Origin of the sequence: Sphingobacterium psychroaquaticum, assembly GCF_900177625.1 — a bacterium.
In the GTDB taxonomy this organism is placed as follows: Bacteria; Bacteroidota; Bacteroidia; order Sphingobacteriales; family Sphingobacteriaceae; genus Sphingobacterium; species Sphingobacterium psychroaquaticum.
In genome coordinates this window covers 115343-173013 of record NZ_FXAU01000008.1, presented here as the reverse complement: position 1 = coordinate 173013, position 57671 = coordinate 115343, and the positions used below count along the sequence as shown (strand labels likewise).

Here is a 57671-nt window from a genome sequence, read left to right as displayed (position 1 = left end):
GACACCTAAAAAGTATGTTGTTCTTTAATTAGGTGTCTTTTTTATGGTGTAGTCACAAATTATGGCTGTGACTTTCTTTTTGGTGCATTCTTAGCTTTGCTTGTTGGACCGAAAACATTTCCCACCATTGTCATAGCGCAACGGAAACCAACCATAGCATTGGACTCATCTTGTTGCATGAAACGACGCGTCGCTGGATTTAACCAGTATGCACGATCGTTCCAAGAACCGCCCTTGAAAACACGACTTTTGTTGTTGATTAAGGTTGTTTTACCATAGAGCTCTTTCATCTCCTCATCATCAAAACCGCGGGCATCATATTGGTAGCTGCTTGCTGCATCTTCATTACCTTTAGCTGCCTGAAGCTCTTCCCATGTTTGTTTACGTGGCGCTTTTGCAGGTACTTTTACCGGACGTCCGTATTTGTCTTTCGCCAAAACACGGCCTTCTGCATTTTCGTATTTATTGTCCATAAATACATTACCACGGAAAGGGTTGAAGTCTTCAAAATCTTCAAACGATAGTTGGCGGTATACGTCGTTCACCCATTCGTTCACATTACCAGCCATATTATAAAGACCGAAATCGTTTGGTGCATAGCTTGTGACAGGCACGGTTATATCACCACCGTCGTTTAAGTCGCCTGCAACTCCCATATTATTACCGCTTGTAATTTTGAAGTTTGCTAACATGCGACCCTGATTTTTACGTTTATCGGAGCGCACGCCTAAACCACTCCAAGGATAAGTACGGCTATTTTCGATATTTCCTTGTACCGTATTGCCAATTAGACCTAAAGCGGCATATTCCCATTCGGCTTCTGTTGGTAGTCGGTATGGTTGTTTTAGGATACCGTCCTCCATGCGTACTGTACGTTTCGCTTCAGGGGCAGCACCAGGGCGATTATCTTTTGGCATATTTGGACCGTCAATACCTTCGCCTTTGAGCTGGCCGTTAAGGTAGATTTCCGTGTTGAAAGCGTCGCCTGTTGTTTTTTGTTCCGAGCGCGTTTTATAGTCGACCAACATGCCTGATTTACGCAATACGTTTTCATTGACACGGTCGGTACGCCACTGACAGTAGGCTGTTGCCTGTTCCCAAGAAACGCCAACTACGGGATAATCTTGGAATGACGGGTGACGTAAATATAGATTTACGTAAGGTTCATTATAGGATAACGGATGGCGCCAAACTAAGGAGTCGGGCAATGCATCATAGTACAGTTTACCATCATCTGGGAAATTTTGTGCGATCCAATGTAAGTACTCCAGCCAATCGGCATTAGATACCTCGGTTTCATCAATATAAAAAGAGGCAACCGTAACACGACGTTTCACATTGTCATAGGCATAGCCTAAGTCTTCGTTTAAACTTCCGCCCATTACAAATGTACCACCCTCTACAGCCACTAAACCCGGGCCTGGTGTTTCTTTCACTTTTCTGTTGATATGAAGGCCACCATTATTAGGATCGTTGTAGGCAACCCCAGTTTTGGGCGATACGTCACCACTCTTTCCCGACTTACTGATTTTACTACAAGCTGATAAAGCAATAAGGGAACAGATTGCCAATGTTAGTGGCACCATTTTCTTCATAACAAAGTATTTCTTGAACCTCATAAATTAAAATTATGAATTTAACTTTTCAAAAGTAAGAAATAAAATTTATTCTCTCTTAAAGATACAAGCTGATTTCGTACCAAGATGTTTGGTCGAAGTCTTAAAAAATGTTAAAATTCTAAAAGTGTGGTAGCCCGACTACAGAATGGTGATTCGTATATCTGCAATTAATGTCTAACTTCGTGAATTATGAAAATTAAAGTTGGTTTTGGATTTGATGTGCACCAAATAAAAGAGGGGCACCCATTTATTGTTGGTGGTGTTCAGTTGGAGCATCATGCCGGTGCGTTCGGGCATTCGGATGCGGATGTATTGGTGCATGCGATATGTGATGCTATTTTAGGGGCTGCTAACTTGGAAGATATTGGTTATCACTTCCCTAACACCGATATGAAGTGGAAGGGAATCAGTAGTTTGTTGCTGTTGAAAGAATGTATCCGACTTATTAGTGAGAAAAATTTTGTACTGGGAAACATTGACGCCATGCTTTGTCTGGAAGCACCGAAGATCAAGCCTTATATCCAGGCGATGAAAGCAAATATTGCAGAGGTGACAGGTTTGGATGTCGAGGATATTTCGATTAAGGCTACAACCAATGAAACGATGGGGTTTATAGGTCGACAAGAAGGTGTTGTAGCTTATGCCGTTTGTTTACTTGAAAAGAAGTAATTTTTAGTGTTTAATTGTGGCAGTTTTACTACGCTGTTGATAATTAACTATTTTTAAAATTTTTGTAGCTAAAATTTATTTGAATAATGGTATTTTTGTGTGAACTATTTGCCTGTCTTTTTGTTCAGGATAAAGATTGTCATATTCATGATTGTAAATATTAAGCATCGTATTTGCAAACGGCTTTCTATTGTGCCGTTGCTATTTGTTCTTCTGTTGTTTGTGGCATCTGCCTGTGGCCTCTTCAAAGGGAAGTCTGCAGCGGGAAAGAAATCAATTGATGATACAGCAAAGACCGATTTTTTTCAAAATCTAACATCGAAGTACAATATATTGTATAACTCCAACTTGATGTTAAATGCAGAGCGGAAAAGTATTTACAGCGGTGCAAATAAAAACTACCAGGTTCGATTAACGGTGTTTGATGAACCAACAGCGAATGGCGATCCACATAAAGCCATGGATTCTTTAATTCAAAAGGCATACAAAATTGTAAATACCAAGCAAGAAAGTAAATATATTCAAGAAGCTTATTATATCATTGGTCGTGCCTATTACCTTAAAGGGTCCTATTACACAGCTATTGAATTTTTTGATAAGTTGATCAAAGAGGCCGCAGATGCACCTTCCTATCGGCCGCTGGCTTATGCCTGGAAGTCACGATCTTTTTTGCAGATAGGGAAACCGGAGAAAGCGCTATCGGCCGTTGATTCGGCTTTTATGTTTCTGGATGAAAGCTTGAAGACCCGAACCTTTGTGAATGCGGCTAAGGCAAATGCCTTGATTCGTGTTGGTAAAGAGCTGGAGGCTATTCCTTTTTTAGAATATGCGATTGAATCCAATAAGGATCCTTACGACAAAAATAGATGGCGTTTCTTATTAGCGCAATTGTACGCGGACAATGGTCAGCGTGATCAGGCCTTCGGTTTGTTTGAAAAGATTGCAAAAGCTAATGTTCCCTATGATATGTCATTCGAGGCGAGCTTACAAGCCGCTTTTTTAACCGGGGCAATCCGTGGAGGGGCACTTGTCGAACGGGTGAAGCCACTGAAGTCTATGTTGAAGGAAGGAAAGAACGATGGATATAAAGATCAGATTTTATTTGAAATAGGCCGGATCTATCTGGCAGAAAATGATGAAGCACAAGCCTTTTCATATTTTAATAAATCCTTAGCAGAACCGAATCGCAATAGCTACCAAACGGCCGAAACGTATCTGACATACGGCGATTATCTTTTCCAAAAGAAAGACTATAAGCACGCACAAAACTACTATGATAGTCTTGCAACGGCTTTGCCTTCGGATTACACTGATGTAGATCGCGTTACGCGAAAATTGGCGTACATGTCAAAATTAACGGCCTTATACGAAAATAATCTTTGGCAAGATACGTTGATCAGTTTAGGAAAGCTAAATGAAAATGATCGTCAAGAGATGGTGGGGAAATATGCAGGTGCAAGTCTTATAATGAAACAAAAGCAACTGGAGCAAGAGGCTGCCCGCAATAAGAAAGGGAAAAAGGAAAAGGGACAACAAACTGGCACCTTTGTGAATAGCAATGTCTTGGCGTTGAACAATACGCCTACGAGTGCAGCTACAAGTAGCTTTACAGGGAACAAGTTTTATTTCAATAACCAAGATGCGATGCTGTTGGGGACTTCCGACTTTAAACGAAAGTGGGGAAATAGACAGTTAAAAGATGATTGGCGATTCTCGGGCGACAATACGCCTTCGTTAGTGGCTCAGACAGGGACTGTGGAGACAGCAAGTAAGGTGACTACACCAAAAGATACGTTTGATGCGGTTGCTTTTTTGGCCGCAGAGAAGAGCCGTTTCTTGGATTCAGTGCCGACAGTGCAAGGAGATTATGACAAGAGGTTAAAAATCGTACACGATAACATGATCGTGATCGGTAATATCTACCGTGACTATACGAAAGATAATAAGGATGCCATCATAGCCTACGAGTCTTTCTTAGCGCGTTTTCCGAATACTGCTGCGGGCGCAGAGATTTATTATTCACTGTACCGTATGTATGATGGGGTAGACGCGGTGAAAAGTGCCGCTTATAAAGATCGTCTGATTCAGATGTATCCAAATTCATTGCATGCAATGGTGGCTAAAGATCCCTATTATATGGATAAGATCAATCGGGATAAACGTGTGCTGGATCGTGCTTTTGAGAAGTTATTTGCGTTGTATACAGCAGGCGATCATGTTGCGGTTATTAAACAAGCAAATGAAGAGTTGGAAGGTGTTTTCCAACGTACCGGAATGGTGGCGCAAATTGAATACCTGAAAGCACTTGCTATTGGACGAGTTGGGCGGGTAGATGATTTTACCAATGCGTTAGGAAAGATTGTAGAGAAGTATCCGGAAGATAGTTTGGTTGTGCCTCTTGCAATGGAGAATATTGCATTTGTGGAGAAGAATCCATCCATGTTTGTTAATCGGGTGAATGCGCTTCAGGATATTGATAAAAGTCGCATCGCCTTTGTGGATGAACCAGATATGACCCCTTGGCCATCCTTGGATATTAATGGTGATTACCGTACTGGGGTTGCTATTATTAAGCCTAAACCGAAAGAAGATGTTATCGCTAAGGTAGAGGAGAAGCCGAAGGTTAAAGAAGAGAAGCCGAAAGAAGAGAAACCAAAGACGGAAGAAGAACGTAAGGAGATCGAGTTGCTTTTGGCTGGGGAGATGACGACCAAGGCAAAAGATATAAAAACAAATATTGGCGCTGCCAAAGTCGATGTTAATTTGCAGAAGAAGGAAGAAACGATTGTGGCTAATCTGGGGACAATTGAAGAAGAAGAGCAGCGTTTAGCCTTGGCACTTGGGCAACAAAAAACAGGTACGGGTGTGAATGCGGGGAAAGGGGTGAACACCAATGTTAAATTGGATGCTACAGGAGTTGATGTCGGTGAGGTTAAAATAAACTACGGTCCGAATGAATATCGGGATAAGAAGCTCTTCCCGGATAAAGGCACTTATTTCTTTACGGTCAATGTGAAAGATCCGCGCGTAAATCTGGCGCCAAGTCGATATGGTATCGGGCAGTTTAATCGTTCTCGATATGCGCGGGCGGAACTGAATCACCAATTGAAATTGGTTAATGCTGAAAATCAGCTTCTTTTTATCGGACCGTTCGAATCTTATGAAGAAGTGAAAACTTATGAGTCCAGAATATTACCTTTGCTTCCGGAATTGATGAAGATCCCGGTAGAGGATTACAATACTTTTATCATCACAAAAGAAGTAATTGGCACATTAACTGATGGTATTATGATTAAGAATTACCATCAAATATATATAGAGCAATAACACTATATTGAAATTCAATGAAAAGAGAGTCTAAGCAAAATCAGCTGACGGAGGAAGATGTAAAGAGATATACCAAAGGACTTTGGAAAATATTCTTAGCATGTGTTGCGATTGCTGTTTTATTTGTTGTAAGCGTACGAATAGGTGTTTTCGGGAAGTTACCTTCCTTTCAGGAATTAGAGAACCCCAAAAGTAATTTGGCATCTGAGGTACTATCAGAAGATCTAAAAGTTTTAGGTACATACTATAAACACAACCGATCGAATGTTAAATACAGTGAACTGTCACCATACTTGGTGCAGGCGTTAATTTCCACAGAAGATAAGCGTTTTTACGAACACTCGGGGATCGATTATTCCCGAACTATAACTTCTGTATTACATACATTGACAGGAAGTAAGCAAGGCGGTAGTACCATTACACAGCAGCTTGCTCTGAATCTATTTGCGGAACGCCGTGAACGGAGCACGATCAAACGTGTAATGCAGAAATTTCAGGAATGGTTAACGGCCGTTCGATTAGAGCGTAGCTATACCAAAGAAGAGATTATAACCATGTATTTTAATACCGTAGATTATGGGTATAAGAATACATATGGTATTAAGTCGGCTGCGCGGACTTTTTACAATACCACGCCAGATAAATTAACCGCTGATCAAGCTGCAATGTTGGTCGGTATGTTGAAAGGTACAACCTTATATTCGCCTGTAAAATATCCAGAAAATGCACTTGCGCGTCGGAATACCGTGCTGAATAATATGTCTGCACAATCGTTTATCTCTGCCGAGGAGGCGGAAACAGCGAAGGCCAAACCGATTAATCTAAAGTTGCGTATTTCTAATTACGGAGAAGGGTTAGCGCCTTATTTTAGAGCCGTACTGAAGGAAGAGATTAAGAAAGAATTTCAACGATTATCAATTACTAAGCCAGACGGTACGCCATATGATTTAGATAAAGATGGTCTGAAAATCTATACACCAATAAATTACGCGATGCAACAGTACGCGGAAGATGCACAAAAAGAATGGATGATGAAGTTGCAACGTGACTTTGACCGTCAGTATCGCAGTGCGGATCCTTTCCGTGGTGATAATGCAAAGCTTTTGGTGAGTGGAATGAGACGGTCTGATCGTTACCGTATGATGAAAGATGCGGGGCACTCGGAGGAGGAAATCAAAAAGGCTTTCAAGGAGAAGGTGCCTATGTCTTTGTTTACCTATAAAGGAAGTGTGGACACGGTAATGTCTCCGATGGATTCTATACGGTACAATAAATTGTTTCTCCGCAACGCCGTGATGTCTATGGAGCCTTCAACAGGCCATATCAAGGCATGGGTTGGTGGTATTGATTTTGAGCATTTTAAATTTGACCACGTGAAATTGGCGCAGCGTCAGGTCGGGTCAACAGCGAAACCATTTACCTATGCGGTAGCCATTGATAACGGCTATTCACCTTGTTTTACGGTGCCTAATCATTCCCGTAGCTACGGCGATTGGACCCCACGTGGAACAGTGCAAGGTGGAGATCCTATTACATTGAAAAATGCGCTTAAATATTCACAGAACTTTGCATCAGCCTATGTGATTAATGAAGTGGGAGCATCCAATGTAGCGGCTTTAACCAAGAAAATGGGAATTACTTCAAATGTACCGAGCTATCCTTCTATCTCTTTGGGAGCTTATGAAGCCTCTGTTTTTGATATGGTTGGTGCTTATTCGGCTTTTGTAAACCATGGAACATGGGTGGAGCCGACAATGATTTTACGTATTGAAGATAAAAATGGTACGCCGATTTATGAGCGCTCTCCGAAAGTCGTTAAAGTGATTAATAGCGAGTCCGCCTATATTATGGTTGATATGTTAAAAGGTGTAGTTGATGGTGGAACGGCTTCCCGTTTGCGACGAGCGGAGTATGGCGGGTTAACTAATCCAATCGGAGGTAAGACTGGTACAACGAATGACAACTCGGATGCGTGGTTCATTGGGATTACACCTGATTTGGTCACGGGTATTTGGACGGGGGCTGAAGATCGTGGTATTCGCTTCTATAGTATGGCTTCGGGACAAGGTGCTTCGGCCGCATTGCCAATATTTGGTTTGTATATGAAGAAAGTGTACAACGATAAAAGCCTGCATTATACGCAAGGTGATTTTCCGCAGCCACCGGGAGGATTGACGCGCGAGATAGACTGTAGCCGTTATGTTCCGTTTTATGGAACCGGTGGAGGCACCGAGGAACAAAGTTCGCTCGATGATGACCGACTCGGATTTTAGCAGTAGTTTATAGATACTTACTATTGCCGAACAATAAATTTTAACGAAATTTGTTGTTCGGCATTTTTTATTGATATGGATTCGTTTAATTACAGAGAAGAGTTAAAAAAGATACCCCACAAGTCGGGGGTTTATCAGTATTTCGATAAGAATGATGAACTCATTTATATTGGAAAAGCGAAAGACCTGCGGAATAGGGTAGGCTCTTATTTTGTAAATGAAGCACAGTTAAATGGTAAAACACGGGTATTGGTCCGTAAAATAAACCGAATAGCTTTCACGATTGTAGATACAGAAATTGATGCCTGGCTACTCGAGAACAACCTCATCAAGAAGTACAAGCCTCGTTATAATGTCTTGTTGAAAGATGATAAGACCTACCCTTGGATCGTGATCAAGAATGAACATTTCCCACGGATCTATTGGACGCGCCAGTATGTGAAAGATGGTTCCCGATATTATGGGCCTTACGCTTCGTTGGGGATGATGCATGTTATTTTGGATATGATCCGAGAATTGTTTCCGCTACGTACGTGCAATTTGAATTTAGCGCCCGAGAATATTGCGAAAGGGAAGTACAAGGTATGTCTCGAGTACCAAATCGGAAATTGTAAAGGACCTTGTGAAGGCTTTCAAACAGAAGTAGATTATAACCAAAATTTGATGGATATAAAAGACATTCTAAATGGGAAGATTTCGGTTGTTACAAGTCGTTTAAAAGAAGATATCCAACAAGCTGTTAACGAGCTGAATTTTGAGGGGGCGCACCTGTTGAAAAGTAAGTTGGATAAACTGTCTAATTACCAGAGTAAGTCTACGGTCGTGAGTTCTTCTATTACCAACGTCGATGTTTTCAGTATTGCCTCGGAGGATAATTATGCCTTTGTGAATTATCTGAAGGTGGTTCATGGGGTGGTTATTCAGACGCAGACGCTAGAAATGAAGAAACGGTTGGATGAAACGGAACAAGAATTATTGGCATTAGCTATACCGGAGATTAGGGGGCGCTTTAGAAGTACTTCGAGAGAAATAATCGTTCCCTTTGAGTTGGATATCGAGTCAGATGAATCGATTAAGTTTACCGTTCCTAAAGTTGGAGAAAAGAAAAACCTGTTAGAATTGTCTCTCAAGAACGTCGCCTATTTTAAAAAAGAACGTATGTTGCAGTATGAGCGTCTAAACCCAGAGGTGAAGACCGATAGAGTCTTAAAGCAAATGCAAAAAGATTTACGGATGAACGTTCTGCCGCGACATATAGAGTGTTTTGATAACTCGAATATTCAGGGTAGTTATCCCGTATCCGCCATTGTGGTGTTTAAGGATGCAAAGCCATCGAAAAAGGATTACCGGCATTTTAATGTAAAGACTGTGGTGGGGCCTGATGACTTTGCGACCATGGAGGAGGCTGTTTTTAGGCGCTATCGTCGTGTTTTAGATGAAGGTGGAGACTTACCTCAGTTGATCGTGATCGATGGTGGCAAGGGGCAATTAGGCGCGGCTATGAAGAGCTTGAAGTTGTTGGGGATTGAAAAGCAGCTGACTGTGATCGGAATTGCGAAGAGACTCGAAGAGTTATATTACCCAGGGGACCAATATCCATTGTATCTGGATAAGAAATCCGAAACATTGAAAGTGATACAGCATTTGCGGGATGAGGCACACCGTTTTGGTATTACGTTCCACCGGAATCAACGCAGCCGGAAGACTTTTGTGTCGGAGTTGGAGAATATTCCAGGAATCGGAAAGACCTCGGTGGAGAAATTATTAAAGACCTTTAAGTCAGCGAAGAAGGTTAAGGAGGCTTCGGATGAAGAGCTGCGGACGGTGTTGAACCAAAAGCAGCTTGTGGCGTTGCGCGCTTACTTTATGGAAGGTGCTGGATAAACCAAGCGAATAGTTAAGTGGGAACTACCGCTTAACTATGTACGTAATATTTCTAAATTTTTAGGGCATAAAAAAAGCCTTTAGTTTCCTAAAGGCTTGGTAGTAGCGGGGATCAGACTCGAACTGATGACCTTCGGGTTATGAGCCCGACGAGCTACCAACTGCTCCATCCCGCAATGTATTTTAAGTTTCTTCGAGCTAGGTGCATTGCCACCTAGCTCTTTTAGTAGCGGGGATCAGACTCGAACTGATGACCTTCGGGTTATGAGCCCGACGAGCTACCAACTGCTCCATCCCGCAATGTATTTTAAATTTCTTCGAGCTAGGTGCATTGCCACCTAGCTCTTTTAGTAGCGGGGATCAGACTCGAACTGATGACCTTCGGGTTATGAGCCCGACGAGCTACCAACTGCTCCACCCCGCAATATATTTTTATCTAAAATCTGCGTTGTTTTTGGTGAAACGCAAGATATCATTTCCTTTTATTGGAGCACAAAGATATTATTTGTTTCTTTGTATTCCAAATAAAGAACGCAAAAAATGTCGCATAAAGCAGGATTCGTAAGTATCATAGGCAAGCCGAATGCCGGTAAATCTACACTAATGAACTCATTAGTAGGAGAGAAGATGTCTATTATTACACCAAAAGCACAAACCACAAGGCACCGAATAATTGGTATTGTTAATGAAGAAAACTATCAAATTGTGTTTTCTGATACCCCGGGTGTGATAAAACCGAACTATTCATTGCAGGAATCGATGATGAATTTCGTGCAAGGATCGCTAATTGACGCGGATGTTATTCTTTTTGTTACAGATATACACGAGAAATACGATGAAAATGATGTCATCGAAAAATTGCGCAAGACAGCTTCTCCTGTAGCGGTGTTGATTAATAAAATCGATAAGTCGTCGGAAGAAGAGGTAATGAGTAAGGTTGAGTTCTGGAAAGAGAAAATCAATCCGGATGCTGTGTTTGCGATTTCGGCGAAACTGGAATACGGAGTGTCGGGGATCATGGAATATATTAAAGAAAAGCTTCCTGTCCATCCACCGTTTTACGCGAAGGATGAATTGACGGATCGTAATATGCGCTTCTTTGTTTCGGAGATTATTAGGGAGAAGGTATTTAAATTATACGATAAAGAAATTCCATACAGTACGGAAATTATTGTTAAGTCTTTCAAAGAGGAGGCTAAGATTACACGGATCGCAGCGGAGATTATTGTAGAGCGCGATTCGCAAAAAAATATTATCATCGGAAAAGGCGGGGAGATGATCAAGAAGGTGGGTACCTATGCACGACAGGATATTGAAACCTTTATTGATGGAAAAGTATTCCTAGAGCTGTTTGTTAAAGTTATTCCCGATTGGCGTAGTAAAAAGAACTACTTAAAGCAGTTTGGATACGACGACTAGTCTTTTATCTCTTGTTTAAGATTTTTATATCATGCTTCGTCAGAAATTGACGAAGCATTTTTTTTTGTAAAATGGAGCCGTATTTATAATCTACCTCCACTGATGGGATAAAAGGATAGGAATGCTTCTTTTTGCGTTATTGTATTGGAATGTTACATAATAATGCTAATGCTGTAATTGCCTATTATTTCCACATGTATTTATCAGGTTAAGCTTCTTGTTTTATAGTTGTTTATCAATCTTTTTACCTCCTGTCAATTATTTGTTTCCAGTATTTTACGGACTATTCATCGCTTTGTTTTTGCTGTAGAGTTGTAACTACTTTTTTGTTTTGCAATTCTTTTGTTATTTATTGTATTTCGTAAAATGTAAATTTTCCCACTCAGGGGTATTTTAAACAATGTTTTTGTCTTTGTTATTTATTGGATATGAATTAGTTGCAATGCAAACGTTTGTGTTATTTTACGCAAACGTTTTCGTTTAACATGGAATTTTTGATTAGGTTACTTTAAGTTAATTTGGTGCCAACTAGATTATGGTAATCTACTAGAAAAAGAAAACCCTAAAAGCAATTTTTATGACAAAGAGATCTACAAATCCCTTGTTCATCGGTAAGAGTTTTCGGTTGGCTTCTGTATTGATGCTGAGTGTTTCTGCGCCTTTGGTGCCAGTGCTTGGAAATACAGTGAATGCCTATGCGAATGTTTTTTATCAACAAACAGTAACCGGTCGAGTAACCTCCGCCAATGGGCCAGAGGCTGGTGTAACAGTGGCTGTAAAAGGTAGCCCTACACAGGCTACATTGACAGATGCACAAGGTAACTTCTCCATCCAAGCGAAAGCGGGTGAAACCCTCGTTTTCTCCGCGGTTGGATTTGAACCTTATAGCCAAGTGGTGCAAGGTAATGTAATGCAGGTTGTATTGAAAAGTAGTGATGAAGCCTTAGAGGAAGTTGTTGTGGTTGGTTATGGCGTTCAGAAAAAGGAAAGTCTAACTGGCGCGATGCAGGTGGTTAAAGGCGATGAGCTACGTGATATTACCAATCCGTCGGTGGAGAACATGCTGAACAGCAAAGTTTCCGGAGCATACGTTTCTCCGGGGTCAGGTCAGCCGGGATCAAGAGGAGCTGTTGTTATTCGTGGTCAAGCAACCTTAAATGGAACTGCAAGCCCGTTATGGGTAATCGATGGTGTAATTGTAGGGTCTAGCGCAGGAGATTTAAACCCCGATGATATCGAAACGATGACGGTCTTGAAAGATGCTGCGTCGACGGCGATCTACGGTTCTCAGGGTGCGAACGGTGTTGTGTTAGTGAAAACGAAGGGCGCAAAAGTTGGTAAAACATCGTTGAATATATCTTCACGTGCTGGTTTCAATACATTGAACAACGGTAATGTAGAAATGATGAATGGTGAGGAGTTGTATGACTATTATGCTTCTTTTCAGAATGCCAACACTATCTCTTTTCCACGTTGGAATGCTGATTTACGGAACAGCAACTTCGATTGGTGGAAATTAGCAACCAAGAGTGGGTTTGTACAGAACCATAACGTTTCTGTTTCTAGTGGTACAGAGAAACTACAATCGTTCTTCTCATTAGGTATGTATGATGAAAAGGGAGCTGTTAAAGGGTATGATTACAAACGTTACAACGCGCGTATCACACAGGTATATAAACCCTTTGATTGGTTATCTATCAAACCTGCTATTTCAGGTGCTCGTCGTGGCGTAGAAGACAGACAATACTCGGTAACGGCGATGTATTCTAATTTGCCTTGGGATAGTCCGTTTGATGCCAATGGTAAACTAGAGCCGCACCGCTCTCCAAACTGGGTGAATAGCGCAAGTACAAACTACTTATACGATTTGCAGTGGAACCATTCTTCCAATGTGAACTATGAATTGATGGGTAATTTGGATTTTGATGTTAAATTGACTAGTTGGTTAACTTTCAATTCGGTTAATAACTATCGTTATATTACGTATTCAGGTGCTGGATATACTGATCCGAGATCTAATGGCGGCTTGAGTGTAGGCGGAAGGATTACCGACTATCGTTCGGAGTCAGCCAGACGATACACCAGTCAGATGTTGACCGTTAATAAATCATGGGGGCCACATACTTTGTTTGCGGTTGGTGGTTACGAATTTAATGACTACTGGGGTAAGACATTAGATGCTTATGGGGTTGGATTTTTGCCAGGCTTTGAAGTTTTAGATGTTGTGGCTAAACCAGAGCGTACTAAAGGTGGTATCAGTGAGTGGGCGATGCAGTCGATGATTTCCAAAGCGAACTATACGTATGATGGAAAATATTTGATCGAGGGGTCTTTGCGTCGTGATGGAGCTTCAAACTTTGGTACTAATGCGAAATATGGAAATTTCTTCTCCATTAGTGGAGGATGGAACATCCATAGGGAGAATTGGTTTAAAGCGGATTATGTTGATGCGTTAAAGCTACGCGCTTCCTATGGTTCTGCAGGTAACCGTCCAAGCTCGCTGTATCCACAGTACAATCTATACTCCGTCACAACTAATTATAATGGAGGCGCTGGTGCTTTGATCGCGCAGGCAGGCAATAAGGACTTGACATGGGAACAGACTTACACAACGGGTGTTGGTGTGGATGCTGCTTTTTTCCAGAACAGACTTCGTGCAACTGTAGATTATTATAATAAAAATACAGACAATATTATCTACCAAGTGCCAATCAGTGAACTGATGGGGATCGGCGCAATGTGGCAGAATGTTGGGGAGATGAACAATAAAGGTATCGAGATTTCTGTGGGAGCAGATATTATCCGGACAAATGATTTGTTGTGGAGTTTTGATATCAATGTGGGGCACAATACGAATAAGTTAGTGAACTTGTACCCGACAAAAAATGCGGATGGAAGTTACACGGTTAAACCGCTTATTATAGGCGACGGTATGAATATCGCGGGATCGGCGCAACGCATCCTGCAGCCGGGCTTACCTGTCGATACCTATTATCTAAAAGAGTGGGCTGGTGTGAATACAGAAACAGGTGCGCCAATGTGGTACAAAGTAACGCGTGATGCCAACGGTAATGAAACGGATCGTACCACAACATCGAACTATGCACAAGCAACTTTCGAAAAGTTGGATAAAGCATCGCCGAAGCTATTTGGTGGTTTCTCTACCGCTTTACAGTATAAAAAATTTGATTTAAGTGCAACCTTTGGTTATTCGTTGGGCGGTAAAATCTATAATTACGCTCGTCAAGAATATGATTCAGATGGTACGTATACAGACAGAAACCAGATGAAACTACAAGATGGTTGGAGCCGTTGGGAAAAACCAGGCGATGTAGCGACGCACCCTGTGGCGAAGTATAACAATAAGGATCAAGGAAACCAACCGTCTTCACGTTTTGTTGAGGATAATGATTTCCTACGCTTACGTGCACTAAATGTTGGTTACAATTTCAATTTAAGCCAGTATAAAATTAAGAATCTTCGCGTGTTCTTCTCGGGTGAAAACCTATTTGTTTGGACTAATTACTCGGGTGTAGATCCAGAAATCCCAGCCAACGATGGCGCAGTCCTAGGATCGGCAGGTCCGGGAGTGTATCCGGCTACGCGCAAGTATATGCTTGGATTGAATGTTTCATTTTAATGATTGAAAATACATGAAAAAGATATTTATAGCTCTATTGGCATCTGTTGCATTGGTGTCATGTGAATTAGAAAAAGAACCCTATGGATCGATGGATACCGGACAAATTACCCAAGATCCGGAAGCGGTAATCGATGCGTTGATGAATGGTACGTATGCGCAATTAAAAGCATGGTCTGACCCCATGCACAGAGCCGGGGAATATGCGGGGGATAATATGATGATTCGTGGTTCGTCTACTGACGCTTTTTACGAATTCATCTCGTTTTCGCGTACGCCAAATAATGGCCGCCTGAACCAGTTTTGGTCTGCCGGTTATAAGGCAATAGCGCAGTCTTCCAATATCATCAACATGGTAAAGGAAGGACAAAATGCAGAATTAGATAATAGATTAGGCGAGTGTTATTACATCCGTGGATTGATGTATTTTTACTTAGTTCGCGCGTATGGTCGTCCTTACTATGATAATCCAAGTGTAAATTTGGGTATGCCTCTTGTAAATGGTACACCAGATGATGTTGTGAACATTACGCTTCCTGACCGTGCGACAGTAAAAGAAACATACGAGCAGATTATAGCGGATCTGAAAAAAGCAGAAACGATGATCACAAAGGATAAAGGCCCTATTTTTGCTTCTAAAGCAGCTGTTCAAGCAATCCTTTCGCGTGTGTACTTGTACATGAGTGGTACGTACGAATCGCCAAATGCGGAGTATGCACAACTATCGATTGATTACGCGAATAAAGTAATCAACTCAGGGGAACATGCTTTACTTGGGAGAGAGCAATTTATGAAGTACAATACCTTTACCCCAGAAAACAATCCAGAGACCATTTTTGCGGTTAAGCGTCTAGCATCGGAGTATTCCGGTAGCGACCATTACTATGGTATTGGTGGTATGTATGCGAATATCGGTGGTCAAGGTTGGGGCGAGATGTATGCGAGTGCGAAGTATATTGACCTGTTGAACGAAACAGGTCGCAATGATTGGCGTCCAAGTAAGTACAAGATAGTAGATGCGCGTGCTGCATTTATCGAACCGACTTATAGAAAGGATGCGACAACTGGTGCGTTTACCGAAGTTTTTCGCTTTATTAAAGAAGATGGGAAAGATGTGTTGAATTATGCGCAGTTGACAGTAGCACGTAATGGAAATACAATTACGTGTTCAGAGACTATTGATAAAGTGGTAACAACCTATACGTTAACACCGGTAGACGCTGCGCAAGAAATCTATTCGATCACGTATAAAGACGGTAAGACATATCAAGGTGTCTTGGATAACTTCATTACATTGAATCGGGTGTATCCACAATTCTATATTACGAAAGCATCGCGTGAAGGTGAAGATTCACATTTGCACTCTCCTGTAATCAGTCGTTTGGGCGAAATTTATTTGAACCGTGCAGAGGCGTACGCGAAATTGGGTAATTACAGCGCCGCATTAAGTGATTTGAATACGATTCGTACACGTTCTATTGTGGGTGGTGGTTATGCTTCATTAGATGCTTCAAATGCAAGTTTGCGTATCGATAAAGAGCGTCAATTGGAGTTGGCTTACCAGGCCGAACGTAGCTATGACGTATTCCGTAACGGTGGTTCACTAACACGTCAGTATCCTGGTCCACATGCGCAATTTGAAGAGATTACAGCGAAGGATTACCGTGTTATTTATTTTATTCCGCAACGTGCAATAGATACGCACCCAGGAGCCCTTACACAAAATCCAACACAATAATCAATACCGATTATTTGGTATATCAAATGGCTTTGCTTCATCGCAAAGCCATTTTTTTATTGCGCCTTAATAATAGCGTATTTTATTGTAACTTTGTGCCCTTGTATTTAGTATAATACAGACATAAAAATTTAGTTGCCGTGAGGTAACGCGCGAGAAAAATAATACGAAAGATATGGCAAATATTGTTGCAATTGTAGGTCGTCCGAACGTCGGAAAATCGACCTTGTTTAACCGCTTGACGGAAAGTCGTAAAGCTATTGTAGATGACTTTAGCGGGGTTACCCGTGACCGCCACTATGAAACTGCAGAATGGATTGGTAAGAAATTTACCGTAATCGATACAGGTGGTTTTGTACATGGTTCGGATGACATCTTCGAAGAGGCTATTCGTGACCAAGTACATATTGCCATTGACGAGGCTTCGGTTATCGTTTTTATGGTCGATGTAACGACAGGTATTACGGACCTGGACGATGAGATTGCCGATATTTTACGCCGTAGTTCAAAGCCGGTGTATGTTGTTGCTAATAAAGTAGACCATGCTAAGCTGCACCATGACTCTGCGGAGTTTTATGCTTTCGGCTTAGGTGATATATATAACGTTTCTTCGGCAACAGGGTCGGGAACAGGGGAGTTGTTAGATGCGGTTGTGTCGCACTTTCCAGAACCCGAAGAAGAGGAAGAAACAACCCTTCCTAAAGTTACCATCGTAGGTCGTCCGAATGTCGGGAAATCATCCCTAACGAATGCACTTCTAGGTGTCGATCGTAACATCGTTACCGATATTGCAGGTACAACGCGTGACTCGATTCGTATTCACTACAATCAGTTTGGACATGAGTTCTTGTTGATCGATACAGCCGGTGTACGTCGTAAGAGTAAGGTGAGGGAAGATATCGAGTTTTACTCGGTCATGCGTACCATCAAAGCCCTAGAAGACTCTGATGTTGTCGTGTTGATGATTGATGCCAACGACGGAATCGAAGCACAAGATATCAATATCTTCCACTTGGCGGAGAAAAATAAAAAAGGAATTGTGATTGTTGTTAATAAATGGGATACCATTGAAAAGGACAACAAAACAATGAAGGAATTTGAAGCGAAGATCAAAGAGAAAATCGCACCTTTCACGGATATTCCTATTGTCTTCACTTCGGTGACGGAGAAACAACGTATATTCAAAGTAGTGGAAACAGCGATGGAGGTATACAACAATAAAATGAAGAAAATCCCTACGTCGAAATTGAACGATGTAATGCTTCATGTGATTGAAAACTATCCGCCGCCTGCAACCAAAGGAAAATACATTAAGATCAAATATGCAACGCAGCTACCAGGAAGAGCACCTATGTTTGCTTTCTTCTGTAATCTGCCGCAATATATCAAAGATCCTTACAAGCGCTTTGTAGAGAATAAATTACGTGATAATTTTGATTTTACTGGCGTGCCTATTCAAATCTATTTCAGACAAAAATAATCTTTGCGATTTCATTTATATATGGAAAACAATCTCGTTCTCTACAACACACTAACGCGGACTAAGGAAAAGTTTGAACCATTAAATGCACCTTTTGTGGGCATGTATGTCTGTGGACCTACTGTATACAGTGATGTGCATTTGGGAAACTGTCGGACGTTCGTGTCGTTTGATCTTATCTTTCGCTATCTCTTACATTTGGGTTTCAAGGTACGTTATGTACGAAATATCACAGATGCAGGGCATTTGGAAGGTGATCGGGACGAGGGAGATGACAAATTTGCGAAGAAAGCGAAGTTGGAACAGTTGGAGCCGATGGAGATTGTACAAAAGTACACCCTGGGTTTCCACGATGTGTTACGTTTATTTAATACTATTCCACCGAGCATTGAACCTACCGCGACAGGGCATATCTCTGAGCAGATCGAGATGGTGAAACAGATCATCGAGAATGGTTATGCCTACGAAGTAAACGGTACCGTTTACTTTGATGTGGAGAAGTATGTGGAGAAACATGACTACACGATGCTTACCAACCGTAAGCTGGAAGATATGTTGAACAATACACGTGAACTGGGTGGTCAGGATGAAAAGAAAGGCCGTTTAGATTTTGCGTTGTGGATTAAGGCCAAGCCAGAACATATCATGCGCTGGCCTTCACCGTGGAGCGTTGGGTTTCCGGGTTGGCATATTGAGTGTTCAGCGATGAGCAGCAAGTACCTGGGTGCACAGTTTGATATCCACGGTGGTGGGATGGACTTGGCAGCTACGCACCATACCAACGAGATTGCACAATCGGAAGCTTGTAACCATGTGCAGCCAGCAAAATACTGGATGCATACCAATATGTTGACGGTTAATGGCGCACGGATGTCCAAATCATCGGGTAACGGGTTTTTACCGCACGAGCTCTTCACGGGGAATCACCCGTTGTTAACGCGTGGATATTCGCCAATGGCAGTGCGCTTTTTTATGATGCAAGCGCATTATAGAAGTACGCTCGATTTCTCAAATGATGCTCTAGAGGCTGCTGATAAAGGTTATAAACGCCTGATGAGTGCGATTGCACTTTTGGATAAAATTCAGCCGACAGCCAAAGGAAAATCAACAGTTGATATCGTACAGGTGCGTCAAAATTGCTACGCAGCAATGGATGATGATTTCAATAGTCCGGTGTTAATTGCTGAGTTGTTTGAGCTTGTTCGTTATATCAACGCGGTGTACGATGGCAAAGCAGTGATGGATGTTGATACTTTGACCGAGGTTAAAGCTTTGGTGCAAAACTTTGTGTTTGATGTTTTGGGCTTAAAAGATGATGTATTAGGAGCCGACACAGATAGTATGGATGACTTGATGCAAATTATTATCAATATTAGAAACGAAGCAAAGAAGAATAAGGACTTTACAACATCAGATACAATTCGGGAAGAACTTAATGCTATTGGTATTCAATTGAAAGATAGCAAAGACGGGACACTTTGGAATAAGATTTGATTATAAGAACCCAAAGTTTTATTGATGAAGTTAATACCTACCTATTCCCTCGTTACGTGCTTGCTTAGTGCTTCTGTACTTACCGTACAGGCGCAGCTGCCGGAGCGTGTCGGAAGCTTAATATCGGCTGATCGTACAGCTGCTAATATTTCGAAAACATTAAATCCGCATCAGGCTTTATTATCGATTGTCGATAAGGAGTCTACGCTTTTTGTACCTTCTCCGGTGAATGCTTTGAACTATTTGAATAATAGACCCAATATTCCGGATGTCATGAGCTGGGAGCCTAATTTTGCTTTGGTTTCCAAGAGTATGGACTGGGGGGTTACTTCTGGCCCCATGGAGTTTCAGAAGGTAGGGGCTGTAAAGCGTAATGGTCAGTATTTGACGGTTTGGCGTAGAGATAAAAAGGGAAATTGGAAAGTACACATTCGTGCGGAGGTTGAGAACTACGGTAAAGGTGGAAAATCAGATTTAATTTATTACGAACCAGATAACTCCTGGTACTTAAAACATCGTTCTAAAGTAAGGTTACAGCAACGTGAAGAGGTGGTGACGCAGAGTGATGAGTTGTTTTCTACCGTGCTGAAAGCAAACAATGAAGCGGCCTTTAGTGAGTTCCTCTCAGATGACGTGCGTTACTATTATCCGTGGGAAGATGAGATTGAAGGGAAAGCGAATGTGCTTGCTTTCTTGAAAAAGAAACGTATTGAGATTACAACAGAACCAACAGGCGTTGGACGTGCGTATAGCGGAGAGTATGCGTACACTTCAGGTACAGCAACGGTGCGATCCAAGGAAAAACTTGTTAAGTTCAATTATATCCGCATCTGGCAATTAAAAGATGATTACCAATGGCGGGTTATTATGGAGATGATGTTCGAAAGATAAGAACCAATCCATAAAAAGAAAGCGGCTGATTTAATTTAAATCAGCCGCTTTCTTTTTATATCCGTCCTTTTCTTTTATTCGTTATTTGCTAAAGATGTTCCAGTTTTAGTCATCCATAACTTTAGCTCATCACACTTTAGGAAGTCTTCATTGATGTCGATAAATGTATTTTCTTTACGTTGTTCAAACCATTCACTAAGCATTCGGTTTGTTTTATCCTGTTTGGCTGCTTCTTGTATTTTGGCGAAGTCTTGTGCTAGGTTCGCCTTGTGCGGTGCAATTCTGGACTTCAGGTACATAAACTTATATACATCGCTGCCCATTCTGTCTTTCGCACGGAAAGATTTTGAATATTTTCCTACTTCAAGCGGGTCAACCGCTGTAAATGTTTCGGCTTCTAATTTATTTACCGGAATAAGGCCCGTACGATCTTCTTCATTCATAATCATACCACCGGTATATTTTGTTTCGTTATTTTCAGAGTAAAGCGAAGCTGCAGTATGGAAACTAATTTTGCCGGCAACCACCTTGTCGTAGATACTGTCAATTTTTGCTTTTGCACGATCGAGACTCGCTGTCGTTGGTTTAGATTTAATCAAGACGTGGCGAACGTTAACTTCCTCGCCTCTGCGCTGCAAGACCTGTAAGAAGTGGAAACCATACATGGTTTCAAAGACCGGAGATACCTCACCTTCTTTCAAACGGAAAGCCATGGCTGAAAATTCTTTTACATAGTTGTCACGGGTTGCAAATCCTAATTCACCACCGTAGGGCGCAGAACCATCTTCTGAATATAAACGCGCTATGGTACCAAAATCAGAACCATCGATCACTTGTTTTCTATACCCTTCTGCTTTTTGTCTAAATTGATCTTTTTCTTCTTTTGTTAAAACGGGATTGATGACAATCTCGCCAACTTCTACTTCCGTATTGAAGTACGGTAAGCTGTCTTGATTTAAGCCCTCGAAATAACGTTTCACCTCTTGTGGGGTAACATTGATTGCCGACACAATATTTTGTTGCATCTTTTGCGCTTTCAATTGTTCCGAAATGTTAGGACGCATTTCTTCTTTGTACTGTAATAAAGAACGGTTCAAGAATTCTTCCAGACGTTCCTTTCCTCCTGCTTGACGTACCATCATTTGCATACGACGGTTTAAGTTGTCATCTACTTCTGCTTCTGACACCTCGATGGAGTCGATAATAGCTTGTTGAGAAAGCAACTTTTGAGTTACCAGCTGCTGTAGTAAATAACACTTAATGGTCTCATTTGGTTTTTCACCTTGTGCCAAATGCTGGGCATATTGCATTTCAACATCTGATTGCAAGATAATACTGGAGCCCACCGTGGCAACGACACGATCCACCAAACGGCTTTGTCCCATTAAATTGCTAACACCAAAAAATGCTACTATAGCTAATAAACTGATATATTTCTTCATCATATACTATCTTCTGATCAACGCTTTTAAGCGTTTCCAAAGTTACTAATTCTTTGCACGCTAAGTTATTAAAAATGTTAAATATTAATTTGCCTTTAACCATATTTAACAGGGGGAATTTTGTATTTCTTTTGAAATAATACGTAACTTGTCAATGCCATCAAAGGAGGTAGATTTATGAAACAGACATTAGTTATTATTTTATCGTTTTTAACACTTCAAGGGGCTGCACAACAGGTTCCTTTTTTTGTGGGTACATATACCGATAAGGGCAGTCAGGGTATTTATTTCTATATGTTTGATACGAAGATTGGTACAACAGATCTTTATGCAACCACATCGGCAGAGAACCCCTCCTTTGTTGCAAAGTCTACCGATGGAAAAATGGTGTATGCGGTAAATGAGATGGGAGATCAAACGGCCGCCGTATCGGCCTATGCTTTTGATGGCGATAATCTATCGTTTGTCAATACATTGCCGACAAATGGTTCGTATCCTTGTCACATTGCTGTGAGTCAACGGGATCCGCTTGTTGTGGTGTCTAATTATGGCGGCGGATCGGCATCGGTATATAACTTGGAAAAAGACGGTAGCCTGGGACGCATGGTGCAGCATATTCAACATACCGGAAGTGGACCAAATAAGGACCGTCAAGGTGCTTCACACGTGCACTCCGCTTTTTTTACACCAGATTATAAACATGTATACCTTCAGGATTTAGGCTCGGACAAGATTACTATTTATGCTGTGGATAAAGAAAAAGGGGATTATGTACTGAAGGAAGAATCTACCTTGGCTACGCCCGCTGGCGGCGGCCCGAGACATATTGTTTTTGATGAAAAGGGCAAGAATTTATATGTGTTGCTTGAAATGAGTGCGGAAGTTGTGCACTACCGTAAGGATGGGCACAAATGGGAGCTCTTAACCGTTTCTTCTATCAATGCTGATGATTTTAAAGGAGAGAATGGGGCCGCGGAAATTAAACTTTCAAAAGACGGTAAGTTCTTATACGCCTCCAATCGGGGGGAGGCCAACTCTATTGCTTTATTTTCTGTAGATAAGGGCGGTGAATTAAAGCGGGTTAACGTATATTCCACGAAAGGGAAAGGACCACGGAACTTTAATTTATCACCCGATGAGAAGTATCTGTTGGTCGCCAATCAGTATACTAATAATATTGTGATCTTCCCGCGCAACGCAGCGACCGGAGAGCTGAGTGATGAAACACGAGAAATTAGAGTGGCAAGTCCGGTTTGCATCGCATTCTAGTAGCGATGTAAACTAGCGAAGGTGTCTAAAAAAACCTTTTTTCTGCTGTTATCCGGAGCTATTTCACACTGAGCTTGTCGAAGTGTTATGGAAGGATAAACAGCACTTTTGGCAATACATTGTGTATTTCGATAGGTCTGCGTACCGCAGGCAGGTTCAACATGATAATTTATTGCCTTTTTTGCCGCCCTACCCCATAAGCTACAGACAAATAACTATCAAATTACTTTGTCTCTTTTGATGTTTCGGCGATGTTTCCACGTTCATCGGTGCCTTCATCAGGATGGTTCTCTAATTCGTGCGTTTCCTTGTTGTACATTCCTGCAAGTTCATCAACAACTGTTCCTTTCCAAAGTGGTGTGCCCGTAAAATAAGCGGCACGCCCAATCATATGTGCTGCAATAGGTGCAGTGATGATAAGGAAGAAGATGATCGCGATAGCTTTGGTTGTAACCGAGACATCTGGGAACATAATGGCAGCACAGATTAATAACAAACCGACGCCGAGTGTAGAAGCCTTAACGGTCACAGAGAGGCGGAGGTAAAAATCGGGCATGCGTAAAATACCAATGGACGCAAATAATATAGAAAGTGCTCCTCCTGTGCTGAGGAGGGCTAGGATTATTTTAATCATCTTTTTGTTTTTCAATATAGTAAGCAAAAGCAACAGTGCCTAGGAAGGCAATCAGTGCAAGAATAATCGCGACATCCAGTAGTACCTTTTGGTTGGAGCGTATGCTGTAAACCGTAATGATACCAATCCCGATGGTAATGATTAGATCCAATGCAATAACACGATCGACTACGGAAGGCCCTTTAAAAAGACGGATAAATACCAGCATAACCGATATGGCCAATATGGGGAGGATAACATAGTCAAAATAGGTTTCTAAAGTAATCATCGTAATATTTCTAATAGTCTTCTTTCCAATCCTGTTTTTGTTTCGCGAACGAAAGCTTCGGGCGTGGTCAGGTACATGACATGTATATAGATTGTCTTTTTATCTTCGCTGATGTCAATGATAAGTGTGCCTGGTGTCAGGGAGATCATTGTCGTCAATAAATTGATTTCAAAATCCGTTCGCGCATTCATCGGATACTTCACAATCCCCGGTGTGAAAAAGTAACGGGGTGTAATCACATCGAAGGCAACTTGGATATTTGACTTGATAAGTTGGTATAAAAAGTAAAAAATAAAGCTTATCACCTTAGGTACGCGATAGAAATACCGTTGATCGGTTTCATTTCGGTTCATGATCCATAGGACGAAAAATCCCAGCATAAAACCGAACAGGAAGTTGGTATAAAAGAGAGAACCGGTCAGCGCTACCCAAATACCGGACAGCAGGAGGTTCATTAAAAAGTTCTTTATCATACGCTATCTATTAGTCCCTAACACGGCATTAATGTAAGGGGTCGTGTCCATTAATTCATTACTTATCTGCTCCGCAACGTGTACTACCCGTTCTGCGTTGAGGCCAATATAGAGGGTGGCCGCCGCTAAAATAGCAATAGGTAGTATCATGAGGAGCTTACGGTATAACTGCATCGGCTTAAAGCGATCATCAATCGTAACACCTTCTGGTGTGTTTTTCCAAAAAACCTGTGCCCACATATTGGCGATGACATACATGGTTACGAAACTTCCAATGATGAGCGCGATTACGAAGAAATACTGTTGCTGTGTGAAGGCTTCTTGGAAGAGAAGGATTTTTGGCCAAAAGCCGGATAATGGTGGAATTCCGACCAATGAGAACAATACGAGCGCAATCAGTAATGATATTTTTGGGTAATCTTTATACAGTCCACCAAGCTTGTTCATATCTAAGGTGCCCCGAAGTTGGCGGATGACCCCAGCAATCAAGAACATATTTGTCTTAACCATGATATCGTGAATCAGGTAAAAGACGGTCCCCATCAATGCGACCTGACTGAATAGGGCAATACCACCTATCATAAAACCAATGTGACACACAATCAAGTAAGAAAACAAACGGCGTACATTTGTCTTGATTAGTGCGCCAAAGCCGCCGGTAACAATAGTGAAAACGGCCATCACCATTAATAAGGTTCGTGTGAAATCATCTGGGATGAAAATCAAACTAAAAACACGCAGTAAAGCATAGATCCCTACCTTAGTCAACAAGCCTCCAAACGTGGCGGCTACTGCCGATGGTGGGGTATGGTAGGACGATGGTAACCAATAATAGAGTGGGAATACAGCCGATTTGATACCAAAGCCAATAATAAAAAAACAAGAGGTAATGCCTATTAAGGTTTTGTTTTGTACCGCTTGGATTTTAATGGCGAGGTCCGCCATGTTTAAGGTTCCTGTTATACCGTATAGAATGGCAATACCAGTTAAGAAAAAGGTGGAAGCGAGGATATTCATCGCCATATATTTCACTGCTCCTTCCAATTGTGCTTTTCGACCACCAAGTGTCATTAAGACAAAAGATGCGATTATAATAACTTCGAAGAAGACATATAGGTTAAATATATCACCCGTTAAGAATGCCCCATTTAGCCCCATGATCAGAAAATGAAAAATAGGGAAGTAACCGTAGAGCATCCGTTGTCGGCTTAATCCAACCGATGAAAATATCGAAACAGCAAAGCCCGCAATCGAAGTGAGTAGTACTAAAGTGACGCTAAGGAGGTCGGCAACGAAAACAATCCCAAACGGAGCATCCCAATTCGCAGCATTCATGGTTAGGATTCCATTTTCCTCCACTCGGCTGAATAAGCGGAAGGCAAGTAGTAGTCCTAGGAGGCTACCTCCAACGCTCAGAAATCGCTGCGTTACCGTTTTACGCCAGCATATCAATTGAATAATGGCGGTAAACAGGTGGATAAAGACGGGGCCTAAAATGTGGTTGTCAATCATAAATCTTCTTCTTCGGGCGTGTTTAAGTCATCTAAATCATCGGAGTCAACCAATGCGTATACTCGTTTTAGCAATACAATGGCAAATGAAGTCAGTCCAAAACTGATTACAATTGCCGTTAAGATTAGTGCCTGTGGGATAGGGTCGGCATATATATCTTGGAAAATTTTGTAGGATTCGTCAATCACAGGCGGTTTAGCTTTCGTGATTTTTCCCAATAAAAAGATTAAGATGTTGGTTGCATTCCCCAATAGCATGATACCCAAAAGCAATTTAACCATACTCCGACGGAGAATCAAATACACGCCACCGGCGTACAGAAGACCAATAACCAATATTAATAGTAGCTCCATATTACCCTTCTAAAGAAATGGTGAACAGAATGGTGAGTACCACGCCGATAACGACGAAATAGACCCCTAAATCAAAAAACAACGAACTCCCAATCATACCAATTACCGGTATGGGTTGCTCAAACCATAAGCCTGTCATCGGAGGAAGGCCAAACAACAAAGGGATCACGACGCTAAGGGCAGAAATTCCTAAACCTATTGGAATCAAAGAAATCGGCTTATAGCGCAATATTTTCATGGTACTCTCCGTACCATTGGCGAAACTGTGTAAGACAAAAGCAATAGATGCGACTAGTCCGCCGACAAAACCGCCTCCTGGATAGTAATGGCCGCGTAGGAGGAGGAAAAAAGAAAACAACAATAAAATCGGTAACAGATATCGTGTTGCGGTTTGTAAAATTGCACTTTTCATATGCTATTCTTTTTCGGAGGATTTTAAACGTAACTTAATTAAACTATAAACACCCAATGCAGCAATAGCAAGTACCACCGTTTCGAACATTGTATCGATACCTCTATAGTCTACAAGAATGACGTTGACCACATTTTTTCCCTTGGCAAGGAGGTACGAATTTTCACCGTAAAACGAGCTTATTTCTGTCGTATTTGGTTCGTACAATACACGTAATGCTATAAGTGCGAGAATTGTACCGAAACCTAATGCCACTACAGCGTCACGCACCAAGATGCCTTTTTTAGCAAAGTTCATGAAGCTAGGTAATTTATAGAGTACCAAAACAAAAAGCACCGTGGTTAATGTATCGATGGTGAACTGTGTCATAGCTAGATCAGGAGCGCTATAAAAAACAAACATTAGACAGATACAGTACCCGATAACACTGGTGGAGACGACGGATGTGAGTCTTGATTTGGTCGTCACAATAATATATAAGGCACCTAGAAGTACCAGCATAATAACCACTTCATACCACGAGGGAGGCGTCAATACGGAAAAATCGATACTGATCGGGCCACTGAGCCACAGTTTATAACCAAGCAATAACTCGGCAAACAGGATAATCTTGAAGTGGTAGGAGCGAAGGTAGCCATCATGGAATAAATGAGTGTACCAATTGGAAAAGCGCTTTATATCGTAGGCGTAACCTGTAATAATACGTTGCGGCGAAATGCGGTTGAATTTTTCTATTGCGGCTAATTTCAGGATGCTTGGTTTATTAATAAGGTATACGAAAGTCCCGATCGCCAACGTGGACAAACTGAGCAATAATACCGTATTTACGCCGTGCCATATTTTGAGGTGCATGGCTGTTTCGCCCCCCCAGATGCTATTGGCTGTACGGTGATTTAATAAATCGCCCACTAAACCTGGGAAGCAACCAAACACGAGACCCAATATGGCCAATATGAGTGGAGGTAACCACATCGATGTATAGGGCAAATGTATTTTTTCGTACGCTTGTGGTAGCTTCCCTGTAAAAGGTTTTATACCGGCCATAAATCCTGCAGCGACAAGCGCTACATTTGTTGTGACCGCGAGTACCGTTAGCCATAAGGCCAAGTGAGAAGGTGCATGGAGAGTTGCTTCGTATATGAGATCCTTACCGATAAATCCGAAGGTCAAAGGTACTCCAGCACTGGAGAGCGCTGCTAGAAGTGCGGCAATAAAAACAGGAGCCAGTACTTTGCGAAGACCAGATAGATGCGTGAGGTCACGCGTATGTGTTTCATGGTCAATAATTCCCGTTACCATAAATAAGGTCGCCTTGTAGAGCGCATGAACCAGAATGAAAACACTGGCTGCAACAATAGCTTCTTTTGATCCTAATCCCAATAAAAAAGTGAGAACACCAAGTGCCGAAATGGTGGAGTATGCTAGGATAGCTTTTAAATCTATACGGAATAATGCATGTATTGCCGCATAGAGCATGGTGAAACCACCTACAATCATCAAGGTGTAATTCCAAAGGTCGGTGTTTCCTAAAATTGGGGTAAAGCGGGCTAGCAGGTATATCCCTGCTTTGACCATCGTTGCCGAGTGGAGGTAAGCTGAGACCGGCGTTGGCGCTTTCATAGCACCCGGGAGCCAAAAATGAAATGGGAATTGTGCTGACTTGGTGAATGCTCCAATCAGTATAAACCCGACAAATAGCGGGTATAGTTGGTGGCTGGTTATAATGTTGTGTTGAGCGACAAGATCACTAATCACGTAAGTACCGGCGATATTCCCAAGTAAAACTAAACCTGCCAATAAAAAGAAACCACCGATTCCGGTTATGCTTAAGGCTGTGAGCGCGCTCTTTCTGGAGTCCGCATTATCGTTATTAAAACCAATCAGGAAGAAGGAACTAATACTGGTCAGTTCCCAGAAAATAAAAAGGGTAATAATATTATTCGATAAAACAACACCCAACATGGCGCTCATGAAGAGCAATAAATAGCCGAAGAAACGATCGTAGTACTGATGTCCTCTGAGGTAGGTGCGTGCGTAAAAGAAAATCGCAGAACCAATGCCTGTGATGAGCAATGCAAAAAGGAGAGATAAGCCGTCTAGTTTGAAATCTAAATTAATGCCTAGGGAAGGAACCCAAGGTAGATGTTGTAGAAAATTAGTTCCGCTAGCAACATCCGGGACATAAAGTAGATAAACAATAAATAGCAGTACAGGTATAAAAGGGAGTAAAATACTCCATTTTGTTTTAATAAACTTGCCAAAAGGAACGAGAAGGCTTGATGTTATTAATCCTGTTAAAACAGTAAATAGCATGCAGTCTTGTATTTTATTAATGATGGAACCGACATAAAAATACAAAAAATACCCGTTTTTTGCGTTACTTTCTTGATAAATATTAATTTTAGGCCATGAAAAACATCAAACTAACTTTCCTTTTATTGAGCTTGTTTTGGAGCTTACAAGGATATGCGCAGTACCAAAAACCTACATTAACAGATAAAGACTCGTGGTCGTTGGTTCTTCTTCCTGATCCTCAAACGTATTCGCGTTATCATCGCAATGGTGGTATTTTAAATTTAATGACCAGTTGGATCTACGAGAATGTGGAGGCCTTGAATATGCAATTTGTGCTGTGTACAGGAGACTTGGTGGAGCAGAATGACTTTATGAATCCACAGGGCAATACGGGCAATATGAACAGCCAACAGCAATGGAGCTTTGTACGCAGTGCTTTTTCAAAATTCGATAACCATGTGCCTTATGTACTGGCGACAGGAAATCATGATTATGGCTATAAAAGTGCAGAATACAGATCAACTAATTACGATAAGTATTTTTCGGTGGAGCAAAATAGCATGAATTTTAGAGCACTTCGTGAAATTGGTCCTGCTTTAAACGGTGCGTCTTCTAGTGTCAATGCATTGTACGAGTTTAAAACACCACAAAATAAGAATATTTTGGTGATGGTGCTTGAGTTTGGACCTCGAGATACTGTGGTAAATTGGGCGAAGGATGTGCTGAACAACAAGAAGTATGTGGATAAAGATGTAATCTTATTAACGCACGTTTTCTTGAATAAAAACAGTAACCACATCAAAACGCAGAAGTATAAGATGGAAGATGTAAACTATGGAGAAGCTTTATTTGAGAAGTTGGTGAAGCCATCCAAAAATATCCGTCTTGTATTTTCAGGACATATTGGTGATCCTGATGTCTTTGACGGGCACTTAGGTTTCAGACAAGATAAAAATATGTCTGGTAAAACTGTGACGCAAATGACTTTTAATGCGCAGGCCATGGGGGGCGGATGGCATGGTAATGGGGGTGACGGATGGTTACGCTATCTTGAGTTTTTGCCGGATGGAAATACGGTAAAAGTGAAAACATTCTCACCTTTATTTGCCATTTCTCCAGCAACACAAAGTATGGCTTATAAAACAGAAGCCAATCAAGAATTTACTTTCACATTAAACTAAAATAAAAAGGGCGCTTAAAGCGCCCTTTTTATTTTATCGTTGAAACTCTTGCGAGCCCTTGATAATCGAGTCAACAACAGTTGGATCTTGTAAGGTTGATGTATCGCCCAGGTTCTTGATATCGCCTTCTGCAATCTTACGTAAGATACGGCGCATAATCTTTCCAGAACGTGTTTTTGGCAAGTCGCTTACAAACTGAATAATATCTGGCTTTGCAATCGCACCAATCAGACGCGTGATTGTTTGCATAATATCTTTACGCGTGCTTTCCGCATCGATATGGTGATTCGCAATAACATACGCATAGATACCTTGTCCTTTTACAGGATGCGGATAACCAACGATGGCGGATTCAACTACATCGGAGTGCATATTAATAGCATTTTCTACCTCGGCCGTTCCGATACGGTGACCGGAAACATTCAACACATCATCTACACGTCCTGTAATTTTATAGTAGCCTTCTGGGCTTCGGTAACAACCATCACCGGTGAAGTATTTGTTCTCGTAAGTCGCAAAGTATGTTTGTCTACAACGCTCGTGGTCGCCCCATGTTGTGCGTAGCATACCAGGCCAAGGGAACTTGATACATAGGTTTCCGGTCACGTCGTTACCTTCGATTTCATTACCATGTTCATCCATTAGGCACGGTTGTACGCCCGGAAGTGGCAACATTGCATAACTCGGTACCGTTGGAGAAATACCGGCCATCGGTGCGATTAGGATACCTCCGTTTTCCGTTTGCCACCATGTATCTACAATTGGCGCTTTACCTTTACCAATTTTCTCATTATACCAGTGCCACGCTTCTTCATTGATCGGCTCACCCACAGATCCCAGCTTACGGATGCTGCTCAAGTCTTTACTGTCGACATACTCGTCGCCAAATGCCATAAGGGAACGAATAGCGGTTGGTGCTGTATAGAGAATGTTTACTTTATGTTTGTCTACAACATCCCACAAACGACCTGCATCTGGGTAGGTTGGTGTACCTTCGAACATCAAGGAAACGGCGCCCTGCGATAAAGGACCGTAAACGATATAACTGTGTCCCGTGATCCAGCCAATATCTGCCGTACAGAAGTGCACTTCCCCCGGTTGATATTGAAATACATTGGAGAACGTATAACCGGTATACACCATGTATCCTCCCGTAGTATGTACGACTCCTTTTGGTTTACCCGTAGATCCAGATGTGTACAAAATAAATAGCGGATCTTCAGCATCCATTTCTTCTGCAGGGCATGGTGGATTTCCTTGTGTTTCCACTTTACTGATCTCGTCTTCCCACCAAACATCACGTCCCTTGATCATCGATACTGGGGTGCGGGTACGCGTGAGTACAATGACACGTTCTACTGTTTTACATTGCATTAAGGCGTCATCAACAATGGATTTTAACTCCAATGTTTTGTTCGCTCTAAATCCACCATCGGCGGTAACTACTAATTTACATTCGGCATCGTTGATACGATCGGCAATAGATTGTGCGGAGAAACCTCCGAACACGACAGAGTGAATCGCTCCAATACGAGCACAAGCAAGTACCGCAATAACAAGCTCAGGAACCATTGGTAAGTAGATACATACACGGTCACCTTTTTTAACATTGTTGTTCTTTAGTACATTAGCGAAAGTTTCAACCTTGGCTAAAAGTTGCTTATAGCTGAGTACACGGTGTGATTCATTCGGGTCGTTAGGCTCCCAAATGATAGCAGGCTTATCGCCATACTTATAGATATGTCTGTCAAGACAGTTTTCGGTAATGTTTAATTTTCCTCCTTCGAACCATTTTACATTCGGTTCTGTGAAATTCCAATTTAATACATTCGTCCATTTTCTTTTCCAAAAGAAATTTTCAGCAATTTCTCCCCAAAATGCTTTAGGATCCTCAACGCTACGTTTGTAGACTTCCTGATACTCCTCAAAACTTGTAATCTGTAGGCTCATATTCTCGGTAAAATTTTGTTATTTATTCGAAGCAGCCACTTATTTATTCATTTGTGTCTGAATCGAATCTTAATAGGCTAATTTAGTTTTTTTTGCCATTATTGTCAATTTTAAATATAAAAATGCCTTATTTTGATTAATTTAATGCAAGAATTTAAATAAATTGTATCGTCGGTTATGAAGTTGTTAAGGAGGGTCTATTATGTTTTGATTTTCACGAACATATTGATAGCTGTTGCAGCCGCGGCACAATGTGCTTTGACGTATTTAATATTTGACCAGCCTTATAATCTATTTATCATTCTGATAGAAGGCGCAGCAACCTTATTGTTGTATAATTTCAGCTTTCTGTTATCTAAGCCCAAACAACCGGCGGAGTCTGCCTATGCACGCACCCGATGGGTGTTTCGGTATGAATGGCTGTTATGGCTGAATATGACTATTGCGGCATGTGTTTTAGTTTACGCACTTTTCCACGTGCATCTGTATACTTGGTTATTTCTAGGTGTAATAGGGGCGGTCAGTATTTTGTATTCTTTCCCCATCATTCCCTACCAAGGCAAATGGGTAGGGTTGCGGCAGCTGCCAGCGATGAAAGTCTTTCATATTGCGCTGGTTTGGACGCTTAGTTCGGTTGCTCTGCCAGCAGTAGAGCTTTGGGCACAAGGGGAAACGGTTGACAGTGTCTTATTTTATAGCCTTTTTGCTTTTAAATTCCTCTTTTTGGTGATTTGTACCTTGCCGTTTGATATCCGAGATATTGCACAGGATTCCTACTATCACCTTCGGACAATCCCCAGTATGTTAGGCGTAGAGAAAGCAATTCGATTATGCTACATACTTGTAGCGATACACAGTTTATTGGTCGTCTTTTCTTCCGCTATTCCTTGGCCTATAAAAGGAGGGATATTAGCGACAAATCTCCTTATTGCTATATTTTATCGGTTTTTTATTTTTGAGAAGAAAGGACATTATCACTATACCTATCTGCTCGATCTGGCCTTGGTATTACAGTTCTTATTTGTATTACTTTCCGTTGCTTTGTTTCAAGCTTTCGGGGGGTAAATGCATCACGTTAGTTTGCTGTATGTTCCAAAGCAATTATTTTCTCTGCCAATACATCGGATAACTTGTAGTAACTTTCGTACGTCCATCCTGCGACATGTGGGCTTAGTAATACATTATCACGGGAGCTAAGGTCATGAAACCATTCTTGTTCGCCAAGTGAAGGGAATTTTTCGATTGGCAAAACATCGAAAGCAGCAGCGATAATCTTTTTCGAATTCAGTGCTTTTAATACCGCCGGTACTTGGACGATTCCGCCGCGTGCGCCCATTAAAAAGAAGATAGGTTTGCGGAAATGGAACAGGTATTCATCATCTACAAGGCCTTTGGTTTCGGTCGTTAAAGGGATATGAAAGCTCAAAATATCAGCTTGCTTCACCACTTCTTCCATGGACACTTCACGGGCATAGTTGTCCGAGAATCCTGTCTTGTACTTGTCGTAAGCAATGACGTTAACCTCGAATCCGGCGAGCTTTTTAGCCATGGCTTGACCGTTGTGACCATATCCAATGAGGGCGACTGTTTTCCCTTTAAGCTCATGGCCTCGATTTTCTTCACGGCGCCATTGGCCTTTTTCGGTAATTTCTTTATGTGCACGATTCAAGTTGTTCATGAGGCTCAACAACATCCCGATCATATGCTCCCCAACAGCATCCCGGTTGCCTTCATTGGCTGGAATCAACACAATTCCTTTGGATGTTGCATAATGCTCATCGATATTGTCCATCCCTGCTCCGGCACGTCCGATAAACTGGAGGTTCGTACCTAAGTCAATAAAATCTCGGTCCACTTGAAATTTGGAGCGAATGATCAAACCCGAGTAATTACTGATGATTGCCGCCGCACCTTCGCGATCTATGTTGGGTTGGTAATCATACGCTAAGCCCGCTGATTTCAACTTTTCCAGTAAGATTTCGTGTATATCGTCGACGATTAATATCTGTGTTTTCATCTTCTTTTGTTAATAGTCATGAAGTCTTCGCTAAGCAATTGCTGGAGCTTCGATTGCATAAATCGGGCAGGTAAGTTGCGCATGAAAAAGTTGCGTACTGCAATGAGGTTTCTGTTTTCCCATTGCGCTACCTTTCCAATCTGCCAGGATGTGTTGGTGATATAGCGCGTACGGTGTAAGCGTCTTTCATTCACATGCTGGAAGACAGTTTCTATAGCTGGATTTGTTTTGAGCTCATCCATCAATACAACGGCATCTTCGATAGCTTGGCAAGCTCCTTGCCCCATATTAGGAGTCGTCGCATGTCCGGCATCACCTAACAATAAAACCCGGTTGTAGGCGAGCGTATCCAGCGGTTTGATATCGATAATATCATTCCAGAGAAGCTGTTCGTCTTTTGTGTTTTTTAATAATGTTTGAATATCTGTATGATAGCTACGGAAATGGCGTTGTAGATCCGTGATTTTATAGGCGGCATATGTTGGGTTATTTTCGGAGGCATTAATACACGCATACCAGTAAATTTTATCGTTTACAAGTGGTGTCATCCCAAAACGCCCCAAGGCACCCCAGGTTTCACTGCCCTCTTTCAAATTAATATCCGTATTGTCTATTACGGCCCGCCAACATGTATATCCTGAATATCGAGGTGCCGATTGTGGAATCAATTGTTGACGAAGTTTTGATCGTACGCCATCTGTGATTAATAGATACTCGGCCTCAACCTTTTGTCCATCTGCAAAGTGAAGAACGATCCCATCTTTGTTTTGTTCTAAATTGAGGGCTTCTTTACCGAGTTGAATCGTTTCCGGCGGAAGCTGATCGATTAAAAAACGATGCAAATCAGCACGGTGTATGGCGAAGTTCAGTTGCTGAAAATTCTTGGCAATTTCTGCGGTGTCAGGTGCCGCGATAACTCGCCCTTTTTGATCCAGAATAGCGTAAGACGAGAGGAAATGACCTATTTTTTCGACACCTTGGCGAAGTCCGAGCAGGTCGAATGCATGCATCGCGTTGGCTGCAAGACCAAAACCTGCGCCGATACCTTTTAGCACAGGAGTACGTTCGTAAATAATAGGTTCGTACCCCAGTTTGCGAAGACCAATAGCTGCGGTAAGGCCTGCAATTCCTCCGCCAACAATAGCAAATCTGGCTTTCATCTTATGGGCTATAAAACAGTCATAATTTCGTTCGTGAGACTTTCAAAGTCTTTTACACTGAGTCGTTCTGCACGTAGTTCGTATAGTGGATTATCGCTCATTTTATCTTTGGGAACAACAGCTGACAAGGCATTGCGCAGTGTTTTGCGTCGTTGGTTAAAACCTGCTTTTACGACACGCCAAAATAGTTTTTCATCACAATCCAAGGTGGCACGGCCGTTTCTGGTCATCCGCATCACACCCGATTGTACTTTTGGCGGCGGGTTGAAAGCGCCTGCTTTAACCGTGAATAGATATTGAACATCATAGTAGGCTTGTAAGAAAACGCTTAATATGCCATATTCCTTACTTCCTGGCTTAGCGACACAACGCTCTGCCACTTCTTTTTGGAACATCCCCGCCATTTGTACCACGCGGTCTCGTTCGTCCAAGATCTTAAACAAGATTTGAGAAGAAATATTGTACGGAAAATTTCCGATGACCGCCATCTTATCTCCAAAGTACGCGCCAAAATCCAAAGCCAGGAAATCCCCATGAATAAGTCGGTCTCCCAATTGCGAATACTTGTCGGCTAGAAACGCAATGGACTCGTCGTCAATGTCGATAAGCCAGGTCTCGTATTCCTTTTTTTCTAATAGAAAATCAGAAAGAACACCCATACCAGGTCCCACCTCTAATACTTGTGTAAACCCTAATGAAGGATCCAAAGCTTCTACAATTTTTTGAGCCGCATTCTTATCATTTAAGAAATGTTGTCCCAAGTGTTTCTTTGCGCGTACTGTACTCATAGCTTATCGAATAGAATGCAAAGATAGTTATTCCGAACAATTTGCTTTTCAAACAGCCTTTTGTTTGCTAAATTTTGTAATTTTGAATCAAAGCTTTTGAAAGATGAGTGAAAAACTAAAAATAGGTATTACTGTAGGCGACATCAATGGTATAGGTTTAGAAGTTATTATTAAATCCTTAATGGATAATAGAGTTCTCGAATACTTTACACCTATTGTTTATGGAAATACTAAAGTTGCATCTTTCCACCGGAAGGCAATTGGGGTGCAGGATTTTAGTTTCAATGTAATTAATTCACCAGATCAAGCTAATCCTAAACGCTCTAATATTATCAACTGTTGGCAGGAGGACGTTAAGATCACTTTGGGTGAGCAGAATGAAATAGGTGGAAAATATGCCTTTCTTTCCCTTGAAAAAGCAGTTGAAGATCTAAATGCTGGTCGTATAGATGCGTTAGTGACAGCGCCAATCAATAAGCACAATATCCAACAAGACGGTTTTAACTTTCCCGGACATACGGAGTATTTACAGGCGAAGTCTAATGCATCGGATGTGCTTATGTTTATGATTACCGAAGAGCTCCGTGTAGGGGTCGTTACGGGACATATTCCAGTAAAGGATATCGCGTCTTCTATCACAGAGGAGGCTATTATGCAGAAATTAAAGATGATGCATGAGAGCTTAAAGAAGGATTTCTGGGTTCAAAAACCTAAAATCGCTGTTCTAGGGCTTAATCCACATGCGGGTGATAATGGCATCATTGGAACAGAGGATGATGAAATCATTAGACCGGCTATCGAAAAAGCAAATCAGGAAGGTGTGTTCTGTTTTGGTCCATATCCAGCAGATGGTTTCTTTGCAACAGATAGTTATACCAAGTTTGATGCGGTTTTGGCGATGTATCACGATCAGGGATTGATCCCTTTCAAACATATTGCCTCGCGTCAAGGTGTAAATTATACGGCTGGATTACCGGTAGTACGAACTTCGCCAGATCATGGCACGGGATATGATATTGCAGGGAAAAATTTAGCCTCACATGAATCTTTTTTAGAAGCGATTTTTAAGGCTGTACATATTGTTAAATGTCGTAGAGAACAGGCTGAACTGACAGCGAATCCGCTTGCTTTCCGTCGACTTTCTAAAGACCGTGACTAAGAAGCGAGCTGCTTTTAAATAACGATAGATACCGAATTGTATCTTAATTTTGCGTATTTTTGCCCGCTAATAGATTTTTACCTACACAGGGTTGCTATGCGAGAGAATTTACAACATCCTATTTTTCAAATAATCAAAGATTTAGCGGATAAAGAACAGGTCGAGTGCTATGTAATCGGCGGTTTTGTTCGGGACCGAATTATGGGCCGTCCGTTCAAGAATGATGTGGATATTGTAGTTGTTGGGAGTGGGATTGATTTTGCAACTAAATTGGGGGAAATCCTTCATACAAAGGTTGCGGTATACAAGAGCTTCGGAACGGCCATGTTGGTGCATGATCAAATAAATATTGAGTTTGTAGGCGCACGTCGAGAATCTTATCGGTCGAATTCACGCAACCCGATTGTTGAAGATGGCACACTGGAAGATGATCAAAATCGCCGCGATTTTACCATCAACGCGATGGCATATTGCCTAAATGGTGATCGCTATGGTGAGCTCGTCGATCCTTTTAATGGGGTTGGGGATATTGAAGAGCGGATAATAAAGACACCACTTGACCCGACGATAACCTTCTCGGATGATCCGTTACGGATGATGCGTGCTATCCGTTTTGCGACCCAACTTAATTTTAAAATTGATATAGCGGCTATCCAAGCTATTGTGGATAATGCCGAACGGATTCAGATTATTTCGAAAGAACGAATTGCAGATGAATTAAATAAGATTGTCTTAGCGACAAAACCATCTATTGGTTTTAAATATTTGTTTGATACCGGGTTGCTAAAACTTATTTTTCCAGCTATGCAGCAATTGTATGGTGTAGACGTTATTGATGGACGTGGACATAAAGATAACTTTTACCATACATTGGAAGTACTGGATAATGTGGCTGAAATGTCGGATGATTTGTGGTTGAGATGGGCGGCCATTATGCATGATATTGCAAAACCAGCAACGAAGCGTTTCGATAAGCGAGTGGGGTGGACCTTTCATGGGCACGAGGATCGTGGGGCTAAGATGGTTCCAAAGTTATTTGCGGAACTAAAGTTACCCTTGAACGAGAAGATGAAGTTTGTTCAAAAGCTGGTTCAATTGCATTTAAGACCAATCGTCTTGGCGCAAGATATCGTTAGTGATTCAGCGGTGCGTCGCTTGTTATTTGAGGCAGGTGATGATATCGATGCATTGATGATGTTATGCCATGCGGATGTGACTACAAAAAACGAGTTTAAGAAGAAAAAGTATAGAGATAACTTTGAACTCGTTAAACAAAAGCTTAGAGATGTGGAGGAACGGGATCAGATCCGTAATTGGCAACCACCAGTAAGCGGAGAAGATATTATGCAGCTCTTTGGACTAGGTCCTGGACGTGTGATTGGAATGCTTAAGAATGCAATGCGTGAGGCTATTCTAGAAGGGGAGATCGCGAACAATAGAGCAGAAGCCTTGGGGTTTGTATTGAAACGTGGGGAGGAAATGGGCTTGACAGCTAAAAATAATGTGTTGCTTTAATTTTTTAAAAATTATTGTAATTTTAGGGGGCAAAATAATTATACGATACGATTAAAATGGCTATTTACAGATTTCGAGTGACTTTTGAGGATTATGAAGATGTTTATCGTGAGATAGATGTGACCTCGAAAAGTACGTTCTTAACATTACACGAAACAATACACAAATCGACGGGATACATTATTAATGTACCTTCTTCGTTTTATGTGAGTAACGACCAATGGAAAAAGGGTACCGAAATTGCACTTTTACCAACGGATAAAAAAAATGCTGCTGGGGTGTTGAAAATGGAAGATATCCGGTTGAGTAAGTTTATTGAAGACCCGCATCAGAAATTTTATTACATCTATAACTTTGATCGTCCCTATGATTTCCATGTGGAGCTGATCAAGATTTTAAAAGAAGAGGAGGGGAAAGAATATCCCGAGGTATTCAAGACGGTTGGTGAAGTACCGAAGTCTGCTGCGGCAGCCAATTTTCCTGTATCTACGGGGGTGGACGATGACGATGATGAGGACGACGTGCCAGTTGATGATACAGAATATGGTGTAGATGATGAGGATGATTTTGATTTGTTCGATGACGAGGAAGAAGGAGAGAGCGAAGACGGGAGTGAACAACAAGAAAAAGGCTACGAGGACGAGTACTAGGGCCGGTTTTTCTTGGTAAACAATACAAGATAAAAGGGAGACCTTAAGTGAAAGCTTAAGGTTTTTTTATGAAGTCGTTATGGCAGAGAATAAAAAAACATTAATTGTTGTTGTTGGTCCCACCGCGGTGGGTAAGACGGCTATGGGAATTGCTTTGGCACAACATTTTCAAACGGAGATTATATCGGCAGATTCGAGGCAGTTCTATAAAGAAATGACGATTGGTACGGCAAAACCTGATGCGCTAGAATTGGCGGCCGCTAAGCACCATTTTATTGATTCCCACTCCATTGAAGATGAGTATTCGGCAGGTGACTTTGAACGCGATGCTTTATCACTTTTGGAGACATTATTTGAGCAGCATGATGTCGTTGTAATGGTGGGTGGTTCTGGCTTGTTTGTACGTGCGGTATGTGAGGGCTTAGACAATCTGCCCAAAGCTCCAGTCGAAGTGAGAGAACGGTTGAATGCGCGATTGGCAAATGAAGGGATAAACGTATTACAAGAAGCGCTAAAGGAAGTGGATCCGGTTTATTATGCAACAGCAGACATTCATAATCCGCAACGCGTAATTCGTGCATTAGAAGTATTTGAAGCGACGGGACAACCCATTTCTTCGTTTCAAGTAAGTGGGGGAGCAGATCGTACTTTTAATACCATTACCATCGGACTAAATATGCCACGCGAGGCTCTTTACGAACGTATTAACTTACGCGTTGATAAGATGATCGACGCAGGCTTAGTTGAGGAAGTTAAAAGATTGTTCGCTTACAAGGAAAAGCCGGCATTACTTACCGTAGGCTATGCTGAAATTTTTGATTATTTAGACGGTCATATTTCTCTAGAGGAAGCGGTGGAAAAGATTAAACAGAATACAAGAAGATATGCGAAACGACAAATAACCTGGTTTAAGAAGTATGGAAATACGACCTGGTTTGAGCCAAACGATCAAGAAGGGATATTAACTCATTTGGTAACGCAGATGTGACAAAATATGGAAACCAGATGTTGCATAATAATTAATTAATGGCACGTGTTTTGCATTTCTATTAATTCATAATTTAGGTTAATAATTGGTTTGGATCCCTCTTTGTCGCCCGACGATGAGGGATTCTTTTTTTACGTAAAAAAGAGGCTGTTTTTAACAGCCTCTTTTTATTGTATTTCTTCGTATTTGTTCGAATAACAGTATTTATATTAAACGATAAAGTTCCAACCAAATGGATCTTCAGTTTTTCCGTAACGCAATTGATTCAAATAATCTAACACTTTATTAGAGAAGTCTCGTCCTTCAACTGGCGGCAATTCATAATCTGTTCCGTTAAAACCAATGCGTGAAATATGGGTGATGGTTGCAGCCGTTCCAGCAGCAAAAGCCTCTGTTACTGAGCCATTTTTGATGCCATCGATAAGCTCCTGAACGGACACTTTTCGTTGTTCTGTTTTGTATCCCCATTTATCCGCTAGTTCGATAATCGTACGACGTGTTACACCGTGTAAGATGGTGTCACCATGTGGTGTAATAATGGTATCGCCAATGCGGAAAATTAAGTTTGCAGTTCCTGCTTCTTCGATATATTTATGTTCCAAGGCATCGGTCCACATGATTTGGTCATAGCCTTCGTCATTAGCAAGTTGTGTTGGGTATAAGGATAGTGCGTAGTTCCCTGCATTTTTAGAGAATCCAACACCGCCTTCCGCAGCTCTGGTGTAATGTGTTTCAACCTTTAAGCTGATTGGTTTACTATAATATGCACCGACAGGGCAACAAATAATGATAAATTTATACGAAGCAGATGGGTGAACTCCCAAGGCCGCTTCCGTTCCGAACATGAAAGGACGGATATAGAGCGAAGTACCTTCATTAGAAGGAACCCAATCGCGATCAATATTAAGGAGGGCTTTTAATCCTTCAATAAAAATCTCTTCAGGTACCTCAGGCATCTGTAAGCGAAAAGCCGATTTGTTAAAACGTTCATGGTTCTTGTCGGGACGAAAAATGCTAACAGTACCATCTGCAAATTTATATCCTTTGATACCTTCAAAGATTGCTTGTCCATAATGGAGGGCAGACATGGATGGGCTGACGGATAAATCACCATATGGCTGGATACTGACGTCGGTCCATGTGCCATTTTCATAATTAGCAACTAGCATGTGGTCAGCCATAATCTGACCAAATTTCAAATTGTTGAAATCTACTTGCGAGAGTCTCGATTGTTTTGTTGGCTCTACGCGAATTGAATAAGTATTCGTCTCGCTCATTTCATTAAAATTTTAGAATGTGCAAGTTAGAAAAAAGAATCTATAGATACCCCATACAGCGGCTGTATTTTTAGTGGGTACAGGATAAAGGATAGTTGCTACCGCGTACCCATTAGCTCTAAAATAGGCTCTATATGCTCTCTGTTATTCGCTAGTCGTGGAACTTTGTTCTGCCCACCCAGTTTACCGCGGGACTTCATCCAAATGTAAAAGGTATCAGGGGCTGCATTGTGGATAATAGGGAAGCCCAATGCCATATCTTTATAGCGCTTGGCATCGTAGTCCGAGTTGATTTCGCGCAATGTTTTGTCTAACACTTCGCTGAACTGTTGCAAGTCTGATGGTTGGTTTTCAAATTCGATAATCCATTCATGTGCACCGGCTTTACCGTCATTGAAATAGATCGGACCAGCGGTATAGTCTTTGATTACAGCTCCAGTCGCTTTGCACGCTTCACTCAGTGCTTTCTCGGCATTGTCAACAATCACTTCTTCCCCAAATGTGTTGATGTAATGTTTCGTTCGACCTGATATTTGAAAACGATATGGCGATAGGGATGTGAATTTAATGGTGTCTCCTATTTTATAACGCCATAATCCTGCATTGGTCGAGATAATGAGGGCGTAGTTTTTTCCGATTTCGACTTCGCTCAGGTCTAATGTTTTCGGGTGCTCTTCATCGATATGTTCCATCGGAAGAAACTCGTAGTAGATTCCATAATCTAACATGAGCAATAGGTCCTCCGAATCCGAGCGGTCTTGTAAGCCAAAATAACCTTCCGATGCGTTGTAGTTTTCCAGGTAATACATATCCGCAGAAGGGATCAGTTTTTCAAACTGTTCACGATATGGTTTAAAGCTAACGCCACCATGACCATAAAACTCTAGATTTGGCCACACCTCCAACAGATTGTCTTTACCCGTGATTTCGAGAATACGCTTCGCCATAACGAGGTTCCAAGTTGGTACACCCGCTAAGCTGGTTACATTTTCTTTAATGGTAATCTGTGCTATCTGCTCTATCTTTTCCTCAAAATTTGGATTCAAGGTTACCTCGAGGTTGGGCGTGCGTTTAAACTCCGCCCAAAAAGGCAAGTTACGGATCAGAATGGATGAAAGATCGCCATAGTATGAATCGGGGCTGAAGTTATTGATCTGGGAAGAACCTCCGATCACCACCGATTTGCCTGTAAAAACTTTGTTTTCGGGTCTGTTATGACAGTAGATGGACAGCATATCTTTACCACCTTGGTAGTGGCAGTCTTCCAACGCTTCCAAACTAACTGGAATGAACTTCGATCGATCTGACGTTGTGCCTGAAGACTTGGCAAACCATTTTATATCAGAGGGCCAGATAAGGTTTTGCTCACCTTTTATCATTCGGTCTACATATACCTTAACGTCTTCGTAGTCTTGAATTGGTACTCTATTTTTATACTCTTCTGGAGTTAGAATACTGGTGTAATCATATTTTTTACCCCATTCGGTTGCTTCTGCGGTAGAAATTAAGCTTTGGAACCATTCCTCTTGTACATCATGTGGGTATTTCATGAATAGTTCGATCTGATGAATACGTTTCTTCATGATCCAAGTAAAGAGAGAATTTAATAGCGCCATCGTTTATCTTACGTTAAAGCTTATGTTAGAGTTTTTTTCTTCTTAATTCAAAGTGTCTTCCGAGATAGAATTTACGTGCGAGTTCATTGTCCGCAATTTCTTCGGGAGTGCCCGTCAGCATGATTTTACCTTCCGTTAATAAATAGGCGCGATCCGTTATGGATAAAGTCTCTTGTACGTTGTGATCTGTGATAAGCACACCAATGTTCTTTCTTTTAAGTTTGGAGACAATGGTTTGAATTTCCTCAACGGCAATTGGATCGACCCCGGCGAAAGGCTCATCGAGTAAGATGAAGTGTGGATTAGCAGCTAGCGCACGTGCGATTTCTGTCCGTCGGCGTTCTCCTCCAGATAGTAAATCGCCTCGATTCTTGCGTACACGGTGCAAACTGAATTCTGTTAACAACTCTTCTAATTTTGCTAAACGCTCTTCCTTATTTTTGTAATGGATTTCCAGTACGGCTAAGATATTGTTCTCTACGGATAGTTTGCGAAATACAGAGGCTTCCTGTGCCAGATAGCCAATCCCTTTCTGCGCACGTTGAAACATAGCATCCTGTGTGATATCTTGATCATCCAGGTATACATGACCATCGTTAGGCTTAATAAGTCCTACAATCATGTAAAAGGAGGTTGTCTTACCGGCACCGTTTGGTCCGAGCAATCCGACGATCTCACCTTGTTCCACATGGAAAGAAACATCATTAACAACGGTACGTTGCTTGTACTTTTTGACCAGGTTTTCTGCCTTTAGTATCATCTTCTCCATTAATCGTTTGATTACAAACTTATATAAATTTATGTAAATTTAATATCCACCCATGCAAGCCTTTTCTGTGTATATATAACGCTCAATTACAGTGAAGGTTTTTTGTTAAAATCGAATAGCCTTAATGTTCAATTGTAGGTTTCTCTTTCCTCGCCAGTTGTTTTCCTCAATGGTGTAGCATACATCGAAGGAGGCTCCGCTGTTTATGGTGTCTATGTATTCAGACAATCCAAAGCCAATACATTCAAAAGCTGGAGAGTCTCCTTGTCTTATCGTTATCTTAATATGATTACTACCTACAATATATCCCGAACCTTCGACGGCTCGTGAGACGAAAATAGGAGCTTCATTCTGGGGGCCGTACGGCTCAAATTGTTTTAACAGTCGATAGAATTTACTGTCAATATCTGTTAATTTGATAGCTGTTTCAATGAGGACCTCCTGTTGGAGCATTTCGGGTTTAATGGTGCCACTCACGACATCCTCAAAACGCTGCTGAAATGCATTTAGATTCTCAATGGGCATCGTTAATCCCGCTGCATATTTGTGGCCACCATATTGATCTAATAAATCGCTACATTCACTCAGTGCCTCGTAGAGGTCAAAGCCCAGTACCGAGCGTGCCGAACCTGCAATATGCCCATTTGTTTTGGTCATAATTATGGTTGGGCGATAATACTTCTCCGTTAACCGAGAAGCAACGATACCGATCACACCTTTATGCCAGTCCTCTTTATACAGGACGGTAGACTTACGCTTAATCAATACTTCGTCGTTATCAATTAAATCAAGAGCTTCTTCTGTGATGCGTAGATCAAAGTCTTTTCGAAGGTTGTTTTGATCGTCGACTGTCGCCGAGAAGTCTTTTGCTTCTTGCAACGATTTTGAAATCAGAAGTTTTACCGCATCTTTGGCATGTTCTATTCGTCCTGCAGCATTGATGCGGGGACCTATTTGGAAGACAATATCATTGACTGAAAATTGGCCTGTTTTATTGGAGGAAAGATTAATTAACGCTTGTAAACCACAGTTAGGATTGGTATTCAGTTTCTTGAGCCCATAGTGGGTCAATATTCGGTTCTCTCCTGTAATTGGAACAATATCCGAAGCGATACTGACAGCTACCAGATCAAGGTACTGATAAGCCAGCTGGATATCCATATCGTTTTTTTGGATAAACGCTTGTATGATTTTAAATCCTATTCCGCAACCCGACAGCTCCTTGTAGGGGTATAAACAATCCACACGTTTCGGATCCAATACTGCTACGGCTTGTGGTATTTCGGGCCCTGGTAAGTGGTGATCTCCGATAATGAAATCGATGTTTTTCGATGCTGCGTAATCGATTTTATCATTTGCCTTGATACCACAATCTAAAGCGATAATCAAAGAAAAGCCATGTTCTGCTGCATAATCGATTCCTTGGGTAGAGATTCCGTAACCTTCGCTATAGCGATCAGGGATATAAAATTCCATACCAGTATGGAAGTCTCGAAAGAAACTATAGACGACGGAAACAGCTGTTGTACCATCTACATCGTAATCGCCATAAATAAGGATTTTCTCTTTGTTGCCTATGGCCTGTTCAATACGGGAAATCGCTTTGTCCATATCCTGCATTAAAAAGGGGTCATGCAGCATGTCTAAGGAGGGACGAAAGAATGTTTTTGCTTGATCGAAGGTGAGAATGCCGCGGTTGATAAGTAGCTCAGCGATGACGGTACTTATGCCCAGTTCATCTCTCAGTGTATTCACTTTATTGACCTCATTTTTTGGCTTTACTACCCACCTTTTTTGCATATCTTTGCGGTTGTATTAACGTGTAAATATACGTTTTGTAAATTGGTTTACCTAATGAGCTCTAGGCTCGGTAGATTAAGATTCTGAAACATACTTGTTTACAATTAAATTTAAAATGGTACAAGCATATTCTCTATACGAGGGCTCTTTTTCAGTCGATGCTAGTAAGGCTTTTGTGCCTTTTGATGCAGAAAAAGATGACCCATTAACGCGAAAAGGATCTATTTTCGTCCATGTACATCCGTTCTTGATTGTTGCTGATGATGGTTTGATTCTATGTGATACAGGATTGGGCTTTAGGGCTGAAAATGGAAATCTGGTGATTCATGAAAACATTCGAAAATTAGGCTATGAGCCGGAAGATGTTAAGTATGTCTTGATGTCGCATCTTCATAAAGATCATACCGGAGGTTTGGTGGATTTTAAAGACGGTGTAGCTCGTGTTTCATTCCCGAATGCGGAGTATTTCGTGCAACAGGGAGAGTGGGAGCAAGCCTATGCTGGAGAAAATTCATCGTATAGGACAGATATTTTCGATGTTATTCAACGTAGTGGAAATTTGGTTTTGGTGGAAGGCGATGGTCAGGTCAATCATCAGATATCCTATGAGCTGAATGGAGGGCATACACCAAATCATCAAGCTTTTCATATCCATACAGGGGGGGAGCATTACTTTTTTGGTGGGGATGTGCTTCCTGAACCCGAGGAGATTTTTAAGAACTTTATTGCCAAATACGATTACGATGGTAGACGGGCAAGAGACTTACGTCAGCAATACTGGGAGGAAGGCCGTGTAGCAGAATGGGTTTATTTATTTTACCACTCCAAAACGATAGCTATCGGACAAGCGGAACAGAAGCCGGATGGCGGATATAAGATTATCGACGTTTCCGTAAAATAAAAGAAGGGCATTTAAAAATGCCCTTCTTTTATTTTGTCGCTTTGACAAGAATATTTAGCGTAAAGTAATCCTCAATTGCTTTATCACCGAGATCTGCAAAGAAGCTTGATGAACGATATTTGATATCAAAATCCAATCGATTTATCTTTACATTTTTTGCCTCGGCCTCCACCTCATTTCCGCCAATACGTACCACATTGATCGGAAAAGAAATCGATTTTGTTTTGTCTTTAATCGTTAGATTTCCAGTGACCGTAGGTGTACTTTTGCTGTGATCTACTTTCGTGATTACAAATTTAGCGGATGGATATTGCGGAACGTTAAAGAAGTCTTCATTCTTGAGATGTCCGGTTGCTTTAGGTGAATCTGTGCACTGTAAAGAATTCATGTCGATCATAAATTCTCCACCGACAATTTTGTTCTTGTCAATAGATATTTGCCCATTTTTAATTGCGATAGTGCCCACATGTCCACCTACTACTTTTTTGGCATCCCATTGAATATTGGAGGCTTTCGGATCTAGTTTTAAGGTGCTTTTTTGCGCAAATGAATAGCTGCATACACTGATAAGAAGTGCGAGTAACAAGGTTAATTTTTTCATAATTTTTTTTGATTTCTGTAGCGCTAAAGATAGGGATTGAAGTGATTTGCTGTATGTAGAAAAAGCCTTCGTATTGTAATATTTTTAGCGCAAATACTGTCAGGGAGGCGCGGAGGGATTCCAATTGTTTATACGGTCATTTTTGCTTAAATTTGTGTGTATTACCTGTTGTTTGCAATAAACACAATAAATTTATACTATGTCAATAGTTAGAGAAACCGACTTGATTGGTATCGGGAAGAAATACCAGATTGAGACCGAAGCTGGCGATAACATGATTGTGGTGATCCATGATGATGGTAGACGTGAACTATACCGTTCGGAGGATGATGATAGCGAGACACACTGCGTTATGACACTGTCGGATGAAGAATCGCGTCAGGTTGCCGGGATTTTGGGTGGATTATCGTATAAGCCGAAATCGTTAGAAACGATTGAGGTGGCTTTAGATGATTTACGTATCGAGTGGTATAAAGTAGGGGAGTCAAGTGATGGCGTAAACAAAAGTATTGGTCAGTTGGAAGTGAGACAGCGCACCGGCGCGTCCATTATTGCGGCCATTCAAGAGGATGAGACCGTGATCAACCCTGGGCCGGATTATGTTATTACCCCGGGAGCGACGCTTGTTATTGCCGGAAAAAAAATGAATATCAAATTACTTAAAGAGATCCTTATATAGTTTTATGCTTTCACCTACCCTGATTCTTGAAGTTGGAGTTGCTGTCTTCTTGGTGGCCGTTGTTGGTCTTTTAGCCAATAAGTTACGTTTTTCAGTTATCCCGTTCTTCATCATCATCGGTATGGTTTTAGGGCAACATGCGCCTCAATTTTGGCATATCGATCTTAAATTTACAGAAAGTAAGCCGTTCATCGACTTTATGGGACGATTAGGTGTCCTATTTCTCCTTTTCTATCTGGGATTAGAGTTCTCGGTTGGGCGGCTTATTAAGTCGGGAAAATCAATTGTTACTGGTGGGACGGTTTACGTTCTTCTTAACTTTGTCTCGGGGCTCTTGGTGGGTTGGTTGATGGATCTCCCTTTTAAGGAAATGATGGTGCTCTGTGGGGTGATGACGAGCTCGTCTACGGCTATTGTAGCCAAAGTGTTGACCGATCTCAAACGAACTGCGAACGCGGAAACAGAGGTGATTATGGGGATGATTATGTTCGATGACTTGTTTATCGCCATGCATATCTCCTTTTTATCGGGATTGATCTTGACAGGAGGTACCTCGTTTTGGTCAGTTGCAGGAACTTCCTTACTGGCCCTTGGTTTTATTTTAACCTTCCTGATTCTAGGGCGAAAATTGGTGCCTGCGATTGACAAGCTATTGCAAGATAAAAGCTCCGAACTCTTTATCTTGATTGTTTTCAGTTTATTATTTTTAATTGCTGGATTTTCAGAAACGATACATGTGGCAGAGGCAATTGGAGCATTGATGGCAGGTTTGGTCTTTGCCGACTCCAAATATATAAAGAAGATTGAAGGGATGATTTTGCCATTTAAGGACTTCTTTGGAGCGATGTTTTTCTTTAGTTTCGGTCTTTCTATCGACATGTACACACTGGGAGGAGCTGTGGGATGGGCTGCTTTAGCAGCAGTTGTAACCATTATAGGCAACGTGGCATCCGGATATTTTGCAGCACGCTTTTCAGATATGAAACCACGAACTTCTTTTGATATTGGTTTTACATTATCCGCGCGTGGCGAATTTTCTATTATTATGGCAAATATTGGTAAAGCAGGCGGATTGCTTCCTATTGTGCAATCTTTCGTTGTTGTGTATGTATTAATCTTATCTATTGTATCACCGCTCCTTACAAAAGAGTCTCGTACGATCTGGAACAAGTTGTTTGGAAAGGATCAACAACCCAATAAGCCAAAGAAAACATTGAGTCAATTAGAAGCGTCAATAAAACAACCGTAGAAAAATATAGAAGTAAAACGGGACTGTTTAAACAGAGCAAAACGTCATTGCGAACCTGAGGAACGAAGGTGTGGCAATCTTTTAGAGATAAAATTAAGGAATACTGCCACGTCGCTACGCTTCTCGCAGTGACGTGGTATCGTCCATTTGAAGACGCTCGTTTTTTTATAGGAAACCTAACTCTAATTTAGCCTCTTCACTCATCAAATCTTTCGTCCAGGGTGGGTCAAAAGTTAACTCCACTAAGGCTTCTTTAACGCCCTCTACAGCGGCAACTTTTTGTTGAACTTCGTCCATGATTTGCCCCGCAACAGGACAGCCTGGAGCTGTTAACGTCATCACAATCTTAGCCGTGCCGTCTTCTTTTGTAATGATTTCGTAAACAAGACCTAAATCAACAATATTTGCAGGCTTTAGTTCTGGATCGTATACCGTTTCCAGTTGTGCCTGTATCTCTTTTGCGAGATTTAATTTGTCCATTATGATAATACTCATCCTCGTCTTTTTTAATGCTTTATGCTATCGTATATTTCAAGAAGCTTGCTCAGGTTCGACTTTACTGTATAGTTTTTTTCGTATACCATACGACAGTTTGTTCCTATCGTATCTTTGGTTTTATTCTCCAAATTGTCCCACTGATTCAAAACGTCTTTGATATCTTCCTTATTATAGGGATCGAAAGAAAGTCCCGTATACAAAGGTAAGACCATTTCACGTAAAATACCAATATTACTAGCGAGGACGGGTGTAGAATAACCAAAGGCTTCAATAATTGTCATAGGCATTCCTTCATAGCATACTGAAGGAACAATAAGCGCATTGGCGGTAGAAAGGGCAGATGCGAGTTGCTCCTGCGGTTGGAATCCCATGTAAATAATGTTTGGATATCGATCTTGCATTTCTTCCACACGTGCTTGTTGTGGGCCTGTACCATATACTTTAATGGTATAGTTTGTCTCCGCCATGGCTTCTAACAAGGGTAGGATTCCTTTTTCCTCCGACAGCCGGCCAATGTATATAAAGTCTGCAGTACGCGCTTGGTTGGTGGGTTGAACATCTGCCGAATTAGGGCGAATAACAAATTTACTTGCCGAGACGGGAAAGGTGGAATGCGCAAAAAGATCTTTGGCAAACTGGGATAAGACGATATAACGATCGACGCTGTTCCAGGTGCCTATTTTGCGATGCCACCAGTAGGTGAAAGCCGTTAGAAGTGTTTTCGGTAGGGAGTGATCCAATACCCGTTTCTTGACGGCTTCCCATGGGAATTGTTGTTGCAGACTCTTTGTGAACAGCTGACCATTAAAGAATAATGTTGCGGAAGGACATAGCAAGCGAAAGTTATGAAGGGTCATGACTATTGGAATATTCTTTTGTGCAATCCTCCGGATTATCCATGGGCCAATCGCATAATGTACATTGTGAATATGTACAATGTCGGGTTGGAATAGATCTATCTCCCGCATGATGTCTCGACTTTCTGATATATTAAACGGGTATGAAAAATATTGCAGCAAGCCGGTAACTCCTTTTTTGTTTTGTGCGGAATAGGTTTTTACGTCGTGAATCTTCGAGAGTTCTGCGACTTCCTTGCGGAAAACAAAGTCTTCGCCACCAGCGTGTTGATAAAAATTATGGATGATAAAAATGCGCATATTGACCTTTACACAAACTTAGATAAATATTATAGTTATCTTCGCATGACTTAACAAAAATTGATGTTTCAAAATCTTACATACGCCAAGTTGTTCCAAGATTACCTGGATCTTAAGCATTTTCCGGTAAGTCCGTCCAACTTGTACGATCCTATTCGTTATATTTTGTCGCTTTCCGGAAAGCGTATACGCCCTATGCTAGTTCTTATGGGAGCAGCGCTTTTTGATGAAAAGTATATTGAAGAATCACTTCCCGCAAGCGCCGCTATTGAGTTTTTTCATAATTTTTCGCTGATTCACGATGATATCATGGATAAGGCACCGTTGCGTCGGGGACAGCCTACTGTACATCAGAAATGGGATGATAGTGTGGCTATTTTATCGGGTGATGGCTTGCTGATTCAAGCTTATTTGGAACTGGCAAAATGTCCGAAAGAAAAAGTGCCTCAGCTATTGGATGTATTCAATAAGCTGGCAGTGGAAGTTTGTGAAGGACAGCAATATGATATGGATTTTGAAAAGGTTGACCGCGTAGCTGAGTCCGCCTATATCGACATGATCCGTTTAAAAACATCTGTACTTTTAGGTGGAGCGTTGCAGTTAGGCGCTATTCTTGCTGATGCACATCCGGATGCACAAGAGCTTTTGTATGCTTTTGGTGTGAATCTAGGTATTGCTTTCCAGCTACAGGACGATATTTTAGATGTTTATGGGGATCCAGCAACATTTGGAAAGCAGGTAGGAGGTGATATTCTGTCGAATAAAAAGACGATTCTTTATGTGAAGCTTCGGGATCTTGCTACAGATGCGGATCAAGAAGTGTTAACTAATTTGTTGCGCACAGATTTAGTAGCGGAACCGCATAAGATAGAAAAGATGAAAGATCTGTATGCGAAGTATGACATCAAAGGGTCGGCAACACGATTGAAAGAGGAGTTTACAGCAATCGCATACGATAAGCTTCACGCAATTGATGTCGAGATGGGCAGAAAAGATGCTTTATTTAGATTAGCTGATGCATTAATGCAACGAGAACAATAGCTTTTTTTGTTGAAAAGTTTATTTTGCTCTTACTTTTTGTTAAATTGTGACAGAACATTTTTTGAATTTTTGGCGAAAGCTGGTATAGGTTAAGTATGGAAGCAATAAAGATTACCGTATTTCAGGCATATTTGTTTTGGGAGAACGTGGAGAAGAATTTGAACAATTTGTCTTTACGATTATCAGCATTGAAAGAGAAAACAGATCTCATTATTCTTCCGGAGATGTTTAATACAGGGTTTAGTACCAATGTAGAAAAATGTGCCGAAACGATGAATGGTCCGACCATGCATTGGATGTATGAACATGCCAAAGCATATGGATGTGTTATTGCGGGCACGCTCACGATCAAGGAAAACGATAAATATTATAACCGTTTTGTATGGATGTATCCCGATGGCAACTATGTACATTACGATAAACGCCATCTTTTTGGTATGGTCAATGAAGACGAGGTGTTTACGGCGGGCACTTCACGTGTTGTCGTTGAGTTGAAAGGTTGGCGTATTTGTCCGATGGTGTGTTATGATTTACGTTTCCCCGTTTGGTCGCGTAACCTCGGTGGAGCATACGATCTGTTAGTTTATACCGCTTCTTGGCCAGATAAAAGGTCCGCACATTGGCGTACTTTAATCCCGGCGCGTGCGATCGAAAATCAAGCGTATGTTATTGGTGTGAATAGGGTCGGCTACGATGGTAATGAAGTTTACTATTCGGGCGGTTCGATGTGTATATCTCCTGTTGGGGATGTCGTGTACTATAAACCAGAAGACGAAGATTTATACACCTTTACTTTAAATCCAACGGAACTGATAAAGTCACGCGAACAATTCCCATTCTTAAAAGATGCAGATAGTTTTACCCTGTAGCGATTTTACACGGGTTGTAGTCAAATCTTTAGAATAATTATTTGTTTATTTCGTGATACCCTATTTATACGGGCGCTCCAAAATAGCAGCCTGGATAACGGCGTCACGTAGATTAAATTCGGGTACCTTGTTCTTTTGCTGATGTTCCAGATCTACGGTTTCTATCTTTCGATGTTGTCGCTGTTCTCTCACCCGATTTACTTCCTCTGGAATATCATACCGTTGTTTTACCGGCTGTTCCACTTTTTTTGACACCATTGATGGGTGTTCTTTTTGAAAAGTGGGCGGAATAGGTCGCTTTGCTATCGGGGGAGGGATCGGTACAGCTACAGGTTCAGCCGTAGGGATATGAGGACGTCTTTTACGCATCTTTTCCTGTTCTTTTTGGTACTCGGAATAGATTTTGTAAATTACACCACCGATTATTAGTAAAGCTGGTAGAAAATTTTCCATTAGCGTAAATATAATAAAAACATATAAATATTACATTTTATTTGTTTTGTATAACCTTTTTTACTTTGTTTGTATAAACAACTAACCTAAAGTTTTAACAATTATGACAACTAGTTTTGAACACGCAGACGAGTTCTTTTCGTTTTTAACGGGAAAGGCTTCGGCAGCACTGGCCAGGAGGCTACAGAAAAATCTAAAGTACGAAGGTATAACCATTACCTCTGAACAGTGGACACTTTTATATTATCTGTGGATAGAAGAAGGAAGGACACAACAAGAGCTTGCCTGTTTAACGTTCCGAGATAAACCAAGCGTTTCCAGGCTTATCAATAACTTAGAGAAAGTGAAATTAGTGATGCGTGTGAATGATAAAGAAGATAAACGCTCCAATCTTATTTTTCTGACTAAACAGGGACGCCAACTTCGTGAGGGATGTATGCGACAAGCGCATAAAACGATTGGAGAAGCGCTAGAAGGGCTCAACTACGAAGAGATGATTAAAGCAAAAAATACACTTGAAATTGTATATACGAATTTAAAGTAATGCTACTTTAGCAGAGAAGAGCGTATAAACAAAAGGCTGATTGGAATTCCAATCAGCCTTTTGTTTTTATATTTCTTGTGGTTCAAAAGCACTATGACTATTAACCAACTTTCCGGTGTCTTTAAAGTAAATCTGTTGAAAACTCCATGTGTTAATATTATCTACTTTGCGGAAGAACTTATCTGCAGAAACATCGTCCAATGTTTTGAATCCACAAGCTTCCATTATTTCTACTGTAGCACGAAGTGTGTTACGGTGAAATTGAGCCACACGAACATATTTATCTTGTACGTCGAGTGCTTTGTATAATTGTGGTTTTTGTGTCGCGACTCCTACAGGACAAACATCTTCGTTACATTTCAACGCTTGTATACATCCTAAGGCGAACATCATACCCCGTGCACTATAACAAGCGTCTGCCCCTAAAGCTATAACCTTAAGTAAGTCAAAACCTGTTACAATACGACTAGAGACTATAAGTTTAATGTGTTTTTTTACACCAAATTTAATAAGTGTCGTTGTTACAAAAGATAGCGCATCATACAAAGGCATTCCCAAGTTGTCGGTGAACTCGAGGGGTGCAGCACCTGTTCCTCCTTCCGATCCATCGATCGAAATAAAGTCCGGGAATATCTGTGTCGTCAACATCGCATTACAGATGTCGATAAACTCTTGCTTGTCACCAATACATATTTTAAAGCCAATCGGTTTGTATCCCGATAGTTCACGCATTTTTTGTAAAAAGTGCATCATGCCTTCGGCAGTGTTAAACGCACTATGCGCTGGTGGCGACATGACATCAGTACCTGGAACCACGTGTCTGATGGCGGCTACCTCAGGCGTGTTTTTAGCAGCAGGTAAAATACCACCGTGACCTGGTTTTGCTCCTTGAGATAATTTTAACTCGATCATCTTCACATAAGGACGTGATGCTTTTTCAGCAAAAAGATCTTCATCGAACATACCCATTTCATTCCGACAGCCGAAGTAACCTGTTCCGACTTGCCATATTAAATCTCCTCCATTTACATGGTAGGGACTAATCCCGCCTTCCCCTGTATTGTGTGCAAAATTTTGCAATGCTGCACCTTTATTTAAAGCGGTGATTGCCGTTTTACTCAATGCCCCATAACTCATCGCAGAGATATTGAAAACGCTTAGACTGTACGGTTGTTTACAAGCGTGGTTTCCTACCGTAGTACGTAGGTCATGGTTTTCAATATGCACCGGGAAAACGGAGTGAGCAGCCCATTCGTTGCCAATCGTCTGTGGGTCGGTTTGCATCCCAAAGGCTACGGTTTCTCTTTCATTTTTCGCACGCTGATATACAATAGAGCGCTGTCTGCGGTTAAACGGGCGTCCATCGGTATCTGACTCCCAGAAGTATTGACGCATTTCGGGACGGATAGCCTCGAAGAAAAAACGAAAATAACCTAAAAGAGGGTAATTGCGAAGGATAGCATGCCGTGTTTGGGTGCTGTTGTAAAAGGCTAAGATCATTAATGGAAATGGAATCAAGAGAAGCCAAAACCATTGTGGCGTAAAGATAATCCCGAAAGAGATAATGATCAGGTTTATAATTACTATTGTTGCAAGAATTAGATTTCTAATTGCCATGATTTTCGTGAAAATTGTTGCTTATTTCTGTTCTGAATAGTTTGTTTTTCCTTACATGTATACAATAGCTAGCAAAACGCGAGCCATTTACATACGTTTTATTTTTTGCAGATTCAATGACCATAATCATACGGTTTATGCAAAATTAGAAACTTCTATTGTTAAAGCGAAAAAAGAACGACGTTCTGCGAAGATTTACTTTTTTGATAATATATTCATTCAGAATCTCTTCTTCTTAGTATTTCTTCCGTTAGTTGTTGATATATTTTAATCCAATGTGGGGATTCACTAAGAAAATTCAAATGTGTTTCTATGGTTTGCATGTCTCCACGTTTTGCGGGGCCGGTTTGGACGGCCTCCGGTAGGCAGGTTTGCACCTTTTGGGCTGTTTCGAGTATAATTGGCCGTAGCAAATCAAAGGGCAACTGGTGCTCTTCTAGAATGTTCTGGCTGATTTGAAAAAGTAAGTTGGTGAAATTATTCGCAAAAACGGCCGCAACATGTAAGGCAAGTCGCTGTGCGCTGTCCCCTTGAAAAGCTTTGGGCGCAAGAGGAAGGATCAGGTTTAATAATTGTGTGGTCGTTGTCTCGTTATTTCCTTCTACAACGAAAGGAATAGATGTTAAATCTTTCGTTACCGCTTTTGATATACTTTGTAGGGGATAGAGAACTCCATGGTGCTCAAAGCGATGTAAAACGGTTATTGATGTCGCACCGGAGCAATGGACTACGATACCTTGGCTGATTTCCGGTAAAGCGGCCACTACGGAAGAAATTGCCTGGTCGGATACACATATGCAATATATGTCGGCATCGGTAACTACCTGCTCCAGTTTATCGGTACTGCTGCTTGCTAAAAGAGAAGCCAATGCATTCGCATTGGCTTTATTTCGACTGTATACTTGTGCAATAGTATGCCCGTAGCTTCGGAAAGCTTGTGCCAAAGTACTGGCTACATTTCCACTGCCGAGTATGACAATTTTCATTTTACTTTTTTTGTTTGGTAAGTTTCGCATCCTTTAGTCTACGGTAGATAGCCATAATAAAACCAATGGTCATAATAATGGTACCTGCCCAGAAAAAGTTAATATAAGGGAATTTTATTGCTTTGAAAACCACCCATTTTTTCTCTGGCAATGGTTTTTGGTAAAGCATAATTTCTAATTTATCTTCTTTGGGTAATATATTGGTAAAACGGAAACGAAGACCTTGTTCATTTACATCCTTATTGAAATCATAGCTATTGCCATCCTTAATAACAAAGACAGGTTCGACATCGTATTCTTTTTTGTCGGCTGCAAAAACTTTGATTTTTAACCCTACAATAATATCATTTGGTCCCTTGGGAATATTGTTCAGTTTCGCCTCACGGTTTACACCTTGTATTACGTAATAACCATTGCGGTAGCGCAACGTATCTCCAATATTGACCTGATAGGTTGCCGGCTCATCGTAGTCTTCATAACCTGTTTTTTCTTCTTCAGGAATTTTGGATGCTTTAGCTTGAGAGTCTGAGGCAGCAGCTGTAATCAGCGTATAAATGTCATGTGTGACATAGTGCTTCGTAGCCGGTGTGCCAATCAATCCACCCATATCAGGGTTGTTCTGCGCAAATGGACTCAATATAAACGACTCAATCACTTTCCCACTTTCTTCGTCGATTTTTTCGTACTTTATTTTATAGTAAACATTTGGAGGTGCAACACTATCGCCGATATATGTCAAACGATAGTCACCCATTTGTACCGGTTCATTCTCGGTTAGGAAGAGGTTCTCCCCCGGTTTTTCTACTTTATCGAAATCAGCTACTTGAATATAACCCGAACTGTTAAGGGAGATTACTTCATTTGTTGCAGCAGCAATGAGGGCTCCAATCAAGAGCAAGGCAAAACCAATGTGTGCTACTGCGGAACCCGCAAGTTTCCATTTTCCACGTAAGGCATCGCCTAAGACACGAATATTTGCAAGAATACAGAATATACAAGCGAAGGCCAGGAGAATATACATCACGTTGTTGTGTACCTTGGTGATATAGATAACAGCGGCAGCAAGTATAATGGCGACAACTAAAGTAGCTAACGTGGAAGCCCAAAACTTTTT

The 57671-nt window shown here is 41.3% G+C and carries 47 protein-coding genes and 3 tRNA genes (1 of these 50 cut by a window edge); 23 read left to right on the top strand and 27 right to left on the bottom strand.

Going from position 1 to position 57671, the window contains the following annotated elements:
- Positions 1–59: 59 nt before the first annotated feature.
- Positions 60–1595 (bottom strand): SUMF1/EgtB/PvdO family nonheme iron enzyme, encoded by a 1536-nt coding sequence (locus B9Y69_RS17850; RefSeq protein WP_085474353.1) that lies wholly within the window; start codon positions 1593–1595, stop codon positions 60–62.
- Positions 1596–1808: 213 nt separating this feature from the next.
- Between B9Y69_RS17850 and ispF the strand changes: the two genes are divergently transcribed.
- From ispF to uvrC, 4 genes are all read left to right on the top strand, one after another.
- Complete coding sequence (gene ispF / locus B9Y69_RS17845) at positions 1809–2288, top strand: 2-C-methyl-D-erythritol 2,4-cyclodiphosphate synthase (protein WP_085474352.1); 480 nt, start codon at positions 1809–1811, stop codon at positions 2286–2288.
- A gap of 147 nt (positions 2289–2435) precedes the next feature.
- Positions 2436–5615 carry a type IX secretion system periplasmic lipoprotein PorW/SprE gene (gene porW, locus B9Y69_RS17840; protein ID WP_085474351.1) on the top strand — a complete coding sequence of 1060 codons (3180 nt, stop codon included), beginning with the start codon at positions 2436–2438 and terminating at the stop codon, positions 5613–5615.
- 17 nt (positions 5616–5632) lie between these two features.
- The gene (locus B9Y69_RS17835) at positions 5633–7888 is read left to right on the top strand and encodes a penicillin-binding protein 1A (protein ID WP_085474350.1); all 2256 of its coding nucleotides are present in this window, start codon (positions 5633–5635) and stop codon (positions 7886–7888) included.
- Positions 7889–7963: 75 nt separating this feature from the next.
- Positions 7964–9772, top strand: coding sequence for an excinuclease ABC subunit UvrC (gene uvrC / locus B9Y69_RS17830; RefSeq protein WP_085474349.1), 1809 nt, complete (start codon positions 7964–7966; stop codon positions 9770–9772).
- Between the two features lie 103 nt (positions 9773–9875).
- On the opposite strand, the gene B9Y69_RS17825 is transcribed toward uvrC, so the two are convergent.
- The 3 genes from B9Y69_RS17825 to B9Y69_RS17815 all read right to left on the bottom strand — a co-directional run bounded on the left by B9Y69_RS17825 (position 9876) and on the right by B9Y69_RS17815 (position 10196).
- Positions 9876–9948: transfer RNA gene (locus B9Y69_RS17825), tRNA-Met, on the bottom strand.
- Positions 9949–9999: 51 nt separating this feature from the next.
- Positions 10000–10072: transfer RNA gene (locus B9Y69_RS17820), tRNA-Met, on the bottom strand.
- A gap of 51 nt (positions 10073–10123) precedes the next feature.
- A tRNA-Met gene (locus B9Y69_RS17815) sits at positions 10124–10196 on the bottom strand.
- Between the two features lie 116 nt (positions 10197–10312).
- Here B9Y69_RS17815 and era point away from each other — a divergent pair.
- From era to B9Y69_RS17785, 6 genes are all read left to right on the top strand, one after another.
- Entirely contained in the window at positions 10313–11191 is an 879-nt protein-coding gene (era, locus tag B9Y69_RS17810) for a GTPase Era (RefSeq protein WP_085474348.1), read from the top strand.
- A 577-nt stretch (positions 11192–11768) separates the two neighbouring features.
- Positions 11769–14831: a SusC/RagA family TonB-linked outer membrane protein gene (locus tag B9Y69_RS17805; protein WP_085474347.1), complete on the top strand. Its 3063-nt coding sequence runs from the start codon at positions 11769–11771 to the stop codon at positions 14829–14831.
- A 13-nt stretch (positions 14832–14844) separates the two neighbouring features.
- Positions 14845–16569: a RagB/SusD family nutrient uptake outer membrane protein gene (locus B9Y69_RS17800; RefSeq protein WP_085474346.1), complete on the top strand. Its 1725-nt coding sequence runs from the start codon at positions 14845–14847 to the stop codon at positions 16567–16569.
- A 175-nt stretch (positions 16570–16744) separates the two neighbouring features.
- Complete coding sequence (der, locus tag B9Y69_RS17795; protein WP_085474345.1) at positions 16745–18049, top strand: ribosome biogenesis GTPase Der; 1305 nt, start codon at positions 16745–16747, stop codon at positions 18047–18049.
- Between the two features lie 21 nt (positions 18050–18070).
- Complete coding sequence (cysS, locus tag B9Y69_RS17790; RefSeq protein WP_085474344.1) at positions 18071–19543, top strand: cysteine--tRNA ligase; 1473 nt, start codon at positions 18071–18073, stop codon at positions 19541–19543.
- A 24-nt stretch (positions 19544–19567) separates the two neighbouring features.
- Positions 19568–20434, top strand: a complete 867-nt coding sequence (locus B9Y69_RS17785) for a DUF4440 domain-containing protein (RefSeq protein WP_085474343.1) — start codon at positions 19568–19570, stop codon at positions 20432–20434.
- A 74-nt stretch (positions 20435–20508) separates the two neighbouring features.
- On the opposite strand, the gene B9Y69_RS17780 is transcribed toward B9Y69_RS17785, so the two are convergent.
- Positions 20509–21879, bottom strand: coding sequence for a peptidylprolyl isomerase (locus B9Y69_RS17780; protein WP_317042147.1), 1371 nt, complete (start codon positions 21877–21879; stop codon positions 20509–20511).
- Between the two features lie 174 nt (positions 21880–22053).
- Between B9Y69_RS17780 and B9Y69_RS17775 the strand changes: the two genes are divergently transcribed.
- Positions 22054–23145 carry a lactonase family protein gene (locus tag B9Y69_RS17775; protein ID WP_085474342.1) on the top strand — a complete coding sequence of 364 codons (1092 nt, stop codon included), beginning with the start codon at positions 22054–22056 and terminating at the stop codon, positions 23143–23145.
- A gap of 223 nt (positions 23146–23368) precedes the next feature.
- On the opposite strand, the gene mnhG is transcribed toward B9Y69_RS17775, so the two are convergent.
- The 7 genes from mnhG to B9Y69_RS17740 are packed head-to-tail and all read right to left on the bottom strand — an operon-like array spanning position 23369 to position 29110.
- Positions 23369–23779, bottom strand: a complete 411-nt coding sequence (gene mnhG / locus B9Y69_RS17770; RefSeq protein WP_085474341.1) for a monovalent cation/H(+) antiporter subunit G — start codon at positions 23777–23779, stop codon at positions 23369–23371.
- Positions 23772–24047: an MrpF/PhaF family protein gene (locus B9Y69_RS17765; RefSeq protein WP_085474340.1), complete on the bottom strand. Its 276-nt coding sequence runs from the start codon at positions 24045–24047 to the stop codon at positions 23772–23774. The genes mnhG and B9Y69_RS17765 overlap by 8 nt, the downstream gene beginning before the upstream one ends.
- Positions 24044–24520, bottom strand: coding sequence for a Na+/H+ antiporter subunit E (locus B9Y69_RS17760; RefSeq protein WP_085474339.1), 477 nt, complete (start codon positions 24518–24520; stop codon positions 24044–24046). The genes B9Y69_RS17765 and B9Y69_RS17760 overlap by 4 nt, the downstream gene beginning before the upstream one ends.
- 3 nt (positions 24521–24523) lie before the next feature.
- The gene (locus tag B9Y69_RS17755; RefSeq protein WP_085474338.1) at positions 24524–26032 is read right to left on the bottom strand and encodes a proton-conducting transporter transmembrane domain-containing protein; all 1509 of its coding nucleotides are present in this window, start codon (positions 26030–26032) and stop codon (positions 24524–24526) included.
- On the bottom strand, positions 26029–26385 hold the full coding sequence (locus B9Y69_RS17750; protein ID WP_085474337.1) for a Na+/H+ antiporter subunit C: 357 nt from the start codon (positions 26383–26385) through the stop codon (positions 26029–26031). The genes B9Y69_RS17755 and B9Y69_RS17750 overlap by 4 nt, the downstream gene beginning before the upstream one ends.
- Before the next feature lies 1 nt (position 26386).
- Positions 26387–26797, bottom strand: coding sequence for a Na+/H+ antiporter subunit B (locus B9Y69_RS17745; RefSeq protein WP_085474336.1), 411 nt, complete (start codon positions 26795–26797; stop codon positions 26387–26389).
- A gap of 3 nt (positions 26798–26800) precedes the next feature.
- Positions 26801–29110: a putative monovalent cation/H+ antiporter subunit A gene (locus B9Y69_RS17740; RefSeq protein ID WP_085474335.1), complete on the bottom strand. Its 2310-nt coding sequence runs from the start codon at positions 29108–29110 to the stop codon at positions 26801–26803.
- Positions 29111–29205: 95 nt separating this feature from the next.
- On the opposite strand from B9Y69_RS17740, the gene B9Y69_RS17735 reads away from it, so the two are divergent.
- The gene (locus B9Y69_RS17735; RefSeq protein WP_085474334.1) at positions 29206–30273 is read left to right on the top strand and encodes a metallophosphoesterase; all 1068 of its coding nucleotides are present in this window, start codon (positions 29206–29208) and stop codon (positions 30271–30273) included.
- Positions 30274–30306: 33 nt separating this feature from the next.
- Here B9Y69_RS17735 and acs read toward each other — a convergent pair whose 3' ends face one another.
- Positions 30307–32223: an acetate--CoA ligase gene (acs, locus tag B9Y69_RS17730; protein WP_085474333.1), complete on the bottom strand. Its 1917-nt coding sequence runs from the start codon at positions 32221–32223 to the stop codon at positions 30307–30309.
- A 177-nt stretch (positions 32224–32400) separates the two neighbouring features.
- Between acs and B9Y69_RS17725 the strand changes: the two genes are divergently transcribed.
- Positions 32401–33288, top strand: coding sequence for a UbiA prenyltransferase family protein (locus B9Y69_RS17725; protein ID WP_085474332.1), 888 nt, complete (start codon positions 32401–32403; stop codon positions 33286–33288).
- Between the two features lie 10 nt (positions 33289–33298).
- Here B9Y69_RS17725 and B9Y69_RS17720 read toward each other — a convergent pair whose 3' ends face one another.
- Genes B9Y69_RS17720 through rsmA form a run of 3 tightly spaced genes read right to left on the bottom strand, consistent with a single transcriptional unit; the run spans position 33299 to position 36188 of the window.
- Positions 33299–34240 (bottom strand): NAD(P)-dependent oxidoreductase, encoded by a 942-nt coding sequence (locus tag B9Y69_RS17720; RefSeq protein WP_085474331.1) that lies wholly within the window; start codon positions 34238–34240, stop codon positions 33299–33301.
- Complete coding sequence (locus tag B9Y69_RS17715) at positions 34237–35400, bottom strand: FAD-dependent monooxygenase (RefSeq protein WP_085474330.1); 1164 nt, start codon at positions 35398–35400, stop codon at positions 34237–34239. The genes B9Y69_RS17720 and B9Y69_RS17715 overlap by 4 nt, the downstream gene beginning before the upstream one ends.
- 8 nt (positions 35401–35408) lie before the next feature.
- Complete coding sequence (rsmA, locus tag B9Y69_RS17710) at positions 35409–36188, bottom strand: 16S rRNA (adenine(1518)-N(6)/adenine(1519)-N(6))-dimethyltransferase RsmA (RefSeq protein ID WP_085474329.1); 780 nt, start codon at positions 36186–36188, stop codon at positions 35409–35411.
- Positions 36189–36291: 103 nt separating this feature from the next.
- Here rsmA and pdxA point away from each other — a divergent pair, with 103 nt between their 5' ends.
- The 4 genes from pdxA to miaA all read left to right on the top strand — a co-directional run bounded on the left by pdxA (position 36292) and on the right by miaA (position 40500).
- Positions 36292–37347, top strand: coding sequence for a 4-hydroxythreonine-4-phosphate dehydrogenase PdxA (gene pdxA / locus B9Y69_RS17705; protein WP_085474328.1), 1056 nt, complete (start codon positions 36292–36294; stop codon positions 37345–37347).
- A 96-nt stretch (positions 37348–37443) separates the two neighbouring features.
- A complete protein-coding gene (locus B9Y69_RS17700; protein WP_085474327.1) occupies positions 37444–38862 on the top strand; it encodes a CCA tRNA nucleotidyltransferase in 1419 nt (472 codons plus the stop codon).
- A gap of 56 nt (positions 38863–38918) precedes the next feature.
- Positions 38919–39512 carry an IS1096 element passenger TnpR family protein gene (locus tag B9Y69_RS17695; RefSeq protein ID WP_085474326.1) on the top strand — a complete coding sequence of 198 codons (594 nt, stop codon included), beginning with the start codon at positions 38919–38921 and terminating at the stop codon, positions 39510–39512.
- 79 nt (positions 39513–39591) lie between these two features.
- Entirely contained in the window at positions 39592–40500 is a 909-nt protein-coding gene (gene miaA / locus B9Y69_RS17690; RefSeq protein ID WP_085474325.1) for a tRNA (adenosine(37)-N6)-dimethylallyltransferase MiaA, read from the top strand.
- A gap of 209 nt (positions 40501–40709) precedes the next feature.
- On the opposite strand, the gene B9Y69_RS17685 is transcribed toward miaA, so the two are convergent.
- The 4 genes from B9Y69_RS17685 to recJ all read right to left on the bottom strand — a co-directional run bounded on the left by B9Y69_RS17685 (position 40710) and on the right by recJ (position 45962).
- Positions 40710–41777, bottom strand: coding sequence for a branched-chain amino acid aminotransferase (locus B9Y69_RS17685; protein WP_085474324.1), 1068 nt, complete (start codon positions 41775–41777; stop codon positions 40710–40712).
- A 98-nt stretch (positions 41778–41875) separates the two neighbouring features.
- Positions 41876–43393 (bottom strand): GH3 auxin-responsive promoter family protein, encoded by a 1518-nt coding sequence (locus tag B9Y69_RS17680; RefSeq protein WP_085474323.1) that lies wholly within the window; start codon positions 43391–43393, stop codon positions 41876–41878.
- A gap of 25 nt (positions 43394–43418) precedes the next feature.
- Entirely contained in the window at positions 43419–44153 is a 735-nt protein-coding gene (gene lptB, locus B9Y69_RS17675; RefSeq protein ID WP_085474443.1) for an LPS export ABC transporter ATP-binding protein, read from the bottom strand.
- 114 nt (positions 44154–44267) lie between these two features.
- A complete protein-coding gene (gene recJ / locus B9Y69_RS17670) occupies positions 44268–45962 on the bottom strand; it encodes a single-stranded-DNA-specific exonuclease RecJ (protein ID WP_085474322.1) in 1695 nt (564 codons plus the stop codon).
- A gap of 115 nt (positions 45963–46077) precedes the next feature.
- On the opposite strand from recJ, the gene B9Y69_RS17665 reads away from it, so the two are divergent.
- The gene (locus tag B9Y69_RS17665) at positions 46078–46863 is read left to right on the top strand and encodes an MBL fold metallo-hydrolase (RefSeq protein ID WP_085474321.1); all 786 of its coding nucleotides are present in this window, start codon (positions 46078–46080) and stop codon (positions 46861–46863) included.
- A 28-nt stretch (positions 46864–46891) separates the two neighbouring features.
- Here the strand turns inward: B9Y69_RS17665 and B9Y69_RS17660 are convergent, their stop codons facing one another.
- Positions 46892–47464, bottom strand: a complete 573-nt coding sequence (locus B9Y69_RS17660) for a YceI family protein (RefSeq protein ID WP_085474320.1) — start codon at positions 47462–47464, stop codon at positions 46892–46894.
- 199 nt (positions 47465–47663) lie between these two features.
- Between B9Y69_RS17660 and B9Y69_RS17655 the strand changes: the two genes are divergently transcribed.
- Both B9Y69_RS17655 and B9Y69_RS17650 read left to right on the top strand, forming a co-directional pair.
- Entirely contained in the window at positions 47664–48143 is a 480-nt protein-coding gene (locus B9Y69_RS17655; protein ID WP_085474319.1) for a cation:proton antiporter regulatory subunit, read from the top strand.
- 4 nt (positions 48144–48147) lie between these two features.
- The gene (locus B9Y69_RS17650) at positions 48148–49392 is read left to right on the top strand and encodes a cation:proton antiporter (RefSeq protein WP_085474318.1); all 1245 of its coding nucleotides are present in this window, start codon (positions 48148–48150) and stop codon (positions 49390–49392) included.
- Between the two features lie 165 nt (positions 49393–49557).
- Here B9Y69_RS17650 and B9Y69_RS17645 read toward each other — a convergent pair whose 3' ends face one another.
- Both B9Y69_RS17645 and B9Y69_RS17640 read right to left on the bottom strand, forming a co-directional pair.
- Complete coding sequence (locus B9Y69_RS17645) at positions 49558–49887, bottom strand: metal-sulfur cluster assembly factor (RefSeq protein ID WP_085474317.1); 330 nt, start codon at positions 49885–49887, stop codon at positions 49558–49560.
- Positions 49888–49898: 11 nt separating this feature from the next.
- On the bottom strand, positions 49899–51047 hold the full coding sequence (locus B9Y69_RS17640) for a glycosyltransferase family 4 protein (RefSeq protein ID WP_085474316.1): 1149 nt from the start codon (positions 51045–51047) through the stop codon (positions 49899–49901).
- Between the two features lie 63 nt (positions 51048–51110).
- On the opposite strand from B9Y69_RS17640, the gene B9Y69_RS17635 reads away from it, so the two are divergent.
- Entirely contained in the window at positions 51111–52088 is a 978-nt protein-coding gene (locus tag B9Y69_RS17635) for a polyprenyl synthetase family protein (RefSeq protein WP_085474315.1), read from the top strand.
- A 95-nt stretch (positions 52089–52183) separates the two neighbouring features.
- Entirely contained in the window at positions 52184–52957 is a 774-nt protein-coding gene (locus B9Y69_RS17630; RefSeq protein WP_085474314.1) for an amidohydrolase, read from the top strand.
- A 60-nt stretch (positions 52958–53017) separates the two neighbouring features.
- Here the strand turns inward: B9Y69_RS17630 and B9Y69_RS17625 are convergent, their stop codons facing one another.
- Entirely contained in the window at positions 53018–53410 is a 393-nt protein-coding gene (locus B9Y69_RS17625; RefSeq protein ID WP_085474313.1) for a hypothetical protein, read from the bottom strand.
- Between the two features lie 103 nt (positions 53411–53513).
- Here B9Y69_RS17625 and B9Y69_RS17620 point away from each other — a divergent pair, with 103 nt between their 5' ends.
- Positions 53514–53954 carry a MarR family winged helix-turn-helix transcriptional regulator gene (locus B9Y69_RS17620; RefSeq protein ID WP_085474312.1) on the top strand — a complete coding sequence of 147 codons (441 nt, stop codon included), beginning with the start codon at positions 53514–53516 and terminating at the stop codon, positions 53952–53954.
- A gap of 66 nt (positions 53955–54020) precedes the next feature.
- Here B9Y69_RS17620 and B9Y69_RS17615 read toward each other — a convergent pair whose 3' ends face one another.
- From B9Y69_RS17615 to ccsA, 3 genes are all read right to left on the bottom strand, one after another.
- Entirely contained in the window at positions 54021–55571 is a 1551-nt protein-coding gene (locus B9Y69_RS17615; RefSeq protein WP_085474311.1) for an FMN-binding glutamate synthase family protein, read from the bottom strand.
- A 215-nt stretch (positions 55572–55786) separates the two neighbouring features.
- On the bottom strand, positions 55787–56557 hold the full coding sequence (locus tag B9Y69_RS17610; protein WP_234991302.1) for a Rossmann-like and DUF2520 domain-containing protein: 771 nt from the start codon (positions 56555–56557) through the stop codon (positions 55787–55789).
- A gap of 1 nt (position 56558) precedes the next feature.
- Positions 56559–57671, bottom strand: partial view of a cytochrome c biogenesis protein CcsA gene (gene ccsA, locus B9Y69_RS17605; RefSeq protein WP_085474309.1) — the 3' end only. It continues 1350 nt past the right edge of the window; the window shows 1113 of its 2463 coding nt (coding positions 1351–2463); its start codon lies beyond the right edge, outside the window — the gene reads right to left on this strand; its stop codon occupies positions 56559–56561.

Bases quoted from the DNA above. Each gene is read 5' to 3' on its own strand.
- B9Y69_RS17850 (WP_085474353.1), bottom strand. From the start codon at position 1,595: ATGAAGAAAATGGTGCCACTAACATTGGCAATCTGTTCCCTTATTGCT.
- ispF (WP_085474352.1), top strand. From the start codon at position 1,809: ATGAAAATTAAAGTTGGTTTTGGATTTGATGTGCACCAAATAAAAGAG.
- porW (WP_085474351.1), top strand. From the start codon at position 2,436: ATGATTGTAAATATTAAGCATCGTATTTGCAAACGGCTTTCTATTGTG.
- B9Y69_RS17835 (WP_085474350.1), top strand. From the start codon at position 5,633: ATGAAAAGAGAGTCTAAGCAAAATCAGCTGACGGAGGAAGATGTAAAG.
- uvrC (WP_085474349.1), top strand. From the start codon at position 7,964: ATGGATTCGTTTAATTACAGAGAAGAGTTAAAAAAGATACCCCACAAG.
- era (WP_085474348.1), top strand. From the start codon at position 10,313: ATGTCGCATAAAGCAGGATTCGTAAGTATCATAGGCAAGCCGAATGCC.
- B9Y69_RS17805 (WP_085474347.1), top strand. From the start codon at position 11,769: ATGACAAAGAGATCTACAAATCCCTTGTTCATCGGTAAGAGTTTTCGG.
- B9Y69_RS17800 (WP_085474346.1), top strand. From the start codon at position 14,845: ATGAAAAAGATATTTATAGCTCTATTGGCATCTGTTGCATTGGTGTCA.
- der (WP_085474345.1), top strand. From the start codon at position 16,745: ATGGCAAATATTGTTGCAATTGTAGGTCGTCCGAACGTCGGAAAATCG.
- cysS (WP_085474344.1), top strand. From the start codon at position 18,071: ATGGAAAACAATCTCGTTCTCTACAACACACTAACGCGGACTAAGGAA.
- B9Y69_RS17785 (WP_085474343.1), top strand. From the start codon at position 19,568: ATGAAGTTAATACCTACCTATTCCCTCGTTACGTGCTTGCTTAGTGCT.
- B9Y69_RS17780 (WP_317042147.1), bottom strand. From the start codon at position 21,879: ATGATGAAGAAATATATCAGTTTATTAGCTATAGTAGCATTTTTTGGT.
- B9Y69_RS17775 (WP_085474342.1), top strand. From the start codon at position 22,054: ATGAAACAGACATTAGTTATTATTTTATCGTTTTTAACACTTCAAGGG.
- mnhG (WP_085474341.1), bottom strand. From the start codon at position 23,779: ATGATTAAAATAATCCTAGCCCTCCTCAGCACAGGAGGAGCACTTTCT.
- B9Y69_RS17765 (WP_085474340.1), bottom strand. From the start codon at position 24,047: ATGATTACTTTAGAAACCTATTTTGACTATGTTATCCTCCCCATATTG.
- B9Y69_RS17760 (WP_085474339.1), bottom strand. From the start codon at position 24,520: ATGATAAAGAACTTTTTAATGAACCTCCTGCTGTCCGGTATTTGGGTA.
- B9Y69_RS17755 (WP_085474338.1), bottom strand. From the start codon at position 26,032: ATGATTGACAACCACATTTTAGGCCCCGTCTTTATCCACCTGTTTACC.
- B9Y69_RS17750 (WP_085474337.1), bottom strand. From the start codon at position 26,385: ATGGAGCTACTATTAATATTGGTTATTGGTCTTCTGTACGCCGGTGGC.
- B9Y69_RS17745 (WP_085474336.1), bottom strand. From the start codon at position 26,797: ATGAAAAGTGCAATTTTACAAACCGCAACACGATATCTGTTACCGATT.
- B9Y69_RS17740 (WP_085474335.1), bottom strand. From the start codon at position 29,110: ATGCTATTTACTGTTTTAACAGGATTAATAACATCAAGCCTTCTCGTT.
- B9Y69_RS17735 (WP_085474334.1), top strand. From the start codon at position 29,206: ATGAAAAACATCAAACTAACTTTCCTTTTATTGAGCTTGTTTTGGAGC.
- acs (WP_085474333.1), bottom strand. From the start codon at position 32,223: ATGAGCCTACAGATTACAAGTTTTGAGGAGTATCAGGAAGTCTACAAA.
- B9Y69_RS17725 (WP_085474332.1), top strand. From the start codon at position 32,401: ATGAAGTTGTTAAGGAGGGTCTATTATGTTTTGATTTTCACGAACATA.
- B9Y69_RS17720 (WP_085474331.1), bottom strand. From the start codon at position 34,240: ATGAAAACACAGATATTAATCGTCGACGATATACACGAAATCTTACTG.
- B9Y69_RS17715 (WP_085474330.1), bottom strand. From the start codon at position 35,400: ATGAAAGCCAGATTTGCTATTGTTGGCGGAGGAATTGCAGGCCTTACC.
- rsmA (WP_085474329.1), bottom strand. From the start codon at position 36,188: ATGAGTACAGTACGCGCAAAGAAACACTTGGGACAACATTTCTTAAAT.
- pdxA (WP_085474328.1), top strand. From the start codon at position 36,292: ATGAGTGAAAAACTAAAAATAGGTATTACTGTAGGCGACATCAATGGT.
- B9Y69_RS17700 (WP_085474327.1), top strand. From the start codon at position 37,444: ATGCGAGAGAATTTACAACATCCTATTTTTCAAATAATCAAAGATTTA.
- B9Y69_RS17695 (WP_085474326.1), top strand. From the start codon at position 38,919: ATGGCTATTTACAGATTTCGAGTGACTTTTGAGGATTATGAAGATGTT.
- miaA (WP_085474325.1), top strand. From the start codon at position 39,592: ATGGCAGAGAATAAAAAAACATTAATTGTTGTTGTTGGTCCCACCGCG.
- B9Y69_RS17685 (WP_085474324.1), bottom strand. From the start codon at position 41,777: ATGAGCGAGACGAATACTTATTCAATTCGCGTAGAGCCAACAAAACAA.
- B9Y69_RS17680 (WP_085474323.1), bottom strand. From the start codon at position 43,393: ATGGCGCTATTAAATTCTCTCTTTACTTGGATCATGAAGAAACGTATT.
- lptB (WP_085474443.1), bottom strand. From the start codon at position 44,153: ATGATACTAAAGGCAGAAAACCTGGTCAAAAAGTACAAGCAACGTACC.
- recJ (WP_085474322.1), bottom strand. From the start codon at position 45,962: ATGCAAAAAAGGTGGGTAGTAAAGCCAAAAAATGAGGTCAATAAAGTG.
- B9Y69_RS17665 (WP_085474321.1), top strand. From the start codon at position 46,078: ATGGTACAAGCATATTCTCTATACGAGGGCTCTTTTTCAGTCGATGCT.
- B9Y69_RS17660 (WP_085474320.1), bottom strand. From the start codon at position 47,464: ATGAAAAAATTAACCTTGTTACTCGCACTTCTTATCAGTGTATGCAGC.
- B9Y69_RS17655 (WP_085474319.1), top strand. From the start codon at position 47,664: ATGTCAATAGTTAGAGAAACCGACTTGATTGGTATCGGGAAGAAATAC.
- B9Y69_RS17650 (WP_085474318.1), top strand. From the start codon at position 48,148: ATGCTTTCACCTACCCTGATTCTTGAAGTTGGAGTTGCTGTCTTCTTG.
- B9Y69_RS17645 (WP_085474317.1), bottom strand. From the start codon at position 49,887: ATGAGTATTATCATAATGGACAAATTAAATCTCGCAAAAGAGATACAG.
- B9Y69_RS17640 (WP_085474316.1), bottom strand. From the start codon at position 51,047: ATGCGCATTTTTATCATCCATAATTTTTATCAACACGCTGGTGGCGAA.
- B9Y69_RS17635 (WP_085474315.1), top strand. From the start codon at position 51,111: ATGTTTCAAAATCTTACATACGCCAAGTTGTTCCAAGATTACCTGGAT.
- B9Y69_RS17630 (WP_085474314.1), top strand. From the start codon at position 52,184: ATGGAAGCAATAAAGATTACCGTATTTCAGGCATATTTGTTTTGGGAG.
- B9Y69_RS17625 (WP_085474313.1), bottom strand. From the start codon at position 53,410: ATGGAAAATTTTCTACCAGCTTTACTAATAATCGGTGGTGTAATTTAC.
- B9Y69_RS17620 (WP_085474312.1), top strand. From the start codon at position 53,514: ATGACAACTAGTTTTGAACACGCAGACGAGTTCTTTTCGTTTTTAACG.
- B9Y69_RS17615 (WP_085474311.1), bottom strand. From the start codon at position 55,571: ATGGCAATTAGAAATCTAATTCTTGCAACAATAGTAATTATAAACCTG.
- B9Y69_RS17610 (WP_234991302.1), bottom strand. From the start codon at position 56,557: ATGAAAATTGTCATACTCGGCAGTGGAAATGTAGCCAGTACTTTGGCA.